The sequence below is a fragment of the uncultured Gemella sp. genome (assembly GCF_963529685.1).
In the GTDB taxonomy this organism is placed as follows: domain Bacteria; phylum Bacillota; class Bacilli; order Staphylococcales; family Gemellaceae; genus Gemella.
In genome coordinates this window covers 1-57,671 of the sequence record NZ_CAUSAI010000004.1, presented here as the reverse complement: position 1 = coordinate 57,671, position 57,671 = coordinate 1, and the positions used below count along the sequence as shown (strand labels likewise).

Annotated in this window: 61 protein-coding genes, 1 riboswitch and 1 other annotated feature (1 of these 63 running past the window's edge); of the genes, 24 read left to right on the top strand and 37 right to left on the bottom strand. The window is 30.4% G+C overall.

The genetic code is table 11. The features are described from left to right. Together RWS90_RS01515 and metA are read left to right on the top strand one after the other, a co-directional pair. Positions 1–334 carry the 3' portion of a histidine phosphatase family protein gene (locus tag RWS90_RS01515; RefSeq protein ID WP_314548182.1) on the top strand. 230 nt of this gene lie to the left of the window's left edge, so the window shows 334 of its 564 coding nt (coding positions 231–564); its start codon lies off the left edge, out of view; its stop codon occupies positions 332–334. 166 nt (positions 335–500) lie between these two features. Continuing rightward, positions 501–729: a binding site (T-box leader), on the top strand. Positions 730–794: 65 nt separating this feature from the next. Then, entirely contained in the window at positions 795–1,712 is a 918-nt protein-coding gene (gene metA / locus RWS90_RS01510; protein ID WP_314548181.1) for a homoserine O-succinyltransferase, read from the top strand. Positions 1,713–1,786: 74 nt separating this feature from the next. On the opposite strand, the gene RWS90_RS01505 is transcribed toward metA, so the two are convergent. The 5 genes from RWS90_RS01505 to efeO are packed head-to-tail and all read right to left on the bottom strand — an operon-like array spanning position 1,787 to position 6,497. Next, on the bottom strand, positions 1,787–1,981 hold the full coding sequence (locus RWS90_RS01505; RefSeq protein ID WP_314548180.1) for a twin-arginine translocase TatA/TatE family subunit: 195 nt from the start codon (positions 1,979–1,981) through the stop codon (positions 1,787–1,789). Continuing rightward, positions 1,981–2,694: a twin-arginine translocase subunit TatC gene (tatC, locus tag RWS90_RS01500; RefSeq protein ID WP_314548197.1), complete on the bottom strand. Its 714-nt coding sequence runs from the start codon at positions 2,692–2,694 to the stop codon at positions 1,981–1,983. Before tatC ends, RWS90_RS01505 begins: the two co-directional genes overlap by 1 nt. A 12-nt stretch (positions 2,695–2,706) precedes the next feature. Further along, positions 2,707–4,404 carry an FTR1 family protein gene (locus tag RWS90_RS01495; RefSeq protein ID WP_314548179.1) on the bottom strand — a complete coding sequence of 566 codons (1,698 nt, stop codon included), beginning with the start codon at positions 4,402–4,404 and terminating at the stop codon, positions 2,707–2,709. Continuing rightward, positions 4,382–5,617 (bottom strand): iron uptake transporter deferrochelatase/peroxidase subunit, encoded by a 1,236-nt coding sequence (gene efeB, locus RWS90_RS01490; RefSeq protein ID WP_314548178.1) that lies wholly within the window; start codon positions 5,615–5,617, stop codon positions 4,382–4,384. Before efeB ends, RWS90_RS01495 begins: the two co-directional genes overlap by 23 nt. Position 5,618: 1 nt before the next feature. Further along, positions 5,619–6,497, bottom strand: coding sequence for an iron uptake system protein EfeO (efeO, locus tag RWS90_RS01485; RefSeq protein ID WP_314548176.1), 879 nt, complete (start codon positions 6,495–6,497; stop codon positions 5,619–5,621). A gap of 394 nt (positions 6,498–6,891) precedes the next feature. Here efeO and RWS90_RS01480 point away from each other — a divergent pair, with 394 nt between their 5' ends. Then, positions 6,892–7,593: a nicotinamide mononucleotide transporter family protein gene (locus RWS90_RS01480; RefSeq protein WP_314548173.1), complete on the top strand. Its 702-nt coding sequence runs from the start codon at positions 6,892–6,894 to the stop codon at positions 7,591–7,593. A 214-nt stretch (positions 7,594–7,807) separates the two neighbouring features. Beyond that, positions 7,808–8,743 carry a hypothetical protein gene (locus RWS90_RS01475; RefSeq protein ID WP_314548172.1) on the top strand — a complete coding sequence of 312 codons (936 nt, stop codon included), beginning with the start codon at positions 7,808–7,810 and terminating at the stop codon, positions 8,741–8,743. A gap of 64 nt (positions 8,744–8,807) precedes the next feature. Here the strand turns inward: RWS90_RS01475 and RWS90_RS01470 are convergent, their stop codons facing one another. After that, on the bottom strand, positions 8,808–9,542 hold the full coding sequence (locus RWS90_RS01470) for an HAD-IB family hydrolase (RefSeq protein WP_314548170.1): 735 nt from the start codon (positions 9,540–9,542) through the stop codon (positions 8,808–8,810). A 221-nt stretch (positions 9,543–9,763) separates the two neighbouring features. Further along, a complete protein-coding gene (locus RWS90_RS01465) occupies positions 9,764–11,455 on the bottom strand; it encodes a M3 family oligoendopeptidase (protein ID WP_314548169.1) in 1,692 nt (563 codons plus the stop codon). 253 nt (positions 11,456–11,708) lie between these two features. Between RWS90_RS01465 and def the strand changes: the two genes are divergently transcribed. After that, complete coding sequence (def, locus tag RWS90_RS01460; RefSeq protein ID WP_314548168.1) at positions 11,709–12,263, top strand: peptide deformylase; 555 nt, start codon at positions 11,709–11,711, stop codon at positions 12,261–12,263. 91 nt (positions 12,264–12,354) lie between these two features. On the opposite strand, the gene prfB is transcribed toward def, so the two are convergent. Continuing rightward, a complete protein-coding gene (gene prfB / locus RWS90_RS01455) occupies positions 12,355–13,473 on the bottom strand; it encodes a peptide chain release factor 2 (RefSeq protein WP_314548167.1) in 1,119 nt (372 codons plus the stop codon). Between the two features lie 266 nt (positions 13,474–13,739). Here prfB and hrcA point away from each other — a divergent pair, with 266 nt between their 5' ends. The 7 genes from hrcA to RWS90_RS01420 all read left to right on the top strand — a co-directional run bounded on the left by hrcA (position 13,740) and on the right by RWS90_RS01420 (position 20,308). Continuing rightward, positions 13,740–14,753, top strand: a complete 1,014-nt coding sequence (gene hrcA, locus RWS90_RS01450) for a heat-inducible transcriptional repressor HrcA (RefSeq protein WP_314548166.1) — start codon at positions 13,740–13,742, stop codon at positions 14,751–14,753. Between the two features lie 13 nt (positions 14,754–14,766). Further along, complete coding sequence (gene grpE / locus RWS90_RS01445) at positions 14,767–15,336, top strand: nucleotide exchange factor GrpE (protein WP_314548165.1); 570 nt, start codon at positions 14,767–14,769, stop codon at positions 15,334–15,336. A gap of 331 nt (positions 15,337–15,667) precedes the next feature. Beyond that, a complete protein-coding gene (gene dnaK, locus RWS90_RS01440) occupies positions 15,668–17,491 on the top strand; it encodes a molecular chaperone DnaK (RefSeq protein ID WP_314548164.1) in 1,824 nt (607 codons plus the stop codon). Positions 17,492–17,563: 72 nt separating this feature from the next. Continuing rightward, positions 17,564–18,715, top strand: a complete 1,152-nt coding sequence (gene dnaJ, locus RWS90_RS01435; RefSeq protein ID WP_314548163.1) for a molecular chaperone DnaJ — start codon at positions 17,564–17,566, stop codon at positions 18,713–18,715. 204 nt (positions 18,716–18,919) lie between these two features. Next, complete coding sequence (locus RWS90_RS01430) at positions 18,920–19,504, top strand: helix-turn-helix domain containing protein (protein WP_314548162.1); 585 nt, start codon at positions 18,920–18,922, stop codon at positions 19,502–19,504. After that, positions 19,435–20,049, top strand: a complete 615-nt coding sequence (locus RWS90_RS01425; RefSeq protein ID WP_314548161.1) for an IS3 family transposase — start codon at positions 19,435–19,437, stop codon at positions 20,047–20,049. The genes RWS90_RS01430 and RWS90_RS01425 overlap by 70 nt, the downstream gene beginning before the upstream one ends. Continuing rightward, a complete protein-coding gene (locus tag RWS90_RS01420; protein ID WP_314548196.1) occupies positions 20,030–20,308 on the top strand; it encodes an IS3 family transposase in 279 nt (92 codons plus the stop codon). The genes RWS90_RS01425 and RWS90_RS01420 overlap by 20 nt, the downstream gene beginning before the upstream one ends. Positions 20,309–20,449: 141 nt before the next feature. Here RWS90_RS01420 and RWS90_RS01415 read toward each other — a convergent pair whose 3' ends face one another. The 11 genes from RWS90_RS01415 to lepB all read right to left on the bottom strand — a co-directional run bounded on the left by RWS90_RS01415 (position 20,450) and on the right by lepB (position 28,251). Then, on the bottom strand, positions 20,450–21,637 hold the full coding sequence (locus RWS90_RS01415) for an MFS transporter (RefSeq protein ID WP_314548159.1): 1,188 nt from the start codon (positions 21,635–21,637) through the stop codon (positions 20,450–20,452). Continuing rightward, a complete protein-coding gene (locus RWS90_RS01410; protein WP_314548158.1) occupies positions 21,630–21,896 on the bottom strand; it encodes a DUF2087 domain-containing protein in 267 nt (88 codons plus the stop codon). Before RWS90_RS01410 ends, RWS90_RS01415 begins: the two co-directional genes overlap by 8 nt. A gap of 136 nt (positions 21,897–22,032) precedes the next feature. Beyond that, positions 22,033–22,401: a single-stranded DNA-binding protein gene (locus RWS90_RS01405; RefSeq protein ID WP_314086316.1), complete on the bottom strand. Its 369-nt coding sequence runs from the start codon at positions 22,399–22,401 to the stop codon at positions 22,033–22,035. A gap of 64 nt (positions 22,402–22,465) precedes the next feature. Continuing rightward, positions 22,466–22,750, bottom strand: coding sequence for a cupin domain-containing protein (locus RWS90_RS01400; RefSeq protein WP_314548157.1), 285 nt, complete (start codon positions 22,748–22,750; stop codon positions 22,466–22,468). A 66-nt stretch (positions 22,751–22,816) separates the two neighbouring features. Continuing rightward, on the bottom strand, positions 22,817–23,572 hold the full coding sequence (locus RWS90_RS01395) for a class I SAM-dependent methyltransferase (protein ID WP_314548156.1): 756 nt from the start codon (positions 23,570–23,572) through the stop codon (positions 22,817–22,819). 114 nt (positions 23,573–23,686) lie between these two features. Continuing rightward, entirely contained in the window at positions 23,687–24,331 is a 645-nt protein-coding gene (locus RWS90_RS01390) for an NAD(P)H-binding protein (RefSeq protein ID WP_314548155.1), read from the bottom strand. A 12-nt stretch (positions 24,332–24,343) separates the two neighbouring features. After that, positions 24,344–24,703: a DUF1304 domain-containing protein gene (locus RWS90_RS01385; protein WP_314548154.1), complete on the bottom strand. Its 360-nt coding sequence runs from the start codon at positions 24,701–24,703 to the stop codon at positions 24,344–24,346. Between the two features lie 14 nt (positions 24,704–24,717). Continuing rightward, positions 24,718–25,131, bottom strand: coding sequence for a MarR family winged helix-turn-helix transcriptional regulator (locus RWS90_RS01380; RefSeq protein WP_314548153.1), 414 nt, complete (start codon positions 25,129–25,131; stop codon positions 24,718–24,720). A 125-nt stretch (positions 25,132–25,256) separates the two neighbouring features. Continuing rightward, positions 25,257–25,910 (bottom strand): DNA alkylation repair protein, encoded by a 654-nt coding sequence (locus RWS90_RS01375; RefSeq protein ID WP_314548152.1) that lies wholly within the window; start codon positions 25,908–25,910, stop codon positions 25,257–25,259. A 24-nt stretch (positions 25,911–25,934) separates the two neighbouring features. Next, the gene (locus RWS90_RS01370) at positions 25,935–27,536 is read right to left on the bottom strand and encodes a CTP synthase (RefSeq protein WP_314548151.1); all 1,602 of its coding nucleotides are present in this window, start codon (positions 27,534–27,536) and stop codon (positions 25,935–25,937) included. A 163-nt stretch (positions 27,537–27,699) separates the two neighbouring features. After that, positions 27,700–28,251 (bottom strand): signal peptidase I, encoded by a 552-nt coding sequence (gene lepB / locus RWS90_RS01365; RefSeq protein ID WP_314548150.1) that lies wholly within the window; start codon positions 28,249–28,251, stop codon positions 27,700–27,702. Between the two features lie 210 nt (positions 28,252–28,461). Beyond that, positions 28,462–28,566, top strand: a riboswitch (TPP riboswitch). A 38-nt stretch (positions 28,567–28,604) separates the two neighbouring features. Between lepB and RWS90_RS01360 the strand changes: the two genes are divergently transcribed. Genes RWS90_RS01360 through RWS90_RS01345 form a run of 4 tightly spaced genes read left to right on the top strand, consistent with a single transcriptional unit; the run spans position 28,605 to position 31,341 of the window. Beyond that, on the top strand, positions 28,605–28,886 hold the full coding sequence (locus RWS90_RS01360) for a thiamine-binding protein (protein WP_314084712.1): 282 nt from the start codon (positions 28,605–28,607) through the stop codon (positions 28,884–28,886). Beyond that, on the top strand, positions 28,861–29,646 hold the full coding sequence (locus tag RWS90_RS01355; protein ID WP_314548148.1) for an ABC transporter permease: 786 nt from the start codon (positions 28,861–28,863) through the stop codon (positions 29,644–29,646). Before RWS90_RS01360 ends, RWS90_RS01355 begins: the two co-directional genes overlap by 26 nt. Next, positions 29,627–30,622 (top strand): ABC transporter substrate-binding protein, encoded by a 996-nt coding sequence (locus RWS90_RS01350; protein ID WP_314084718.1) that lies wholly within the window; start codon positions 29,627–29,629, stop codon positions 30,620–30,622. Before RWS90_RS01355 ends, RWS90_RS01350 begins: the two co-directional genes overlap by 20 nt. Beyond that, positions 30,622–31,341 (top strand): ABC transporter ATP-binding protein, encoded by a 720-nt coding sequence (locus RWS90_RS01345; protein ID WP_314548147.1) that lies wholly within the window; start codon positions 30,622–30,624, stop codon positions 31,339–31,341. Before RWS90_RS01350 ends, RWS90_RS01345 begins: the two co-directional genes overlap by 1 nt. 46 nt (positions 31,342–31,387) lie before the next feature. Here RWS90_RS01345 and RWS90_RS01340 read toward each other — a convergent pair whose 3' ends face one another. Both RWS90_RS01340 and RWS90_RS01335 read right to left on the bottom strand, forming a co-directional pair. Next, positions 31,388–32,608 (bottom strand): chloride channel protein, encoded by a 1,221-nt coding sequence (locus tag RWS90_RS01340; RefSeq protein ID WP_314548194.1) that lies wholly within the window; start codon positions 32,606–32,608, stop codon positions 31,388–31,390. Between the two features lie 39 nt (positions 32,609–32,647). Next, positions 32,648–33,556, bottom strand: coding sequence for a YitT family protein (locus tag RWS90_RS01335; protein ID WP_314548146.1), 909 nt, complete (start codon positions 33,554–33,556; stop codon positions 32,648–32,650). Between the two features lie 292 nt (positions 33,557–33,848). Between RWS90_RS01335 and pssA the strand changes: the two genes are divergently transcribed. Further along, positions 33,849–34,367: a CDP-diacylglycerol--serine O-phosphatidyltransferase gene (gene pssA / locus RWS90_RS01330; protein WP_314548145.1), complete on the top strand. Its 519-nt coding sequence runs from the start codon at positions 33,849–33,851 to the stop codon at positions 34,365–34,367. A gap of 114 nt (positions 34,368–34,481) precedes the next feature. Here pssA and RWS90_RS01325 read toward each other — a convergent pair whose 3' ends face one another. Beyond that, entirely contained in the window at positions 34,482–35,243 is a 762-nt protein-coding gene (locus RWS90_RS01325; protein WP_314548144.1) for an alpha/beta hydrolase, read from the bottom strand. A gap of 133 nt (positions 35,244–35,376) precedes the next feature. Here RWS90_RS01325 and RWS90_RS01320 point away from each other — a divergent pair, with 133 nt between their 5' ends. Continuing rightward, positions 35,377–36,627, top strand: coding sequence for a peptidoglycan bridge formation glycyltransferase FemA/FemB family protein (locus tag RWS90_RS01320; protein WP_314548143.1), 1,251 nt, complete (start codon positions 35,377–35,379; stop codon positions 36,625–36,627). 43 nt (positions 36,628–36,670) lie between these two features. Here RWS90_RS01320 and clpP read toward each other — a convergent pair whose 3' ends face one another. Then, positions 36,671–37,318 (bottom strand): ATP-dependent Clp endopeptidase proteolytic subunit ClpP, encoded by a 648-nt coding sequence (clpP, locus tag RWS90_RS01315; protein ID WP_314548142.1) that lies wholly within the window; start codon positions 37,316–37,318, stop codon positions 36,671–36,673. Positions 37,319–37,482: 164 nt separating this feature from the next. Beyond that, positions 37,483–38,361: a YitT family protein gene (locus tag RWS90_RS01310; RefSeq protein WP_314548141.1), complete on the bottom strand. Its 879-nt coding sequence runs from the start codon at positions 38,359–38,361 to the stop codon at positions 37,483–37,485. A gap of 245 nt (positions 38,362–38,606) precedes the next feature. On the opposite strand from RWS90_RS01310, the gene cysS reads away from it, so the two are divergent. Genes cysS through RWS90_RS01285 form a run of 5 tightly spaced genes read left to right on the top strand, consistent with a single transcriptional unit; the run spans position 38,607 to position 42,198 of the window. Beyond that, positions 38,607–40,004 (top strand): cysteine--tRNA ligase, encoded by a 1,398-nt coding sequence (gene cysS / locus RWS90_RS01305; protein ID WP_314548140.1) that lies wholly within the window; start codon positions 38,607–38,609, stop codon positions 40,002–40,004. After that, positions 39,989–40,420 carry a ribonuclease III domain-containing protein gene (locus tag RWS90_RS01300; RefSeq protein ID WP_314548139.1) on the top strand — a complete coding sequence of 144 codons (432 nt, stop codon included), beginning with the start codon at positions 39,989–39,991 and terminating at the stop codon, positions 40,418–40,420. Before cysS ends, RWS90_RS01300 begins: the two co-directional genes overlap by 16 nt. Beyond that, complete coding sequence (gene rlmB / locus RWS90_RS01295) at positions 40,404–41,219, top strand: 23S rRNA (guanosine(2251)-2'-O)-methyltransferase RlmB (protein WP_314397263.1); 816 nt, start codon at positions 40,404–40,406, stop codon at positions 41,217–41,219. The genes RWS90_RS01300 and rlmB overlap by 17 nt, the downstream gene beginning before the upstream one ends. Further along, the gene (locus RWS90_RS01290) at positions 41,212–41,652 is read left to right on the top strand and encodes a GNAT family N-acetyltransferase (protein ID WP_314548138.1); all 441 of its coding nucleotides are present in this window, start codon (positions 41,212–41,214) and stop codon (positions 41,650–41,652) included. Before rlmB ends, RWS90_RS01290 begins: the two co-directional genes overlap by 8 nt. 21 nt (positions 41,653–41,673) lie before the next feature. Then, positions 41,674–42,198 (top strand): NYN domain-containing protein, encoded by a 525-nt coding sequence (locus RWS90_RS01285; protein ID WP_314548137.1) that lies wholly within the window; start codon positions 41,674–41,676, stop codon positions 42,196–42,198. Positions 42,199–42,264: 66 nt separating this feature from the next. On the opposite strand, the gene RWS90_RS01280 is transcribed toward RWS90_RS01285, so the two are convergent. Both RWS90_RS01280 and gorA read right to left on the bottom strand, forming a co-directional pair. Beyond that, positions 42,265–42,999 carry a hypothetical protein gene (locus RWS90_RS01280; RefSeq protein ID WP_314548136.1) on the bottom strand — a complete coding sequence of 245 codons (735 nt, stop codon included), beginning with the start codon at positions 42,997–42,999 and terminating at the stop codon, positions 42,265–42,267. A 102-nt stretch (positions 43,000–43,101) separates the two neighbouring features. Then, positions 43,102–44,454, bottom strand: a complete 1,353-nt coding sequence (gene gorA, locus RWS90_RS01275; protein ID WP_314548135.1) for a glutathione-disulfide reductase — start codon at positions 44,452–44,454, stop codon at positions 43,102–43,104. Positions 44,455–44,701: 247 nt separating this feature from the next. Between gorA and RWS90_RS01270 the strand changes: the two genes are divergently transcribed. Further along, the gene (locus RWS90_RS01270; RefSeq protein ID WP_314548134.1) at positions 44,702–45,028 is read left to right on the top strand and encodes a thioredoxin family protein; all 327 of its coding nucleotides are present in this window, start codon (positions 44,702–44,704) and stop codon (positions 45,026–45,028) included. 189 nt (positions 45,029–45,217) lie between these two features. Here the strand turns inward: RWS90_RS01270 and RWS90_RS01265 are convergent, their stop codons facing one another. The 11 genes from RWS90_RS01265 to RWS90_RS01215 form a co-directional block, all read right to left on the bottom strand. Further along, on the bottom strand, positions 45,218–47,386 hold the full coding sequence (locus RWS90_RS01265) for a hypothetical protein (RefSeq protein WP_314548133.1): 2,169 nt from the start codon (positions 47,384–47,386) through the stop codon (positions 45,218–45,220). A 253-nt stretch (positions 47,387–47,639) separates the two neighbouring features. Then, positions 47,640–47,936, bottom strand: a complete 297-nt coding sequence (locus RWS90_RS01260; RefSeq protein ID WP_314548132.1) for a DNA topoisomerase IV — start codon at positions 47,934–47,936, stop codon at positions 47,640–47,642. Between the two features lie 73 nt (positions 47,937–48,009). Next, positions 48,010–49,272, bottom strand: coding sequence for a competence/damage-inducible protein A (locus RWS90_RS01255; RefSeq protein ID WP_314548131.1), 1,263 nt, complete (start codon positions 49,270–49,272; stop codon positions 48,010–48,012). A gap of 171 nt (positions 49,273–49,443) precedes the next feature. Beyond that, positions 49,444–50,820, bottom strand: coding sequence for a polysaccharide deacetylase family protein (locus RWS90_RS01250; protein WP_314548130.1), 1,377 nt, complete (start codon positions 50,818–50,820; stop codon positions 49,444–49,446). Between the two features lie 335 nt (positions 50,821–51,155). Then, positions 51,156–52,616: a DEAD/DEAH box helicase gene (locus RWS90_RS01245; protein ID WP_314548129.1), complete on the bottom strand. Its 1,461-nt coding sequence runs from the start codon at positions 52,614–52,616 to the stop codon at positions 51,156–51,158. Positions 52,617–52,794: 178 nt separating this feature from the next. Next, positions 52,795–53,733: a serine hydrolase gene (locus RWS90_RS01240; RefSeq protein WP_314548128.1), complete on the bottom strand. Its 939-nt coding sequence runs from the start codon at positions 53,731–53,733 to the stop codon at positions 52,795–52,797. 154 nt (positions 53,734–53,887) lie between these two features. After that, entirely contained in the window at positions 53,888–54,643 is a 756-nt protein-coding gene (locus RWS90_RS01235; RefSeq protein WP_314548127.1) for a GNAT family N-acetyltransferase, read from the bottom strand. A 48-nt stretch (positions 54,644–54,691) separates the two neighbouring features. Next, entirely contained in the window at positions 54,692–55,858 is a 1,167-nt protein-coding gene (locus tag RWS90_RS01230; RefSeq protein WP_314548125.1) for a slei family protein, read from the bottom strand. Continuing rightward, on the bottom strand, positions 55,859–56,806 hold the full coding sequence (locus RWS90_RS01225; RefSeq protein WP_314548123.1) for a polyprenyl synthetase family protein: 948 nt from the start codon (positions 56,804–56,806) through the stop codon (positions 55,859–55,861). 17 nt (positions 56,807–56,823) lie between these two features. Continuing rightward, positions 56,824–57,210 carry a hypothetical protein gene (locus RWS90_RS01220; protein WP_314548122.1) on the bottom strand — a complete coding sequence of 129 codons (387 nt, stop codon included), beginning with the start codon at positions 57,208–57,210 and terminating at the stop codon, positions 56,824–56,826. A gap of 223 nt (positions 57,211–57,433) precedes the next feature. Next, positions 57,434–57,671, bottom strand: a 238-nt coding sequence (locus RWS90_RS01215; protein WP_314548120.1) for a hypothetical protein, incomplete at its 5' end; no start/stop codon positions are given.

Genomic DNA, 57,671 nt, shown 5'->3' with positions numbered 1-57,671 from the left:
ATCTATAATAAAAGATAAGAGGCTTATAGAAAAATCATATGGTGGATATGAAGGTGTTTCTTTTGCAGAGTATGGCGCTGGTCTTAAAGCTGGAGAAACGAGAGGAATGGAATTAGATTCTGATGCTGCTGATAGAGTAGAAGAATTCTTTAAGGAAAAACATGAAGAGCATCCAGATAAGACAATGTTGGCAGTTTGCCATGGTGGCTTAATTCGCTCATTCTTAACTGAAAAAGGTATCAAAGAAGTGTTGCGTGGTGTCATAGTGAATACTTCTGTTAGCGTTCTTAACTATGATGGAGAGAAGTTTGAACTCATAGAGTTTAATAAATAATCATAGAGGTATATTTTTTAAAGATAAGTATTTAAAGTAATCTCTAAGTTTTTCTATATGATGGAGTTTACTTTTAGTAATAAAATAGTTTTTTTAATTGAGAATTTTAAGTTAGTTTCTATTGACAAACAGTGTTAAATTCTTTATACTATTAAGTAAATTAATATGTAAAACATTGAAGAGATAAGTAGGTTAAATTTGATTCATAGCAGAGAGCTTTCGGTTGGTGTAAGAGAGCAAGAGGAGATATAACTGAAAATGGTCTCGGAGTAATAATTATCTAATAGGTAATTACGAAGGTGCACGATATAGCACAACGGTATGAACACGTACCGAGAAAGGTGAATATTTATATTCATAAATATGGGTGGTAACACGATAGACTCGTCCCTATTACATTAATTTGTAATAGTGGCGAGTTTTTTTATTTAACATAAATAGTAGTTGAGGAGAAAAAATAATGCCAATATGTATACAGAACGAATTGCCGGTAAAAAATAAATTATTAGAGGAGGGAGTAGTTGTAATAGAAGAGAATAGGGCGAAAAATCAAGACATTAGGCCTTTAAGGATATTAATTTTAAATTTAATGCCGAAGAAAGAAGAAACTGAACGTCAATTACTAAGACTTCTAGGGAATTCTCCCCTTCAAATAACAGTGGAGTTCTTACATATGACAAGTCATATTGCAAAAAATACAGCACAATCTTACTTAGAGAAATTCTATAAAACATTTGATGAAGTGAAAAATAAGTATTATGACGGTCTTATTATTACAGGTGCACCGATAGAACATCTAGAATTTGAAGATGTTAATTATTGGGGAGAGTTGAATGATATTTTTGAATGGAGTAAAACGCACGTATTTTCAACATTAAACATTTGTTGGGCTGCACAGGCTAGTTTATATTATCACTATGGAGTGAAAAAAGAACAAGTTAGTGATAAAGTATTTGGGGTTTTTGAACATGATGTTCTTATCGAAAATCATACTTTAACGCGAGGATTTACAGACACTTTCTTGGCTCCTCATTCTAGGCATACAAGAATAGAGGAGGAGAAACTTCCTACTATTGCTGAGTTAGATATTCTTGCTAAGTCAGAAGATGTTGGAACTCTTCTTGTAGCGACTAAAGATTTAAGAAAGATTTTTATAACAGGGCACATCGAATATGATGCAGATACTCTTCATAATGAGTATGTTCGTGATAAAAATAGTAATTTACCGATAGATATTCCTGTAAACTATTACCCGGGAAATGATGATGAAAAAGTACCTAAAAATAGATGGAGAGGAGTAGCTTATTTATTCTATCACAACTGGTTAAACCAGGTATACCAATTAACTCCATATGATTTAACAGAGTTAGGAAAATAGGATAAAAGAAATAGGGAGTGACTCAAAAATCGTGATTTCGAAGAAACAAGATTTTGTCGAGTCAACCCCTATTTTTAATTGTCTTTTTTTTCGTCTTGTTTTGTAGAGTTTTCTTCTTCAGTCAATCCTGAAATTGATTTTTTAAATGATGTGAACATTTTTCCGATTGATTCTCCAAGTTCAGGTAGACGTTTAGGACCGAAGATAATTAGAGCAGCTATAATAAGAACTATAACTCCAGGAGCCCCGATATCACGTAAAAATCCCATTATTTTTCACCTCTTTTGTTGTAAATATACTTACTAATAATAATGCTAATTTCATAAATTAAAATTAATGGTATAGACATGACGATATCACTAATAAAATCAGCAGGCGTAATGACTACTGCTATTACTATTAATATAAAATATGCGTATCTTCTATTTTTAATTAAGAATCTCGGCGTTAGGATACCTAGTGATGTTAAAAAAGCTACAATAACAGGAAATTCAAAAAGTATTGCTATCGGTATTGTTGTATTAATAACAAATGATAGATAGTTTTGAGCTGTTAATTGAGTGTTGAATAAATCATCTCCAATAGAAAGTAGCACGTTTAAAATAGCAGGGGTCACTATAAAGAACCCGAAAGCTAATCCTGTTGAAAAGCAAATGAATACCGCTGGTATATAAGCAAGTAACGCACGAGCTTCTTTTTCTTCTAAAGCAGGCTTAATGAATGCCCAGATTTGATAACAAATAAATGGTATCGAAAAAGTGAAGGCGCAAATACCTGCGAGTGTTAGATATATCCATAGTATATCATTAGGTCCAAGAACAATCAATTTATTATTAAAATTACTCGTTAAAAATTTATAAATATCTGCAGACCATAATAAACTTACTATGAAAGAGATGATAAAAAACATAAGGCTTAGTATCAATCTCTTTCTAAGTTCGGTTAGATGATCCACGGTAGAAATTTTATCTCCATATTTCATCATAAATTTTTCCTATTTATCTTTAGATTTTTCATAGAATATGCTAATAGCAACAATAACTATATATACAAGTTGTGCTGTAACTACTTCAATGCTAGGATAGATTCCTAGAGTTTCAATAGTAGGTAGATAATCTATAATATGATTTGATAGAATGTTAGTAATTTGTAAGGCGTGCATACTTACACCTAGCATTTTGAATCCTAGAATATATATTAGCCAAGATAATACTAGGAATACCTTACTGATAGGAAGTTTCCCTGAGGCTTTAACCATTATTAAACCGATAATAATCAATGCGACAACAGCAAGAGCTATTCCGATTAGGAGATTTGTTGCTGAAATTAATGGCATGATTCCAGCATAGAATAAAATAGTTTCAGCGCCTTCACGGAATACTGCCAAGAAGCTAAGTGTAAACATAGAAATAAAGCTTCCAGTTGAAAGTACTAGATTTAGTTTAGTATCCATATATTTTTTCCATGCTTTAACAGAACTTTTGCTGTGTAGCCATATTCCAATACCTATCATCATTACTACTGCGAAGATACCAACTACACCTTCGATGATCTCTCGGTTAGTACCTGATGCTAGAGTGGGAAATGAGTACTTTAAGATTACGGCTGCTAGTATACTAGAAAGAATACCGACTAAGGCACCTGCATAAATCCATACTAGGCCTTTTCTTTGTTTTGCAGCTTTTAAAGCACTTGCTAAAGATAGTACAATGATTAGTGCTTCTACACCTTCGCGAAGTAAAATTAGCATAGAATCTAATGCAGTATAGTTAGACTTCGTATCGATTTTAGAAAGTTCTGAAATCAAGTTTTTAAGTTGATCTTGGTATTTTTGTTCGCTACCTTTAACCATAATAATAGGAGTTTCACTCTCTACCTTAGTATATAATGAAGCGTTACGTGTACGAACTTCACCTTCGATTATAGGCCAAACTTCAATGAATTTCTTCATTTTTTGAGAGCCTTGAGCTGTGTTTCCATCTTTAAAGGCTGAAAGACTATCTTCAAGAATCTTTATTCCTTGTTCAAGTGTTTTAACATCTGTATTCTGTTCTAGTTTTTTACCTGCTAGAAAATCGTCTAGGTAATTTTTTAAATCTATTAGATATAATTTTATACTTTGATAGTCATATGGTTCTACCTCCATAGAACTTCGTAGAAATGACATAGTTGTTTCTATTTTTCCATAGTAAGCAGGTTCTAGTGTTCTTACGATACCTTCATTTCTAACCCAAGCAGCATTATATTTAACGTATTCTGCTTTCATTGTTTCTATATTTTTAGTATTAATAGCTTTTTCTAATTTATCGAAAGCAGGATAAAGTCTTGTTTTAAAAGCTTTTTTCTCAGCTTCAACATCTAGAGGATTTTGTTCATTTTCAAAAGCAAGTAGAGCAGTTGACAATTCTCTTAGGTTCTCTTCATTAATATCATTTGATTTTAATGTTTGTTTAACTTTTTTTCCAGCTTCAGAATCTGAATTTTTTGTAGACTCAAATTCTGTTTTAAATTCTTCTATTAGTTTTTTAGCTTTATCCTGCTCATTATTTTTTAATGCAGTATTAGCATCGGTAATTTTTATAAAAAGATTACTATATGATTCTTTAGCTACTATAGTTTTTAAATATGTTGAACTAAAGCTAAATAGTACGATGAAAGCTAAAATAATTTTAGTCAAAAAGTTTTTGCCCAATATATTCTCCCTCCTTAATTCCTCCAAAACATGCGAATAAACCACTACCTATATGAGTTATGTATTCGTTCATTTTATCTTCATTTCCAAGACTATTTTGGATTGTAATAAATTGTTTTGGATCTTTTTGGAATGAAATAAATAGTAATCCAGAATCGAACTGTCCAGTAGTTTCATTTATTCCATCTGAGTAAGAGTAAGAACGTCTCAGAAGTTCTACACCTGGTTTATGTGCTAAATGAACATGAGAAGTAACGGGGATTAGTGGTTTTCCATCTGGCCCTTTTTTATTAAGGTCAATTGGTGCAAATTCATCAGTTTCTCCGAAAGGAGCACCACTATCTTTATATCTTCCAAATGTATTTTCTTGTTCATTTAAACTTGTTCTATCCCATGTTTCAAGGTGCATTTGAATACGCCTAACAGCCATGTAACTTCCATCTTTCATCCAGTTATTATTATCACACCAAACGATTTTATTAAACTGATCTTCTTTAGTTGCATTAGCAGTACCATCTTTAAATCCAAAAAGATTACGTGGTGTTTCAATACGGTTTCCAATTGCAGCAAATCCTGATTGACTCCATTTCATAGTGACTGTAGAACGGGCTTTTCTAACTAAGTTACGAACAGCGTGAAATGCTACTTGCTCATCGTCTGCACACGCTTGAATGCAAATATCTCCACCTGTGTATTTATCTTTTAGTTGTTCTCTAGCGAAAGGTGGTAAGTCTTTAAATTCTTCAAGATTTTTATTATCTAATTTCATTTTTTTTAGGAAACTTGTACTAACTCCAAATGTTAGAGTTAAACGATAGGGATTTAATCCTACCGTTTCTCCAGTATCTTTTGGTGGTAAATAATGGTTTTTAAGAGCAGGTTCAACAAGTTCACCATTCATTAATTTTTCACTATATTTAGTCCATTCCTTAAACATGTTGATTACATCATCACGCTTAGTAGAGTGTAAATCTAGCACGACAAAATAAACGCATTTTTGCATTAGTGTAGTAATACCAGCTTGGTGTTTACCGTAGAAACTGATTTTCTCTTCACCATCAGCAATGACTCTATTGTTTTCAGCTTTATTTGCGAAAAAACCACCAAGAGCCGAGGCTCCAACAACCGCACCAGCTCCAGTCATTCCTGCTTTCTTTAGGAAATCACGTCTTGTTATTTTTTTGTCAATCCATTTTTTACCAGATTCTTCCATATTACTTAGCCTCTTCGTCTAAAATTACACCCATTTGTGAAAGTGGTTCACCTAATTTTGTTACTGCTTCAGAAAGTTCTTTTGTATTTTCTTTTGTTAAGTCAGTATATAGTTTATAGTGTTTGTCATCAGTTTTATATTTATCTAATAGTTTATTGATTGTAGCAAATTTTTCAACTAAATCACTAGCTAATTTACTATCTTTTTTCTCGATTAATGGTTTAAAGATTTTGAAGATTTCTTCAGCACCTTCGATATTAGCTTTAAAGTCGTAAAGGTCAGTGTGAGAGTATATTTCTTCTTCACCTGTGATTTTTTGTGTTGCAACTTCGTTAAGTAGGTCAACAGCTCCAGTTACCATTAAGTCAGGTGTAACTTCAACAGTAGCAACTTTAGCTTTTAATTCTTTAATATCTTTTACTAGTTGGTCTGCATATTCTTCAGTACCTTTTGTAGTATTTTTTTCCCACATAGTTTTTTCAATTCTGTGGAATCCGCGCCATCCTTCTTCTGTTTTATTTTCTTCTAAGTAATCAGCAAGACGGAAGTCGATGTTTACGTCTAATTCTCCAAAACTTTCAGCAATTGGCTCTGAGCGCTCATAAGCCATACGAATAACTGGGTATTGTTTCTTAGCTTCTTCAAGATTCCCTGCTTTAATAGTCTCAGCAAACTTTTCAGTGTCTTTAAGTAGTGTGTCTACTTGCTTTTCAACAAATTTTTTGTACAGTTCAGTTGCCTGTTTAAGCTGTTCTTTTGTTCCTTTAGAAGTATCTACTTGAGAAGATTTAGTTTCTTCTTTCTTATCAGTTTTAGCAGAACATCCGCTAATTACGATAGTTCCAGCCATTAGTGCTAAAAATAATTTATTTTTTTTCATGTATCTTGTACTCACTTTCTATTTTATCTAATATAAATTATAATCATTATCAGTTGTAAAGTAAAGTGAAAAGAAACATTTTTTTAAAAAAATAAAAGTTTTACAAGGTGAATAAAATAGTTATAAGGAAACTAAATAATAGAATTTCTTTTTTTTATGCATCAGATAAAAGTTTAAGATAAAGGCTAATGTTGTATTAAATTTTTAAAAATATATTTATGTTATATAATAGTTAAGTGAAAATGCGAAAATTTATTGATTGAAAGTGAAAAATGTTTGATGTATAATGAAAGTAGATTTTTAGTAAGTGATATAAAAAGGCTACTAAGAACCTAAAAAATTAAGATTGCATTAATATAATGCGATACTTTTAAAAAAAGGAATAAAAGGCTTTATGAAACAAAAATTAAAAATATTCGCAACATCAAAATGGTTTGATTTACTAGGGGTTGTTTTAGTAATTGGTATTGCTATTGCATCAGGTTACTTAGCAACAAGATTAGATAAATTCGTTGATTGGGGTCCATGGACTGCACTTGTACCATTCGGACTTATTTCTGTAATTAACGTTGGTATCTCAATGCTATCTACAAGATTTACAGGGAAATTAAGTAAACTTGGTAACTACTTAGGTATCATCAATGCTGTATTATCAGGAGTTATTGATTATATCTTGGGTAACAAAGCTGCGATTATCACATACCCTGTAACATTTTTAATCTATTTAGGTGCAATCTATGTATGGAATAAATCTACCGATAAACCAAATACTATGTCAAAAGCAAAATTATATACAGTATTAACAGCAATTGCAATACTTTCATTTGTGTTCTCATATGCAACTAACTACATCGGATATCATGGTAAGATGAGTACTCTTGCATACATCACTACAATTGCATTTGCATTCTCATTAATGGGTAATGGATTAAATACATTTAAGCTAACGACACAATGGCCATTCTGGTTACTGTATAATATTGTTCAACTTACAAAAGCAGTAGTTCAAGGAAACTTCGCTAACGTTGGTAAATATATTTTCTATATCATTAATAGTGTTGGTGCACTATTTGTTTGGAAAGATTCTGAAGAATAAATTAAACTACAATTATAAATTTAAAGCTGTTGATAACTGTGTAAAGATGCAGGAGTCAACAGCTTTTTTATAAGTAGATAATTGACGTGCTCAGTACGTAAACTAGGAAGAATTTATAATATTAATTTATTCCTAGTAAAATATGATTTTCTATGAGATAATAATTTTATAGTCCACTAAGAGTGGAAAGATTTTAGATAACAGGAGAATATATATGAAAAAAAGTATTGCTATATTTTCGAGTATTATTGTTGCTATACTAATTTGTGCTACAGCTTATTATTTTATGTTTGGTGGTGGAAAGGATAACAAAGTAAAAGAGGAATATCAAAAATACGTTGATATGATTAATATTAAACATGATTTTGAAGGTGGCTCTAAAGGTTTAGATACATTAACAACAGATGTTGCCCAAAAAGTTATACCAACTATTAAAACAGATATAAAAGTTGCAAAAGAAATCAGAAATACCGCCATTAGTCTTGAGGATAAAAAAATTGACGATGCTAAGGATAGTTTGGATAGAGCTAAAGAGCTTGATACTAATTCTAATTTTTCACCAGCAATTAATTGGCTAAGTTCGGATATTGATAATTATAAAAGAGCAGAAGATGAAATAAAAAATCTTAAAACTGATTCTAATTTCAATAAAAATCTTTCTCAAGTTTTAGAAAAATATAAATTTAATAATAATAGTTTGAAACAGGTATTAAGTGATGCTGGGAATAAAATTTTAGAGAAGGCTGAAGAGACAGCGAAAAAAGAAAAAGAACTTGCTGAAAAAAGAGAACAAGAACGTAAAAAGAAAAGATCAGATGTTGATTTAGGTGGACCTAATCCTGCTTTATTAAATGATAGTAATTCGCTGCCAGCAGATGCAAACGGTATAGGTGGTGCAATGGATGAAGAAGGAGCAAGAAAAATGAGTTCTGATCTTGTTAATAGATATAAAGGCTATCTTCTTAAAAAGTATGATGGAGAATCAATAGAGTGGTCTATAAATGGTAAGAGCTTTAAAATTATTAAAGAAGATGGAAGCAAACTTACTTTCACTACTCAAGCACAGCTTTACAAAAAAGTTGGAAATAGATTGGTTTCTGGAGTGAATCTTAATAGCGAAGAAGGTTCTGAATTCTTATATAGAACTTAATAATTAAATATTAGATAAGAAAACTCAAGGTAGGACATATTTGTCTATTACCTTGAGTTTTGTTTTATATTTCTATGACGTCGATATTTGCTCGTGTTTTATAAATAACATCTTTACGTTCAATAAGAATAGTAGCTTTTTCTGATAGTTCTTTGTTTTCTTTAATTTTACTTAGTAATTCGCGACTTGGATTCATGGCAACTGGATTACCAACACGTCTTAACATATTATAATCCCCATTGGTGTCGCCATAGGCGAAAGACTTGTCAAGATCAATATTATATTCTTCGACTAACTTATCAATCATATTATTTTTACTGTTGGCATCCCACATAGGAATTACTTCACCTGTGAATTTTTCATCTTTCATAATGTATTTACTACCGATTGCTAGAAATGCATGATGTTTTTTCCCCATTGCTTCAACTAAATAATCAGGACTTCCTGATATAAAAATAATTAAGTGATCATTTTTTTTATGTTGTTCTATGATATTTCTAGTGAATTTGTATACACGATCTGCTTTTAGTTTCATTACTTGTTCAGTTGCGAAATCAATATATTTTTTATGTAGTCCTGTTATTGCATTAACATAGGCTTCAGAAACGCCAAATAGGTAGTTATCGTAGTCTTCAAATCTCTTATCCCAGTTGACATAACTATCTTTTACACCGTTTAACCAATATTTTTCATCTACAACTTCGTATTTTATTAATTTTTTAAAATGCTCAGTCATTAAAGAATCTCTATAAAGAGTTCCATCAATGTCAAAAAATGCAGCTATTTTTTTATCTTTCATATTTTATCCTCCTTAAAAATTCTACTTTAGAGTTAAAGAGACTGCCCCAAAAGTCCTAAAATTTAACAAAATTCATATAAGAACTTATAGACGTAGTGGTTTATTGGTATCTAAATTCGTTTTATGAAAGCCTTTTAGATATCTAATAAACTGTGCGGGGATGACTCGATAAAATCTTGTTTCTTAAGAAATCACGATTTTTGAGTCACTTCCTTAAATTTCTAGAATTCAGTTGTATCAACAGAATTGATATATTTTTTAAGTTCTGGTACGATGTTAGAAATAGTACCGTCTTTGAATGGATTTTCTAAGTTTGCTTCTTTTACTAATTCTAAGAATGGTTTAGTTCCTCCAAGTCTGCATAAATGTAGGTATTCTTTCCATGCTTTTTCTCTATTTTCATTAGCTTTTTTCCAGAATTGGAATGCACAAACTTGAGCTAGAGTGTAGTCGATGTAGTAGAATGGGACGCTAAATAAATGTCCTTGTCGATAGAAAAATAATCCTTCGTCAAGTTCAGGGATATCTTCGTAGTAGCGAGATGGTAAGTATTTTCTTTCGATTTCTAACCATTTCATACGACGTTCTTTTGGAGTTAGCTCTGGATTTTCATATACTTCGTGTTGGAATTCATCAACAGTAACACCGTATGGTAAGAATTTGATTGATGTTGCCATGTGATAGTATTTGAATTTTTCTGTATCTTCTTTAAAGAATAAGTTCATCCAAGGCCAAGTTAAAAATTCCATACTCATTGAGTGAATTTCGCAAGCTTCGTATGTTGGCCAAACATAATCTGGCATATGATGTCTACTTTCAAAAACTTGGAATGCATGTCCAGCTTCATGAGTTAGCACTGTAACATCGTGCGGAGTTTGATTGAAGTTAGCGAAAATAAACGGTGCTTTGTAGTTTGGAATAAATGTACAGTAACCTCCACCAGCTTTCCCTGGTTTTGTATCTAAGTCTAGTAAATTATTTTCAGTCATGAATGTAAAGAACTTATCAGTCTCTGGTGATAATTCTTTATACATTGTTTTAGCATAGTCAACAAGTGTTGGACGATCTCCTTTAGGAGTAGGGTTACCTGATTTAAATGTTACACCTTCATCGTGGAATGAAAGTTTTTCAAGCCCTAGACGATTAGCTTGTGCTTTTTTAAGTTCTTCAACTACAGGTACGATTTCTTCAAAAATTTGTTTTCTGTAGTTTGCTACGTCTTTTGCATTGTAATCAGTTCTACGTAAACGTAGGTAAGCAACTTCTACGAAGTTTTTAAAGCCAAGTTTTTTCGCAATACGTGTACGTACCTTAATCATACGATCATAGATACTATCGTATTGTTCTAAGTTTTCTTTGAAGAATTTAGCTACGGCTTTACTTGCTAATAAACGAGTTTCACGATTAGCATCTTGTGTATATTTAGCCATACCACTTAAGTTGTGTTCTCCTCCATCGAATGGTATTTTAGCACTTGAAGTTAATTTAGTGTATTCTGAAGAAAGCTTGTTTTCTTCTTTTAGGTCCTCGATGATTTCATCGCTGAATACTTTTAGAGAAGTTTCTATTAGATTAAAGTAATGTTCTCCAATTTCTTTTTTTAGTTCTTCTTTGAATTTTGAATTGAACATTGCTTTATCGAATTTACTATAAAGGGAATCTAATTCAGGACCGAACTCATCCCAAAATTCTTGTTCAGCTTCATAAAATTGATCTCTAGTATCAATAGTTACACGGATTTCTGCTAATTGTGACATTGTACTTACATCATCGCGAAGTTTGTTGTATTCATTGAAAATTTCTACAACCTCCTCAGCGCTATTTGATGTATTTAATTTTTCTCTTAATGTTTCTAATTGTTCTTTTAATTGTTCTGTATTTGGTCTAGTATATTGGTAATTTTCAAAAGTCATATTAACCTCCTAAAAATTTTTATTCTAAATTATCAATAATACTATGATAACATGAAACAAATAAAAATACAAAAATAAATTTCAGAAAACTTTAAAGTAAAAATAGACAATTGAAGTAATATTTTATGTAAAATAGAAAAACGAAAAAAATGTCGTATAGGAAACTTTGCCCTTTGACATTCTGCTGTATTTATGAAATAATTAAGTATGTACTTAGATACCGAAAATTTATTAGAAATAAAGGAGAAAAATTTTGATTACAACTAAAGATATAATTATAGATCCACATGCGACACTTAGAGCGCGTGCTGAAGAAGTAAAAAGTCCAATCTCAGAAGAAGACAAAGAAATTTTACGTGGATTATTAGAGTATGTTATTGCTTCACAAGATGATGAAAAGGCGGAAAAATTAGGATTAAAACCTGGAATAGGGTTAGCTGCACCACAAATCAACGTTTCAAAAAGAATGATTGCTGTGCACATTCCGGATGAAGAGTTTCCAGAAGACACAGTTTCTTATGCACTATATAATCCAAAAATCATCTCAAACTCAGCTGCAAAATGTTATTTAGCTGGTGGAGAGGGATGTTTATCTGTAAATAAAGAAATTAAAGGGTATGTTCCACGTTATTCAAAAATTAAAGTAGTTGGTTATAACGAAAATGATGAAAAAGTTACTTTAACTTTAACTGATTTACCAGCTATTTGTTTCCAACATGAGATTGATCACTTGAATGGAGTTATGTTCTACGATCATATTAATAAAGAAAATCCATTTGATGTTCCGGCGGAATACGAAAAACTATAATCTAATTTATAGAAGAAAATACACGGGAGTGGCTCAAAAATCGTGATTTCTTAAGAAACAAGATTTTGTCGAGTCATCCCCGTGTATTTGATTATAATATTTCTTTTTCTTTCATATTAAAGTGAAGATAAGCGTCGATAAAGTCGATTATTTCACCATCCATTACTTTATCTACAGTAGAGACTTCATAGTTTGTTCTATGGTCTTTGACCATTGTATATGGAGTAAATACATATGAACGAATTTGTGAACCCCAACCAATATCTTTTTGTTCACCTCGAATAGCGGCTAGTTCTTTTTCTTTTTCTTCTATTTCTAGTTGATGCAATTTGGATTTTAAGTTTTTCATTGCATAATCTCTATTTTGTATTTGACTACGTTCAGATTGTGATTGCACAACAATTCCTGTTGGTAGGTGAGTAATACGAACTGCAGAGTCAGTAGTGTTAATATGCTGTCCACCTGCTCCTTGAGCACGATAAGTGTCAATTTTCAAATCTTCATTATTTATTTCTATATTAATTTCATCTTCATTGAATTCTGGTATAACATCAATTGAAGCAAAGGATGTATGTCTTTTTCCAGAGGGATCAAAAGGTGAGATACGAACAACACGGTGTACTCCTTTTTCTCCTTTTAATAAACCATAAGCAAAGTCACCTTCGATTTTTATGGTCGCAGATTTGACACCTGTAATATCGCCAGACTGGTAATTTAAGTAGCTGTATTTTAATCCTTGTTTTGTGAAGAATCTTTCGTACATACGAAGCATTAGCTCTGACCAGTCTGTAGCATCAGTACCACCAGCCCCTGCATGTATTTCTAAAATAGCATTATTATTATCATATTCTTCAGAGAATAACAATCTAAAACTAAAATCTTCAACACTTGACTTAAGATTCACTACTGTTTCTAACAAATCTTGATAAATTTCATCATCTTCTTCATCTTTTAAAAATTCAACCATTTCTTCAGAGTGTTCAAGATAATCTATCATTTCGCTAAATTCATCAAGTTCTTTTTTTATACTTTTAGATTCGGTAACGAGTAGACTAGCAGCCTCATTATCATTCCAAAAATCAGCATCGAGCATCATATTTTCTATTTCAGCAACACGTTCAGTTTTATCTTCTATCTTTAATGAAGTTTTAAATTCAGTTATTCTTTTGTTAATTTCTTCGAGTTCTTTTCTAAGTTCAATAAGTTCCAAAATTTTTACCTCTATTAACTTCTTTCGCTTATTTATTATACAAGAAATTCGCTCAAGATACAAGGTTAGAATAGAGTAGGCAATAAATTAAACTAATAAAATAGAGTAGAAATAACATGAAAAATTAATATAAGGAATAAAGGTCAAAAAAAGTCAAAAAAATTTTAAAAAAAGTATTGACTTATTTTGACCTTAATGATATTATTATATATGTAATTAGCAGTCGAACTCTTAGAGTGCTAAATTATAAAATTGGAGAATAGGTGATGACGATGTTAATAGATAGACAAGTACTCATTCTTCAATCTATAGTCGAAAATTTTATTACGACTAATCAACCTGTCGGTTCTAAACAAATTGCTCAAAATATAGATTTCAGTTCGGCAACGATAAGGAATGACATGAGTAAATTAGAAAAAGAAGGTTTGATTAAAAAGACGCATATTTCATCAGGACGAGTACCTTCAGAAAAAGGTTATCGCTATTATGTAGATTATATAAAAAAAGATTATGAACTATCGAATAGTGAGAATGAAAAACTTAAACAGCTCGTTAATGGTGATATAGTTTCGGAAAATAACTTCTTAGAAAAAAATGCTATAGTACTGTCGGACTTAACTGATTGTACAGCGGTAATACTAGCTCCGACAAAAACGGATAGGCGCATTAATAAGATAGAGGTTATTCTTCTAAGTAGTCGTAGTATTCTTGTTATATTAGTAACAAATATAGGAGAAGTGTTCCAACAAAACTATAAACTTGATGCGGATTTTACTGCAGCGGATATAGTTGAGGTTAATAAGCTTCTTCAAAGTTATTTCTATGATGTAGATATGGCAACAGCTCACGTAATGATTCATGGTGAGTTAGAAAAATATCTTAAAAATAAAGTTAATAACTACGATATGATAGTAGTTGCTTTAAATAGATTGTTGCAAAATAAAATTAAGAAGACTGTAGCATTAGGGGGTAAGTACAATTTACTTAAACAACCCGATATAGATAATGTAGAAAAATTAAAAGAAGTAGTATCGCTCTTAGAAGATGATAAGATAGTCGAACTTCTAGATAATAATGAAGCAACAGACCAACCGTCTATTAAAATAGGAACAGAGCTTAATCTTGGGAATATAGATGATCTTTCATTAGTGTCTAGTAGTTATAATACATCTAATGGTCAAGGTGTAATCGCCGTTTTTGGACCAAAGAGAATGGACTATTCAAAAATCATGACACTTATAGCTTGTGTACGTGATAATTTAAATAATAATTTAAAATAATTAGGAGGTAGAGATGGCTACTGAAGAACAAAAAGAAACTCTACAAGAAGAAGTAACAGCAGAAGAAACTGTTGAAACTAAGGAAACGACAGATTCAGAGGAAGTAGTAGAGAAAACTGCAGAAGAGTTATTACAAGAACAAATTGAAAAACTGCAAGAAGAAGTAAAAGCATCAGAAGATAAATACTTACGACTTTATGCAGAGTTTGAAAACTTTAAACGACGTAAAAATCAAGAAATTGACACTATAAATACTTATAAGAGTCAAAAAGTCATAACAGAAATCTTACCAAGTTTAGATAATCTTGAACGTGCTTTACAAGTTGAATCAACTAATGAAGAAGTACAAACAATTCTAAAAGGTGTACAAATGGTATACGAAGGATTGCAAGCAGCGCTTAAATCAGAAGGTGTAGAATTAGTAGAAACTGAAAATGCTCAGTTCGATCCAAATTTCCACCACGCAGTAATGCAAGGTGAAGAAAGCGACAAAGAAAGTGGAGTGATCTTAGATACATTCCAAAAAGGTTACAAACTAAAAGATAGAGTAATCAGACCAGCAATGGTAAAAGTAAATTCTTAAAGGCTACATCGTTAACATTTCTAGTATTGAAAATACGAAGAAATGGTTACGAGGAAGCTTCTCAAAGATACTCAAAGAATAAGGAACGAAGTGACGAAATGATTTGAAAGTATCGACTGAGCCTTAGTTTTTTCGAACCTAGAAGGTGAAGAAAAAAGTTAGGAGTAAGAATCGCACAGCTACACCAAGAATGAGGAACAAAGTGACGAAATGATTGGTATGTAGCCACTGCGTAGAAGAAATAAGTAATATAAGACTTTGTTAGAGTGAAAAATCATTTTAACAAATAAATTTGAAATATAGTTATTATAAATTTTAGGAGGACGAAAAAATGTCAAAAATTATAGGTATAGACTTAGGAACAACAAACTCATGTGTATCAGTATTAGAAGGTGGAGAAGCTAAAGTAATCCCTAACCCAGAAGGTAACAGAACTACTCCTTCTGTAGTAGCGTTCAAAGGTGAAGAGATTCAAGTAGGGGAAGTAGCAAAACGTCAAGCAATTACTAACCCTAACACAGTAATTTCTATCAAACGTCACATGGGTACAGATTACAAAGAAGAAGTAAATGGTAAAAAATACTCACCACAAGAAATTTCAGCAATGATTTTACAAAACTTAAAAGCAACTGCTGAAGCTTACCTTGGTGAAAAAGTAACTAAAGCAGTTATTACAGTACCAGCATACTTCAATGATGCTCAACGTCAAGCAACAAAAGACGCAGGTAAAATCGCAGGATTAGAAGTAGAACGTATTATTAACGAACCTACAGCAGCAGCATTAGCATATGGATTAGAAAAAACAGATGTAGATCAAAAAGTATTAGTATTTGACCTTGGTGGTGGTACATTCGACGTATCTATCTTAGAACTAGGAGATGGAGTATTCGAAGTATTAGCTACATCTGGAGATAACTTACTTGGTGGAGATGACTTTGACCAAGCTATTATTGACTACCTTGTAGATGAATTCAAAAAAGAACAAGCTATCGATTTATCACAAGATAAAATGGCAATGCAACGTCTAAAAGATGCAGCAGAAAAAGCTAAAAAAGATTTATCTGGTGTAACTTCAACTCAAATTTCATTACCATTCATCTCAGCTGGAGCTAATGGACCAGTTCACTTAGAAAACACATTAACTCGTGCTAAATTTGATGAGCTTACTCACAACTTAGTTGAAAGAACATTAGTACCAACTCGCCAAGCTCTTAAAGATGCAGGGTTAACACCAAGTGAAATCGATCAAGTAATCCTAGTTGGTGGATCAACTCGTATTCCAGCAGTTCAAGAAGCTGTTAAAAAAGAAATGGGTAAAGAGCCTCATAAAGGAGTAAACCCTGATGAAGTAGTAGCTATGGGTGCTGCTATTCAAGGTGGAGTAATCACAGGAGATGTTAAAGACATCGTGTTACTAGATGTAACTCCATTATCGCTAGGTATTGAAACAATGGGATCAGTTATGACTGTATTAATCCCAAGAAATACTACAATTCCAACATCTAAATCACAAGTGTTCTCTACAGCTGCAGATAACCAACCAGCAGTAGATATTCACGTATTACAAGGTGAACGTCCAATGGCATCTGACAACAAAACTCTTGGAAGATTCCAACTTTCAGATATACCACCAGCACCACGTGGAGTACCTCAAATTGAAGTTACATTCGATATTGATAAAAACGGTATTGTAAATGTTACTGCTAAAGATCTTGGAACTCAAAAACAACAAAAAATTACTATTGAATCAAGTAGCTCATTAACTGATGCTGATATCGATAGAATGGTTAAAGAAGCAGAAGCTAATGCAGATGCAGACGCTAAACGTAAAGAAGAAGCAGATGTACGTAACGAAGCTGACCAACTTTCATTCCAAGCTGATAAAGCATTAGAAGAAGCTAAAGATAAAGTTGATCAAAGCTTATTAGATAACATTAAAGCTAAAAATGATACATTAAAAGAAGCTATTAAAAATAATAACTTAGAAGAAATTAAAGCAGCTAAAGACGAATTGAACAAAGCTGTTCAAGAAATGACTATGAAACTTTATGAACAAGCTAATGCAGCGGCTGGAGCTCAAGGTGCAGATGCAGGAGCAACTTCATCAAAACAAGATGATGATACAATTGATGCAGACTTCACTGAAAAAAAATAATTAAATAAAAAGTTGAAGGGCTGGTAGCGTTAAGCGCTAGCCCTTCGTTAAATAATTATAGGAGAGATTAAGATGGCTAAAAGAGATTATTATGAGGTACTTGGCGTTAGTAAAAGTGCCAGTGCAGCTGAAATAAAAAAAGCATATCGTAAATTATCAAAACAATATCACCCAGATATCAACAAAGAGCCAGGAGCTGAAGATAAATTTAAAGAAATTACAGAAGCTTACGAAGTTCTAAGTGACGATACTAAAAAAGCTCAATATGATCAATTTGGTCATGCTGCGTTTGAAGGTGGAGCAGGTCAAGGTGGATTTGGTGGCTTCGGTGGAGGATTCTCTGGATTCTCAGGTGGTTTTGATGACCTTGGAGATATTTTTTCAAGTTTCTTCGGAGGTGGTGGATCACGTCGTAATCCAAATGCACCACGTCAAGGAGAAGACTTATTACACCGCATACGTATAAGTTTTGAAGATGCCGTATTCGGTACGAAAAAAACTATTAAAATCCGAAAAGATGTAGAATGTGATCACTGTCATGGAAGTGGAGCGAAAGATTCTTCATCTGTGAATACTTGTCATAGATGTAATGGTAGTGGACAAGAAGCGGTAATTCAAGATACTCCATTCGGACGTATGCAAAGTCAGCGTACATGTTCAGAATGTCAAGGACGCGGAAAAATTATTAAAGATAAATGTGCTCACTGTTTCGGTAAAGGATATAATAACCGTGAAGTAGAATATGAAGTAGAGATTCCAGAAGGAATTAGTTCAGGTCAACGTGTTCGCCTTCGTGGTAAAGGTGGAGCAGGTGAAAATGGAGGTCCAGCAGGTGACTTATTCATAGAAGTAATCGTTGCTGAAGATTCATACTTCCACAGAGAAGATGATGATATTTATACTGAATTAAAACTTTCTCCAGCCCAGGCAACACTAGGTACAAAACTTGATGTGCGTACATTGACAGGAGAGATTGAATTAAATGTTCCTGCAGGAACACAACATGGACGTAAATTCCGCCTTGCAGGTAAAGGTGTTAAGAGTGTAATGGGATATGGTCAAGGAGATCACTATATCGTGGTATCTATAGAAATTCCTAAAAACTTATCAACTAAAGAACGTGAATTATATCTTGAACTTGCTAAATTAAATAATGAAAAAATTGAGGAAGATGAGAGTTTTTTAGATAAAGTAAGTAGAAAAGCAAAAGATCTATTTGATTAATAATGAGAAAAGGGGACTGACATAAAAGTTCTAAATTTTTTAAAAAATCCATATAAAAACTCATAAATGCAGAGGTGTATTAATATCTAAAGAACTTTATAAAAGTTTTTTAGATATCTAATAAACTTTGTGGGGGTGACTTGACAAAATCGGTTTTGATATGTACCCCTTTTACTGGACAAACCAGTGAAAGGGGTATTTTTTATGCGTTATAGTTATGAATTTAAAGTAAAATGTGTTGAGATGTATGAAAGAGGAGAATATCCAGATACACCTAATGGAATAACCACTAGAAAATTTAGAGATACTATTAGGAAATGGAAAAGAATGGTTGATTCATTAGGCGTAGGCGTCTTACAACATAAAACGAAAAATAAGAAGTGGAATCCAGAAGAAAAACTAGTATTAGTTTCCAAAATTTTAGCTGGTTATTCATATAATTCCGTTGCACTAGAGAATGGAATTAATTATAGGATATTATATAATTGGGTTCAAAAATATAAGGAAAAAGGTTATAATGGACTTGTAGATGAGAAGAAAGGCAGACCAAGAAAGGTACCTATCATGAAAGAAAACAGTAGTCCTAAACCATTAAAAGAGTCAGAAAGAGAAGAATTAATTAGATTACGTGCAGAAAATAAATTTATAAAAACAGAAATCGAAAATATTAAGGCAGAAAAAGAAATAATAAAAAAATTAATAGCCTTGAGGCGAGAAAAATGGGCTGCGCAACTCAAGGCGAAAAAGCAGCAATCATCAAAGAACTTAGAGAAAAAGGATATCAATTAAAATGTCTTTTACAAGAAATAGGAATGGCAAAATCAACATATTATTATTTGATAGATAAGGGAGAAGTAGATGTTGTGGCTATTCGTAATGAACCAGTGTTAAAAGAAATTAAAATTATTTTTAACGAAAACAAAGGTCTATATGGTGTCCGTAGAGTTCACAACGAACTAATTAATAGAGGTTTTAAAGTAAATCATAAACGTGTACAAAGTCTTATGCATAAAGAAGGATTGAAAGGGAAAAGTCCTAAAGAAAGATACCATTCATATAAAGGGACAATAGGGAAAGTCGCTGATAATATAATAAATCGAGATTTTAGTACAACTGCTCCTTTACAGAAATGGACTACAGATGTATCACAATTTAATTTTTCATGGGGAAAGTGCTATTTTTCAGCGATTCTAGATATGCATACAAATGAAATAATATCATATGATTTATCGTTACATCCAAATTTAAATCAGATAAAAAGGATGTTAGAAAAAGCATTTAATAAATTTCCAAAAACAGAAGGATTAATTATGCATTCGGAATTCACACTATAGAAGTGAGTTAAAAAAACATGGAATCATTCAATCGATGTCTAGAAAGGGAAATTGTTATGATAATAGTATCATGGAATCATTTTTTGGAAGAATGAAGACGGAGATATTTTATGGTTATGAAAAGAATTATATGTCATTTGAAGAGTTTAGTAAAGCTGTAGCTGAATATATAGATTATTACAACAACAAGAGAATTCAATCAAAAACAAAATGGATGTCACCTGTACAATACAGGATAACATCCACATGTCTAAACTAAATATATGTGTCCAGAATTTTGGGTACACATCAAAATCACGATTTTTGAGTCACTCCCTTATTCTCAAGCTGCTTTTTTATACATTAATAAAAATTAATAATTATTTTCCTCTTGAAGCACCAGTGAAAAGTATGTTTAAACTTATTTATAGGTTAATTTTCTTTTCAATTTAACCATAATAAATGATATAACTATAATACCAACTATTACTGTAAAGATTATCCATGTATTTTCTATTCCTACTTTATCAGTTAATACTCCATTCACTGACAATAGTAAAGCTACTACTACAGATTCAAATGTATAAAATATAGAAACTGTAGTCGTTCTATTCTCGTCACTTTTCACTAAATATTTATGCATAAAAATATTAACTTGGATACTCATTATCGTAAAGAATATAATATATAGCATAAATAATACAAATTTGATATAAACATTTTGGATAAAAATAAATACTAATAACATACTAATATTTATAACTACTAAAAAATAAAGTATGTGTAACTTCGATAATTTACTTGATAATCTTTCATAAATAACACTTCCTAACATCCCACTAACAGATATCCCAACCCAAATATAACCGATAATATCAGCATCTAATTTTTCAAATACAGCTTGCCATTGGTTTGATGGTCCAAGGTCCAAAATAGAAGGAATAACAAACAGTATCATAAGAAATACACTACTTTTTACATAAAGTGTTTCTTTTAACGAATTTTTCACCGTAACTATTGAACCTTTTAACTTCTCAATAGATATTTTTTGTGTCTCTTCTAATTTTTGCATAAATAAATATGTAAATAAAAACGAAATAATAAAAACTAGCATACTTAATATTATCGACAAACTTTTGTAATAAATATAGACATATTTGGCACTTATAAACCCTATTACAGCTGAGAAAAATAGTGAATATAGTGAACCTCTAGAAAAAACTTTATCTATATCTATTTCTTCATTGTTTTTATTGTTTACATTGACCAACCAACTTGTTAAAGTTCCAGATTGAAATGATTCTGCAATGGCAGATAATATTGCAGATATGTATAACAATATTAAACTATTGCTAAGCAACAATATTAATCCAACAACCCTAAAAATCATACTCAGTAAAATACTATTTTTCGCTCCAATATTATCAGTAATAGCTCCACAAGGTAGTTCTGTCATAAAAGATGCCAACCAAAAAATAGATAAATATATACCTACCTCAGAAAATGAAAAATCCTTTGACAACAGAAATATATACAAAATCGGATTAAAGAATGATAGTGCTATTGTAAATAATATATTGTATAAATAATAAAATTTTGTATTATTCATCTTTTTCCTCTACGATCTTATATATTTTTCCATAATTATCTCTTTCTAAGAACTTATAATCAACAAGATATCTTCTAATAAGTGAATAATCTGGATAAATCTCCTTAATTGCTTCATTTAACTCTTTCTCGGTAAACTCGAATGATCTTTCCTTTAACATTTCTAAAACTATTTGAAGTACAGGTATCTTATTTTTTTCCTTTTTCGGAATAGTCATCAACTTATTATTTTTAAAATATTTAATTTTTACTTCTTCCATAGACTACTAACCTCTGTATTCATAATTTTGTTTATTTTAAATATTATAAAAAAAAAATACAAATATTTAAAATAGAATCTCTAACTTAGTTTAACCTATGTTAGAGATTCTTGCAATCTAAATTATTATTAATTTTCTATTGTCCTAAGACAAATACATCCTCTGCTTCTTTTTCTTCTTTTTTCGTTCCTTTACTTAAAAATGAAACTTTATTCGCGATAATAGCCATTTGATAATGTGTTACCCCATTTTTATCTGTGTAGACATTATTATTCAAACTTCCAACTATATTTAGTAAGCTTCCTTTATCACAGTATTTTACAGTATTTTCTGCAGTTTTCCCAAAAGTTGTAAATTCAAAAAATTCTGTATCATAATTACCGTCTTTATTTTTAAAATCAGACTGCACCGCTAATGTTGCTTTAATATAATTTACTTTCTTATCACTTTCTTTTAATTCTGGTTTTTTTACTAGTCTTCCTATTAATATTACTTGATTCAGCATTATATATCCTCCCTTAAAATAATAATTTAGATTGCTATAAAAACACTTGGAAGACTTTTTTTTATTATTTATGAATTAAAGTTACAAATACTTCTCCATCTTGTAAAAATTCAGCATTAATGTAATTGTCCCCATCAAAATGAAGCACCTTACCTGGCTCTACAATATGGACTTCTTCATCATTTAAGTACACCTTAACTTCTCCTTTAACGCAAGTAAATATTACTAAGGCTTCTGGATGGTTATGTTTTGGAATTGTATCACCTTTTTTTCCAATTTTTTTAACTAATTTAAATCTGTCGTGTTTCTTTAACAATCCCGCTTCTTCAAAAATTACTCCTACACTCATACTAATTCTCCTTATTATAATTTTATCTTTATAAATATTTCCTATATAAACGTTTTCTTACTCTTATTATAAAACTTTTTTATTAACAAAACAAATAAAATTCATATCTTTTTCTAATTTTTTAAAAGTTCTTCCCATTTTAATAAATTGCTTTCTATTATCTTTTTTAAAACCATTTTTAATTATTCTTAGTGAGTTTATTACCCCTTCATCTGCCAATAGTCCCGATACTGTAAGTAGTGTCAGTTTATCATGCATATAATTAACCGTCTTAAATTCTGCTTCTTCAAATAGTGATAACCAGTCCTCTTTAGATAATGGTGATACATTTACATTAATCGCATCAGATAATTGATTTGTAGTTTCCTCATAATTATTCAACAATAAGATATCATGAGTCAATAGTAATCCACCTGGTTTCAATACCCTATAATACTCACTTAATGCTTTTGCCTTACTCTTATTACTAAACATAGTTAACATTGCTTCATTAATAATATAATCAAAACTATTATCCGAAAATTCTAAATGAAAGGCATCGGCTCTAATAAATTCAATATTTCTAAGATTATTTTTCGCCGCCTCAAGTTGTGCTTCTAATATTGCTACTTTATCCACATCTATTCCTATAAAAGTAGTTTTTGGATATTTTTTAGCTAAAGAAATCAGATTCACTCCCTTATTACAAGCAACCTCTAATATTCTCTCACCTTTCTTAAACTCTATATGGGCAAATAAAAAATTGGTACCTTTAATTCCTCCGGGTCTTAGTCTTGTTTTACCCAAATTTTTTAAAAATTTGTGCCCCATTTCCTTCTTCATAATATCACTCCTTAATATATGTTATATTTATATTGTACAATAAATTAAAAATAAAATCTAGAAATAATTGATAATAACTATCGATTATTTTTAGATTTTTTAATTTAATCCATTTTAAAAATCATTATATGTATATGTTCCTTCACCTTTATTTTCAGTTGCAAAGCGAACTATTACTTTTCCTAATAAACTAGCCTCTATTGGACTATATTTTTTAGTCTTCCCTTTTAATACAAATTGAAAAATCGGCGCTACCTTCATAAATATTTCTTCTAAAAACCTATTATCATCGCGCCTGCTTATAAGGAGTGAAGGTTGAAAAATTCTTAAAACACCAAGATTCAGTTCTTTTAATTTATCTTCTAACTCACCCTTTAATGAATTATAAAAATTTTTTGAGTTACTATTAGCACCAATAGCAGAAACTACATTAAAACTTCTTACTTTTCCTTCACAAAGTTTAGCGAAGTTTACAGTATAATCAACATCAATCTTTCTTTGATTTTCCTTTGAACCTGCAATTTTTATCGTCGTCCCTAGACTTGAAAAAACATCCGCATCTTCTAAAATTCTTGTATCAAAATTCAAATTTTCAAAATCAACTACTATTTTAGTTAGTATTTCTCCTTCAGGTAATTTTCTTATTGATTCCCTGCCTAGAATATAGATTTTATTATAAAAATCATTTTCTAAAATTTCTTTTAATATCTCTTTCCCTACTGCTCCAGTAGCACCTATTATTATTGCTGTATTTCCCATTTCATTACACCTCTAGAAAAATAATGAAATTAAAGCTAGCATTGGTAACCCACCTTGCTTTAATACTATTTTTTTACCACTAGTTAATCCACCGTATATTGCAACAAGAATAATGTAAACCAATAACAGTCCTACAATCTCTTTAGAATTTTTCGATAAAAATATTCCATAAAGAAGTCCAACTCCTATTAACCCATTATATACACCCTGATTTTTAAATAATGTATTCAAACTAGGTCTTTGTAATTCTTCCTTTGCAATATTAAATACTCTACTTGTACTATCTGAATCTGTAGCAAATGTCTCTAAATACATGATATAGAAAAACAATATTGCTACTAACGTTGTTAAAATTATTGTAATTATGCTCATCCTAATACCTCTTTTTAAATTAAATTATTGTTAAACTTATTAAGTAGTACTATCAACTGCTTAAGATCTTCATCAGTAAATTCCTTCCCGATTATCTGACTAATATCAGTTTCTTCAGTACATTGGTCTATTTTATTTTTTGATGTTTCTGTAATTCTTACACATACTTCTCTATTATTTGCTTCATTGCGACTTTTTTCCACATATCCCTCTTTTTCTAATTTATTTATATGCCTTGTTATTGCCGCTGCATCTATCTCTAAAATCTTAGATAGCTGTTTTGGTGTAGCTACATCGACTTCATATAAGTATTTAATAATTTGAAATCTTGTTAGGCTTATTCCTAATCTTTCCTCAAAAATGTAAGCTATCTTTCTCTCTAATACTTTCAAATCATGTAGTAAATTCACATATTCTTTTACATCCATATAAATCTCCTTTTTTATAATTGACAAATCAATTATTTATAACCTATATTAACACATCATTGTTGACTAGTCAATAATGATGTGTTAATAGTATAGAAGAGTGATTAAAAACCACTCTTCTATGCTTATTTATTCAAATATTTACTAGCCTCTCTTAAGCTAAGATTAGCCATATTCTCTCTATTCTTTTCTATAAATTTCGTTACCCACTCTGGATTAAATTTTGAATAATCTCGAAGTGCCCAACCTACTGCTTTATTGATAAAAAACTCATTACCACCGAGATTTGCTAAAAGAATTTTTTCTAATAATCCTTCATCTACTTTTTCTTTAAATGAAAGTTGGTGTAACATAGCAACTCTTCTTAGCCAAATATTACTATCCTTACTCCACTCTAGCATTATTTGATCATAACCTTCGATACGAATAACCAAACTACCTACAACCTTAGCAAGTAAATCAACAGTATCCCACCATGACTTTGTCACTATTAGATATTTTAATCTTGAAATATCTTCTCTTTTTAAGAATTTCTGCATTGTTTTTAAATAATAAACAACTGCGTATTGAAATTCTCTTTCCTCTTTATTCCAACAAGTTTCAATAAATTCCCAGTCTATTACTTTAGATTTTCTAGCCTCTGGAAAATGTTTTTTATAGATTTCTGTTCTAGTTGCACCGCGTACACCTAAAAAGCTAAACTTATCTTGCATATATCTCTCCATTGATACTGCTAAAAGTTCATTACGATTTTTTTCAAGGTCTAGAATTAAACACATTAGATTCATATTGTTTTTTAGTTTCTATCTCTTATTTTCTAAACTTGCTTTAATGAATCCTGCGAATAATGGATGTGCTTTTTCTGGACGAGATTTAAATTCTGGGTGGAATTGACCAGCAACAAACCATGGGTGTTCAGGTATTTCCACGATTTCAACTAACTTACCATCTGGACTAACACCTGATAATACCATTCCTTTGTTAGTTATACGATCACGATAGAAGTTATTAAATTCATATCTGTGACGGTGACGTTCTGTAATATTTAGTTCACCATATTCTTTATGAGCAACTGATCCTTCAGTTAGTGTACATGGGTAGCTTCCTAGACGTAGCGTTCCTCCCATTTCTACTACATTTTCTTGGTCAGGTAGTAAGTTAATAATTGGGTATGGCGTATTTGGATCTAATTCTGATGAATGTGCTCCAGTTAAACCACAAACATTACGTGCAAACTCAACAGCAGCAAGTTGCATACCTAAACAAATACCGAAGAACGGAACTTTGTTTTCACGTGCATATTTAATAGTAGTAATTTTACCTTCAACTCCACGATCACCAAATCCACCTGGTACAAGGATTCCATCCGCTTCTTTAAGATACTCATGAACATTTTCTTCTGTAATATCTTCAGATTGAATCCAATCAATTTTCACTTTAGCGTTATGTTTATACCCTGCATGTTTTAGAGATTCTACTACTGAAATGTAAGCATCGTGAAGCTCTACATATTTACCTACTAATGCGATTCTTACATCTTCTTTTAAATTATCTACTCTATCAACTAAAGCTAACCATTCAGTCATATCCGCTTCTGGTGCTGTTAAACCAAAGTGTTTTAATACGATATCGTCAATTTTTTGAGCTTTAAGATTTACTGGTAATTGGTATAAATTACTTACATCACGGCTTTCAATAACATTTTGTTTCGGAATATCACAGAATAATGAAATTTTAGCTCGTAATTCATCATTTAGAGCAAGCTCGTTTCTAACAACGATAATATCTGGTTGAATACCTAAACCACGTAATTCTTTAACAGATTGTTGTGTAGGTTTAGTTTTCATTTCCCCAGCAGCTTTAATATATGGTAATAACGTACAGTGAATAAAGCAAACATTTTCACGACCTAAATCACTACGAATTTGACGAATTGCTTCTAAAAATGGTAATGATTCGATATCTCCTGTTGTTCCACCTATTTCTGTAATAACTACATCAGCATCACTAGATTCACCTGCTAATAATACACGCGATTTAATTTCATTTGTTACGTGAGGAATTACTTGAACTGTTCCCCCTAAATAATCTCCACGACGTTCTTTTTCAATAATCGAAGAATAAACACGTCCTGCTGTTACGTTAGAATATTGTCCTAAATTAACATCGATAAATCTTTCATAGTGTCCTAAGTCTAAGTCTGTTTCCGCACCATCTTCTGTAACGAAAACTTCCCCGTGTTGATACGGACTCATTGTTCCTGGGTCAACGTTTAAATACGGATCAAATTTTTGCAATGTTACTTTTAATCCTCTATTTTTTAGTACACGACCTACTGATGCCGCTACAATCCCTTTTCCTAATGATGATACTACTCCACCTGTTACAAAAATATACTTTGTCATTGTGTTCTCCTTCTATTAAAAATAATAAACCCCCTACGAAAATATCGCAGGGGGTGGTTTCTTAAATCACTCTTTTAAGAGTGCCCGTATATTATTCTAGCATAACGCTAAATTTTTAGCAACTAAAATAATTCAAGATAGTAAATTTTATTTAATTTAAAATTTAGAACATCTTAATAGATGTGAACGGATAATATCTCAAGCTTACTTTTCCAATCATAGCTTCTTTTTTAACAAATCCAAACACACGACTATCTGTACTGTGTTGTCTGTTATCTCCTAGTACAAAATACGTACCTTCTGGCACAGTTTTAGATTTTGTACTACTTAAAAATTCAATATTAAAATCTGGTGTAAATGGTGCAGTTCCAGATGCTTTAGCTTCTTTTATTTTTTGAGCTAAATAAGGTTCTTCTACTTTTTCACCGTTAACATATAATACATCATTTCTGTACTCTATTGTATCTCCTGGAATTCCGATTATACGCTTAATATAATCATCAGTCTCATTTGCATGGAAAACTACCTCGTCTCCACGTTCATAGTTTTTGCTGAATTTGTTGACGAAAACTTTATCGTTATCAGCAAATGTATAATCCATTGAATGACCTTTTACTGTGAAAGGTGCAATAACATATGTGCTTATAAGAAGATAGATAGCTATAGATACAACAACAACTACTACCCACTCCATTATTTCTCTAAAAATTTTCACTGGTATATCCCTCTTTTATTTTATTTATGATTAATAATTCTATCATATATTAATAGAAAAATCAAAAATATTTCTTTTTCCATAAAAGTATTAACAATATTAACTCAAATTATATTCATTTAACTCTGAATATTAATCAAAATAATACAATCAATTTTCTTTTTCTAGTTCTGTAAGCACTTTTATTGTTTTTTTTAATCGATATGCTATAATTATTTATACGGGAGTCTGTGAACAGTCTGAGAGGAAATATTAATATTTCGACCGAACCTGATCTGGGTAATGCCAGCGTAGGTACACTTAACTTAAAGACCAAACCTAGACCCCTTAAAGTTGTAAGGAGGTTTTTTATTTTGATAAATTGCAGTATTGCATTACAAATTCTTCCACTTGATAATCATGATGGAAGATTAGAAATTATAGATAAAGTTATCTATTTTCTGCAAAGTAAACATTCTAATGTAAAGGTTACTCCATTTGAAACAGTCATTGAAGGTGAATTTAACGACTTAATGGATAGTCTAAAAGAATGTTTTGTCCTAGCGGGTGAGGACAGTAATAATATATTTGCTAATGTGAAAATTAACTACGGAGATATTTTAACAACAGATGAGAAGATTAAAAAATTTAATTAATAAATATGCTGCTCTTATTTCTATGTTGTGCTTAATTATTATTTGGCAAGGAGCTGGATTTTTAGCTTTATTACCTAAATACATTATTCCTACACCTATTGAAATAATAAGAGCATTTATAAAAAACTACGATCTATTAATTTTTCACAGCAAAATCACCCTACTTGAAGCTATTATCGGTCTATTTTTGGGAATTGTAATAGCTTGGCTTCTTGCTTTAATTATGGATAGCATACCGATATTTAATAAATCTATCTATCCACTTCTTGTCCTAACTCAAACTATTCCAACAATTGCAATAGCCCCTATACTTGTACTATGGTTGGGATATGGACTTACTCCAAAGATTGTACTAATCGTCTTAACGACAACTTTCCCAATAGTAGTAAGCATACTCGATGGATTTAGAAACTGCGATAAAGACATGATTACATTATTGCAGCTAATGAATGCCAGTAAATTACAAATACTTTGGCATGTTAAAATTCCTACGAGTTTAAGCTATTTCTACGCTGGGCTTAGAGTTAGTGTTTCTTATGCCTTTATTGCCGCTGTCGTAGCTGAATGGCTTGGAGGTTTTGAAGGATTAGGAGTTTATATGATTAAAGCGAAAAAATTATTTGAATATGATACTATGTTCGCAATTATAATACTAGTATCAGTTATTAGTTTACTAAGTATAGAACTTGTTAAACTAAGTGAGAAAAAATTTATTAAATGGAAATATATAGGAGAAAATCATGAAAAAAATATTAACTAGCATATTCGCATTTATTTTAGCTATTTCACTAACTGCATGTGGAACTGTAAATAAAAATGCAGAGAAAAAAGAACTTAAAAAAGTAGATTTCGTTCTTGACTGGGCGATCAATACAAACCACACTGGTCTATATGTAGCAAAAGAAAAAGGTTACTTCGCTGAAGAAGGTATTGACCTTGATATTAAACCAGCACCTGAAGATAGTACTTCTGACTTAATTATTAATAATAAAGCACCTTTTGGTATCTACTATCAAGATACTATGGCTAACAAACTTTCAAAAGGAGCAGGAATCACTGCTGTTGCGGCGATTATTGAACACAACACATCTGGTATCATCTCACTTAAGAAAAACAACATTAAAGAACCTAAAGATTTAGAAGGTAAAAAATACGGAACTTGGAATGATCCAGTAGAATTAGCAATGGTTAAATCACTAATTCAAAAACAAGGTGGAGATGCTAATAAATTAAACTTAGCTCCAAACACAGATACTAACTCTGTAACACCATTAGAAAACGGACTTTTTGATGCAGCTTGGATTTACTATGCATGGGATGGTAAATTAGCTGAACACATGAAATTAGATATTAACTACTTCTACTTAAAAGACTTCAATAAAGACTTAGACTACTACTCTCCAGTAATTATCGCTAACAATGATTACTTAAAACAAAATAAAGAAGAAGCTAAAAAAGTTCTTAAAGCTATTAAGAAAGGATATGTCTATGCTATGGAACATCCTGAAGAAGCTGCAGAGATTTTAATTAAAAATGCTCCAGAATTAAAAGATAAAAAAGATTTCATCGTTGAATCTCAAAAATATCTATCTAAACAATACGCAACAAACAAAGATCACTGGGGTGAATTTGACGCTAACAGATGGAACGCATTCTACCGTTGGGTTAACGAAAACAAAATCACTGAAAAACCTCTTGCAGAAAACACAGGATTCAGCAATGACTTTATAAAATAATGAACATATTATCAATAAAAAACTTATCTTTCAATTATCCAAACAATAAAATACTACATGATATAAATATTCATGTCGACAAAGGTGAAGTAGTTTCTATTCTTGGTGGAAGTGGTGTTGGTAAAACTACACTTTTCAACATTATTGCAGGTATAAATCCTCTTCAAACTGGAGAAATCTCTATAAAAGGTAACACAGACTATAAAGGTCGTGTAAGTTACATGCTTCAAAAAGATTTATTATTAGAACATAAGACTATTATTCAAAACATTATACTTCCACTTTTAATAAGAAAAATCAATAAAAAAGAAGCTGAAGAAGAAGCGATAAAGAATCTTAAATTATTTAACCTTTACGAATATAAAGATAAATATCCTAGTGAATTAAGTGGAGGAATGCGTCAAAGGGTTGCACTTTTACGTACCTATATGTTCAAAGAAGAACTATTTTTACTAGACGAACCATTCAGTGCACTTGATGCAATTACTAAAATATCACTTCACTCTTGGTACCTTGAAATCAAGAATAAACTTGATATAACTACTCTACTAATCACCCACGATATAGACGAGGCCATTGACCTAAGCGATAGAATTTATATCATTAAAAATAAACCTGGTGAAATTGTGTCTGAAATAAAAATAAATCTTGATGAACAAAATCAAGATGAACAAAAATTAAAATATAAAAAAGAGATACTAAATATGCTTGGATTATAGTAATACACCCTAGCGTGAAAACTCACACTAGGGTGTATTCTCTTAATTATTTATAAATACTATATCTTTTATTAATCAAATAGATTAATATTGCAGGGATAACTGCAAAAAACATCAACTTATAACCAAATACTTCTAAAGCTAAAAATATCGGTGCAATATACGTCTTAGTTGCTGCAGAGAATACTAAACAATATCCTAGAGCTGCGGTTACTAATATAGGAAGTCCTAGCCAAGTACCTAATATTACTCCACAAGTCGCTCCAATGGCAAACAACGGAGTAACCTCTCCTCCACTAAAACCAATTCCTGTACAAAGTGCTGTTAAGATTATTTTCAATATAAAATCATAAATTTTAATCTGTTCAACATTCATAAAAGAAAGACCAATTAAATTCGTTCCTAATGAAGCATATCTATACTCGAAAATAATGCTAACAATAATAAAAATACCTAAAAGAAACCAACTAATTTTACTATTAAAACCAACTAGTTCTTTAATTTTCCTTTGAAGCACCACGAATAAAATCCCTACAAATACAAAAATAACGCCTATTAAAATCAGCTTTAATATGAATACTATATCTATATTCACTTTGCTTATATCTACATCAACAAAAAACTTCTCCAATCCCAATTTATGAGAAACAAATGTACTGATGTAAGCTCCAACTACATATGTTACATATTCAGAGAATTTTCTAAGAGAAAATTTAAATTTTTCGCTAACTACTTCTAAAATAAATACTACTGCTGCCAAAGGTGTTTGAAATAAACCAGCAAAGCCACAGATCATTCCTAATTTAACAAAAAACTGTTTCTTTTCTTTGCTAAAATCATCTGCTGCCAGGTTCCCACCAATAGCTCCACCTAATTGAACAGCAACACCTTCGCGACCGACACTTACTCCAGATCCATGTGCCAATAAAGTATTCAACGTTAATATGAATGGAAAAGTCCATGTTACTTTTTCTTTCTTAGTAGTTGCCGCTTCTATAAAATATTTCATTCCAATATTATTTGTTTTCAAATAGTTGTTACTATATCTTGTAAAAACTAATATTAGCGGTGTTAATATTATCAAGAATTTATAATAATCACTAGTTAACTCTATAAGTTTTAATAACACTTGTCCAAATACTGAACAGCAAGTTGCTATTAATAAAATTAAACTTATTAGCCTTATGTAATAATTTTTCAACATATTATTTTTGATTTTTTCTCCTTGTATTAAATAATAACGGAGCGACTTAGTTTTATGATTCACAAAAATCAATTTTATAAAATCGCTCCCATACAAACTTATTTATAATTTATTTTTAAACGATAATCTCGTTTTCTTTGGCTGGTCAAAACTAAATCCTTCACCAATAATATCATGAACTTCGGTAATTGTCACAAAAGCACGTGGGTCAATTTTATAGACTATTGATTTCACTTTACCAATCTCATTTCTTGATACAACACAATACCCTATATTTAAGTCTTTTTTTGAATAACTACCCTGTCCCTTAATATAAGTAAGACCACGATTCATATCTTCTTGGATTCTCTTAGTAATAGTCTCAATTTCTGATGAAACGATCATTACTCCTTTACCTGGTACTCCACCTTCAACAACATAATCTATCATTTTTGTACAGATAAATATATAAATTAAAGTATATAATATCGCAGGATAACTTTTTACTACTACAAATGTTAAGGCAATAATTACCCCATCTAGAATTTGTATAATTCTACCAATAGAACTTCCAGTATATAATTGTACAATTTTAGCAACGATATCTACACCACCCGTAGTACCACCAGCAAGAAATACTATCCCTAGACCTATTCCAGCTATTATCCCCCCAAAAACTGAAGCTAAGAGTCTGTCTCCACCTATATCTATAGCTATATGATATTTCTCAAATATACCAATCCAAAATGTTAACATGAAAATACCATATACTGTATACATCATAGTTTTCTTATCCAACATTTTATATCCAATTATTAAAAGAGGAATATTAACTAATATTGTCCCGATAGAAACCGGTAATCCTACCGCATATAAAAGTAACAGTGCAATACCAGTTCCTCCACCTTCTGCAAGTTTATTAGGTACGTTAAAATGCATGATAGAAAAAGAATAAATAGCACACCCTAAAGATATAATAAGCAACTCTTTTAAAATTTTTTTGAAATTTAAATTTTTAAAATTTTTTTCCATGATACACCTCCCGAATATTAACTATACCTTAATTATAACAGTTTATAACTTTATAAACAACACCATTAATTCATAAATTTCATCTCCAAGTTAAATCCTTATCTTAAGCTAGTTAAAACTTATATTCATATTAGAAAGTTAGTTTTAAGTTAAATTCCGCTTTTTCTTTAAAGTGAAATCCTCTTTAAAAAATAATATTTTTATCATCATTTTTTAAAAATTTTATATTTTCTTAGACTTTATTCGAAATTTGTACTATAATTATAATATCACTATTGGAGGTTAATTTAAAATGAATAAAAACTTCATACCAAATTATCTTACCCTTTGTAATATTTTTTGTGGGTTTATGTCGATTCTAACTACAGCTCACGGATATTTCGTTTGGGGTACTGTCTTTATTATATTAGCTATGCTTGCAGACAGATACGATGGTATCGTAGCAAGAAAACTTGGTGTAGTTTCTGAAATTGGTCATGATTTAGACTCATTATGTGACGTAGTTAGTTTCGGAGTTGCACCAGCGGCACTTATTTTTGAAATATTTATTACTAATGATAAACCTTCTACTTTCTTAATGATAGTAGTAGCCATACTTTGCGGAGTCTATGTATGTTGTGGAGCTTATCGTTTAGCAAGATTTAACGTTACAAAAATGAAAAATGGATACTATCAAGGTGTTCCAATAACTACTTGTGGAACAGTTCTTGCTTTTTTATCTCTATTTAAACTACCAAGTATCGCAATGCTAATTTTATTAGTACTGAGTTCTTATTTAATGGTAAGCAACTTAAAAATCAAAAAAATATAAAAAAAGGTTGTATATTGTAATATATATCAGAAATCCGATATATATTTACTAATATACAGCCTTTTTATCTTATTTATACTACTCTTACTTCAAATCCACTACTAGCTAAAACTATTATAAACAACTACTAATTACCTCTACTAGTTCCTCTGGATTCTCCCAAGCCATCGAGTGTCCAGCATTTTTTACTACTTTTACAGTTATGTTATGTTTTGGTAATTCTTCAAAATCCATGCTAGGTAGTGTCTTTTCTCCGAAAATAAAGTATCTAGGTACATTATAACTATACAATAAACTACGCCAAGAATTTTCTCTTACTACTACCGCATCGCGAGAAATCTGATAAGCTGCCTCTGGTAACCAATTTTTCAATGTTGCTGCCCACATAGTATTTTTCCCACTTTCACAGTATTGTATTAATCTTATTATACTTTTTTTATAGTTTTCTTCAGTGTATTGAGCTACAGCCCAGCTAGTACGCCCTTTTGTCGCAGGATCAAGGTTAGGTTCAGTTAATATCAATCTTTCAATTTTTTCCTCACATAACGAACACAATTCTATAGCTATCGCACCTCCTAAACTATGTCCGAAAACTATAACTTGTTCAAGCCCTAAATCTTCTAAAAATTCCGATAAATATTTAGCGTGATTTTTCACTTCATAAATAAAATCAAGTGGTTTATCACTATATCCTGCACCTAGTAAATCCACTAAAATTCTTCTATGTCCTAAAAATTCTTTCTTACTAGCTATTTCTACATAATCAAATGAACTAGCGCACCCCAAGCCATGAATAAATATTATTGGTAATCCTTCACCACAGAAATCATTATACCTTATTTTATAGTTAGTATTTCTTATTGTATATTCTTGCACAATTATTCCCCCTAAAAATAGTTTCTTTACTTAATTATATCATTAACTCCTAGTATATTACTTTTTTTTTTCTAAAATTTGTTATATAATTTATAAGTGATTTTGAAAATAAATAAAAAAAGGAGATTTCGAAATGATATTTACTGAAATTAGTAGTGAGGAGCTACTAAAGTTTCAAAAAGAAAATAATCATCGTTATTACTTTTCTCAAACTGCTGAATATAATGTCATGGCACATAATAATAACTTGAAAACTAAAATTTTAGCTGTTAAAGAAAATAATGAGATCTTAGCTTACGGAATATTTATATATTTTCAGTATAAAAAATACTTTTACAAAGTAACCGCCCAACATGGACCAATAATGGACTATTCTAATACTGAATTAGTTTCGTTCTACTTTGAACAATTAAAAAACTACTATTCAAAAAATCTTAAAGTTCTTTGTGTAAGAGTAAATCCATTTATAAATGAGAAATACTTCAATGATATTGAATATATAACTGAAAATAAAGAGGCTATCAAAGTTAATAGAATTTTAAACGATTTAAATTATTGTGCTATGAATGAGGATTTATTCACAAACCCTACTCTTTCTTCACGTTGCATTTTTTCTAAAACATTAGATGAAAATATCACAGAAACAAACTTATTAAAAAACGTTTCTCAAATAGCTCGCTATACTATTAATCGAACTATTAAAGAAGGTGTTCAAGTTCGAGAGATAGATATCTTTAATGAAGAAGATGCTAAGATCTTTGATGAAATAAACCGTGATACAGAAAATAGAATAAACTTTGAAATTCGTGACAATACTTATTTCAAAACATTAAAAAATAGTATAAAGGAAAAGGTACACTATCTAATTTCCTATATTGACTGTGATCAATTTATTGAAACTACAACTAACACAATCGCAAGTCTTGAAAAAGAACGCGATGACTTAAAAGAAAAATTAGAACAAGGAAAAGTCAATGCTAAAAAAGCGACAAATCGTCTTAAAGAATTCGATGAAAATATTGCTATTTGGTATAAAAAAATCGATAAGATAAGAGAATTAAAATCTGAAAATGGTAATATTATCAATTTATCTTGTGCAAGTTTTATCGAATCAGGTCAAGATTTAATTTACTTTACTAGTGGAGCGATGAGAAAATTCCATCGTTATGAGGGACCATATGCAATCTTATTCCATATGATAAAATACGCTATAAATAATAACTTTAAATATTTCAATTTCTTCGGTACTTCTAAAGATTTTGAGTCTGAAGAGGCTACTGACTACGGAGTTCTTCAGTTTAAACGTAATTTCAACGGAAATATAGAGTATTTTATGGATAACTATGAAATCAGAAATGCTATCGGAAAAATTTGGAAAATATAATAAAAAGGAGTTGAGTTTTTAACTCAATTCCTTTTTTTCTCATTTAATCTTCTTTTTTAGCAACTTTTTTCGTAGCTTTTTTTGGTTTTTCTTTTTTTTGAGGTTTATTATTCTCTGGATACATAACTTTATCTACTAATCCATATTCACAAGCCTCTTCTGCTGTTAGATAGTTATCACGCTCTGTATCACGCTCAATAGCTTTAATAGTTTGTCCAGTTCTATCAGCTAAAATTCTGTTTAGTTTTTCACGTGTTCTTAGTATATGTTTTGCAGCAATTTCAATTTCTGTTGCTTGACCTTGCGCTCCACCTAGTGGTTGGTGAATCATTACTTCAGCATTTGGAAGTGCATAACGTTTACCAATAGTCCCAGCCGCAAGTAAAAATGCCCCCATACTAGCTGCCATACCCATACAAATAGTTACAACATCACATTTAATGTGTTGCATAGTATCATAAATAGCAAATCCAGCAGTCACACTACCACCTGGTGAGTTAATATAGAAATAGATATCTTTTTCACTATCTTGTGCTTCTAAAAATAAAAGCTGACTTGTTATAGAATTTGCTACTTGATCGTTTACATCTGAACCTAAAATAATGATTCTATCTTTTAATAGTCTTGAATAAATATCGTAAGCTCTTTCTCCTTGAGAAGTTTGCTCAATTACTGTAGGAATTAAATTCATTTTCTTGCCTCCTAATTTTCTTTTCACTAGATATTATATATCAAAAATGGTCAATTAGCAACTTTTTTCCCTTTCTAACTCTTCTGCATTTTCAATTGTTATATATTCTAATTAAACAAAAAGATTCAACTTAAAATTATTTCTAAGCTAAATCTTTTAAAATTCTATAATCTATATGAATGTTCTTTAAAGTTACCTACTATTGTATTTACTGCACTTACTGTTATAAATGCATCAGGGCAATTTTTAGCTACTAATTTACGAAGTTGATGCATCTCGTTTTGTTGAATTACTACTATAATCATACGTTTTTTTTCATGAGAGTATCCACCCTCTACATCCATTATAGTTGATCCTCTATGTAATGTATTATTTATAATTTCTACCATAACTTCTGGATTTCTACAAATAATTGTACATTGAATATAAGCAGAAAAGAATTTTTGAACACCCTTCATCGTCTGATTACGTACAAAACTCATAACCAGCGCATACATTACATATTTTATATCAAAAAATATCCATACTATTATATAAATTGTAATATCTTGTATAAGAAATACCGTAGGTAAATTAAAATCCATTTTTTTTGAGATGAATTTACCTGTAATATCTGTTCCTCCAGTTGAAGCTCCTGCAACTAATAAACAGCACATCGCAAGTCCTGATATAATTCCACAAAAAATTGCTGCAACAAGTGAATCACCTAAATTTACTGGAGTAATAATTCTTGGTAAATTGTTAATCAAAAAAGATGAGACGCTTATTACAACTCCTGTAAGTATTACAAACTTTCTACCAATATATCTATAACCTATATAAAACAGTGGAACGTTTAATAAGAATTGTACTGTTCCTATTTTTATTCCTGTTAATTTATTTGCAACTAAACTTAACCCTAATGCTCCTCCTGCACCAATATTATTTACAGGGATCAATAAACCAGCATAAATAGAGAATAATATCGTTCCAATTATAATAAGAACAACATCTTTTGCTTGTTTATGTTTTTCAGTAGCATAAATTGTATCTGATAATTTCATGGTATCTTTATCCTTTATTTATTCTCACTATATATTTTAATACAAATATAAATTTAAAACAATTGAAAATAAACTATCTTTAATAAAACATTAATAAATAATTCATTTTATTAACGTTTTGTGTTAAAATTTAAGTAATAGACTTTTTTAGTTATTATGATATTGAACAATTTTGGGAGCTATTAACCTAAGAAATAAAGCACTTTAGTTTCTTAATTTATTCTCCCGTATAAAAGGAGCTATTTATGATTAAACTCTATAATACTTTAACAAAACAAAAAGAAATACTGAAAACAATTGAAGAAAATAAAGTAAGAATGTATGTTTGTGGACCTACTGTGTACAATTATATCCATATTGGAAATGCTCGTCCTATTATTGTCTTTGACGTAGTACGCAAATATTTAGAACACAGTGGTTACGAAGTAGATTTCATTTCTAACTTTACCGATGTAGATGATAAGATTATTAAAGCCAGTAATGAAGAAGGTATTTCAACAAATGAACTTACTGACAAGTACATTTCTACCTTCTTTAAAGATTATGATGCCCTAGGATGTAAAAGAGCAACAAAAAACCCTCGAGTTACTGAATATATGCAAGAAATAATCAACTTCATCGCTAAACTTGTTGAAGAAGGATACGCATACGAAGCTGATGGTGATGTCTACTTTAGAACACGTAAAAAAGAAGACTACGGAAAATTAAGTAAGCAATCTATCGACGATTTAATTAGTGGTGCTCGTATTGAAGTCGGTGAACACAAAAAAGATCCTCTAGATTTCGCATTATGGAAAAAAGCTAAACCCGGTGAAGTTAAATGGGATAGTCCATTTGGAGAAGGTCGTCCTGGTTGGCATATTGAATGTTCTGTAATGGCAAAAGAAACTCTAGGTGATACAATCGACATCCACGCTGGTGGACAAGACTTAACATTCCCTCACCATGAAAATGAGATTGCACAATCTGAGTGTCATAACCATGCACCATTTAGTAATTATTGGATGCATAACGCCTTTATTAATATTGATAATGTTAAAATGAGTAAAAGTTTAGGTAACTTCCGCCTTGTAAAAGATATTATCGCCGAAATAGACCCTATGGTACTTCGTTTATTCATGTTAACAGTTCACTACAGAACTCCAATTAACTATACATTAGAAAATATTGAACTTGCAAAAACAAACTTTGAAAAAATTAAAACTTCTTATCAAAACTTACAATTCAGATTAAATAATGATATGACTGATGAAAAACTAGATACAGATGTTGTAGTATTAGTTACAGAAGAGTTAAACAAATTTGAAGAATATATGCAAGATGATTTCAATACAGCAAATGCACTTTCTTCTTGGTATGAAATCGTAAGAATATCTAATTCATACACAGCAAAAGAAGCTGTCAACAAAGAAACTCTAGAGCTAATCAACGCTGCATTTGAAACTTATAGTTCTATTCTTGGAATAAACGTAAAAGAAGATAATACACTTGATAGTGAGCACATCGAAAGTTTAATAGCTGAACGTGAAGAAGCTCGTAAAAATCGTGATTTCGCCTTAGCTGATAAAATTAGAGATGACTTAAAAGAACAAGGAATTATCCTAGAGGATACTAAACAAGGTGTACGATGGAAAAAAATGTAACTTTTAAATTTACTGAAAAAAACTTCGCAAACCCTAATCAAATGCAGGCACTTACCCTTGCTTACATTGGTGACAGCATCTATGATATTATGAGTAGAGAATACGTTATGAAAAATCACTTAGGAAAAATAAATGATCTTCATAAGACAGTTTCTACAATCGTATCAGCAAGAGCACAAGCAAGTTTTATGGAAAATATGCTAAGTAATAGTATACTAACAGAACATGAAGAAAAGATTTATAACCGTGCAAAAAATCAAAAAAACAACTCTAAAGCAAAAAACGCAAGTATTATGGAGTATAAACTTGCTACAGGTCTAGAGGCTGTATTCGGCTATTTATATTTAGAAAAAAACTTTGAAAGATTGGAGGAAATGTTTAACTACATAATAAAATTATATGAAGAAAAACAATAAGCATTATAAAGAATTAAGACTAAAAAACAAAGAACAAAAACCTCAAGTTGAAACTTCTGAGATTGATTTAGATAAAGAAGTTATTGCTGGACGTAACGCTATTCTTGAAGCTATAAAATCAGGACGAGAAATTAATAAGATTTTATTCCAAGAAGGCATTGAAAAAGGAAGATTAAAATCTATTTTCGCTATTGCGAATGAGAAAAAAATCATTTGCCAAGAAGTTCCAAAGCGTAAATTAGATAATTCAACCACTGAACGTCATCAAGGAGTAATCGCATATGTTGCACCTTACTCATACTTTGAACTTGATGAGGTAGTAAATAACCTAGAAATTAATAAGGATACTACTCTACTAATTTTAGATCACATTGAAGATCCACATAATCTTGGAGCAATAATTAGAACTGCTGAGGCTAGTGGTGTTAAAGCAATAATTATCCCTAAACGTCGTGCCGCTGTAGTTAGCCAAACTGCAGTTAAAGCATCTGCAGGAGCAATTGAACATATGCCTGTTATTCGTGTATCAAACCTAACTGATGCTATTAAAAAGCTAAAAGAAAAAGGATTCTGGATTGCGGGAACTACACTAGCAGAACGTTCTGAAGATTATACAAAAATAGCAAAAGATGTACCACTAGCTATAGTAATCGGTAATGAAGGTGAAGGAATGAGTAAAGTTGTTACTAATGAATGTGACTTCTTATATCACCTACCTATGTTAGGTAAAATTCAAAGCTTAAATGCTTCTGTAGCTGCTGGTATAATAATGTACGAAAGAATTAAATCTAATGATTAAAATATTAGAAACTAAAGAAGAGCTTAACCTTGGTTTTGCTCTTCGTATTGAAGTATTCGTTAAAGAACAAAATGTTCCTATTGAACTAGAATTAGATGACAAAGACAACAGTGTAGATACAATTCATATAGGATATTTCCTCGGCAATATTTTAGTAGGAGTCGCTCGTCTTATCGATATAGATAAAGACGTTATTCACATTGGACGCGTTGTTATTGATAAAGAATACCGCGGTCAAGGTATCGGTCGTAAGCTTATCATTGGTTGCGAAAACATAGCCAAACAAATTCTAAAAAAAGAAGTAATTATTGAACTTAGTGCTCAAATTCGAGCTGAAAAATTCTACGAATCATTAGGTTATAACCGAGTTAATGATATGATATATTTAGATGCTGGTATGGAACATGTAGATATGAGGAAAGTAATTAATTAAATTATTAAAGGAGGACTTTTTATGAAAAAACAATATTTATTTATTGATGGTTATAATTTACTTTTTCGTATGAAAGAATATGACTTAATAAAAAGCTCTACCTTCCCTACCGAACGTGATATTTTAATCGATATATTACGTGAATATGCAGGTGGAAACAATTATATTGTCTACTGCGTATTCGATGCCTATTTAACTCGTTCAAAAGAATATATTAAAGAAGAACCACCTGTCAGCATTGTTTATACAAAAACTGGAGAACGTGCAGATCAGTGGATAGAAAGAAAAACTCGTGAACTAAGAATTGATCACTTTATTGATATCATTGTAGTTAGTGATGATCATGACGAACGTGATACTACACTAGGATATGGAGCTATCTTGCGTGACTGCCATATGTTTATAAAAGAGTTAAAGGATAGAAAACAAAATGTTTCTAAAATAACAAAAAAACATAATTCTAGGGAATTAAAAAATAGGCACATTCGAATGAGCGATAAAGATAGAAGAAAACTAGAAAATTTCATAAAAAATGGGAAATTTTAAAACTAAAGAGATGGACTTATAAAATTCATCTCTTTTTTTAATATTTCGAAAAATTCAGACTCTAATTTAAATAAAGCTAATTTCAATTTTTCCTTTGTTTGAGATTGCTGTTATTTGTTTTTCCTTAGAGATTGTTGTACTTTTACTGTAATTCACCTGATAATCTTCCTTACTACCTAATATCTTAGCAAATATATCACCGGCATCTGTTACCAAATCCATAGAATTCACCTTAATTTGATCTACTATTATTTTCGCATTATTTTTTGTTTCAATTACTCCATTTTTTATAGTATCCTTAGTAATTTGTACCTTTTTATTATCAGTAGATAATTTAAGATTTTCTACTTCAGCACCATCAACAACTATCTCATCATTACTATTAACAACTAAATTCCTAACATTCACATCAAATATTTTTGAAGTCGCATCTCTATTTTCTACACTAATACTTTTATACACTTTTTTAGGAAGATATATTGTTAGACTATTGTCACCTGATTGCTCTGCAGTAGAATTAATATTAAGTGAATTATTCTCTATAGAATATTTATAATTCCCCTTAAAATTTCCTTTTATTAAAATTGTTTCATTATCGTGATAATAAATTTTAACATTATTTTTTTCTATGTTAATTTTAATACTATCTATCCTTTTTTCTCCAATCCATTCTTTAAAAACCTTATTAGAAGAATCCTTTGCAACGTTAGTTTCTGTATCTTCTTTACTGAACCTTACACATCCTGTCGCTATTGATATAATAAATATTCCAACAACTAATATTCTTAAAAATTTTTCCATAGTAATCCCCTCCCAAGTTCAGAATACTCCTATTTAATATTAATGTCAAATAAAATAAGCAGGACATCCCTAAAAGATTTTCCTGCTTTTATCTTTATAAAATTATCTCATTGTAACGAATTCTTCTGAACCAGTTGGGTGAATCGCTACTGTGTTATCGAAATCACGTTTTGTTGCTCCCATTTTAATCGCAACAGCAAAACCTTGAATCATTTCATCAACACCATATCCAATTCCGTGTAATCCAATAACTTTCTCGTCTTCACCAACAGTTACTAGTTTCATAAAACATGGTTGTCTGTGGCTAGTTATTGCAGAATACATAGGTGTAAATGATGATTTATAAACTTTAATATTTTCTTCACCAAACTCTTTTACAGCTTGTTCTTCTGTGTATCCAATAGAACCAATCGCTGGGTGTGAGAATACTACAGTGGCTACATTAGTATAGTCTAAATGTTCTTCTGGTTTATTATTAAATAATCTTTCTGATAGTCTACGTCCCGCAGCAACAGCAACCGGAGTTAAAGCTAAACGTCCTGTTACATCACCTACTGCATAGATACCTTCTACATTAGTATTTTGATATTTATCTGTTGGAATAAATCCACGTTCATCTACTCCCACACCTGCTGCTTCTAAGTTAAGATTTTCAGATAATGGTTTTCTGCCGATTGCCCAGATTAATAAGTCAACTGTAGTTTCACGTCCATCTTCAAGCACTAAAGTAACACTATCATCATCATTTTTCACAACTTTTTTAGGAATAGCATTAGTGTGAAGAGTCGGTCCTTCTTCGTTTATTACTTTTACTAAAGTATCTACTATATCTTTATCAAAAGTTCTTAATGGACGATCGCGACGTACAAACAGATGAGTATCAACGCCTAATCCGTTGAATACTCCTGCAAGTTCAACTGCGATATATCCCGCTCCCACTACCGCAATACGTTTTGGCAATTGTTTTAATGCGAATACTTCATTAGAAGTAACGCCAAACTCAGCCCCTTCAACATTAGGGATAGTTGGTTGTCCACCAGTCGCTATTAGTATGTGATCAGCTGTATATTGTTCACCATTAACTTCAACCGTATTTTTATTTACAAATTTAGCATATCCTCTCACTAAATCTACTTTATTATTGTTTAATCCACGTTCATATGATCCATGAATTCTATCAATATATGCAGAACGATTGCCTACTAATTTTGAAAAGTCAAATTCCACATCTCCAAAATTAAATCCATAATCATTAGCATATAATTTTAAACTTTCAGATATTTGTGACGCATGCCACATAACTTTTTTAGGAACACATCCAACATTTACACATGTTCCTCCTAATTCATTACCTTCAATTAACAATCCTTTTACACCATACATTGCAGCTCGGTTAATTGAAGCTATTCCTCCGCTTCCTCCACCGATTGCAATATAATCATAATGTTTTGCCATGTTTTCACCTCTATAATTGTAGTATAGCTTTTCTATCAAAGATTAGCACTTAATATTAATGATTTTTAATAAATTAATCTAATCTCTATATTTCATATTATGCTACATTTAATAATTAAATTCAATAGATATGCTTACATTTGTAATCAAAAATTAAAAATAATTATGAATAAGTTTTCACTCAAGCATTGTTAATGCCAAGAATTTTTATTTATGATATAATTTTAACCATAAATGAGGTGATAATATGTTTAACTATATAGAAAAATTAGACTCTATAGAACAATTTAAAATATTAAAAGAAGAAAATGAAAAAATTGTTTTTGTATTTTCTGCAAGTTGGTGTCCTGATTGCATCATGCTTGATCGCTATTTAGAAGAAACGATGAACAAGTTTCCAGAAATAAAATTTATCTACGTTAATCGTGATGACTATCCAGAAATAGCACAAGCTCTTGATATTTTTGGTATTCCTTCTTTTGTAGGTTACAAAAATAATGTCGAAGTTAGTCGTTTTGTTTCAAGACTTGCTAAAACACAAAAAGAAGTAGAACAATTTTTAGAAAAAATTTAGTGAAAAAAGGGAGTGACTCAAAAATCGTGATTTCTTAAGAAATAAGATTTTATTGAATCACTCCCGTTAAGTTTATGAGATATCTAAAAAGTTTTTATAAAGCGAATTTAAATATCAATAAATCACTACGTTTATGAATTTTTATATAAACTTTGTTAAGATTTAAGGCTTTTGGGGTAGTCCTTATTTTTACCTTAAATAATACAATGGACCTAAAATTTTTCTAATATTTTCTGTCGATTCAAACTCCAAATTCAGAACATCGTCTACGGTTTTTATCTTATTATTCTCTATCATCTCTTTTAATGATGATGGAACAACACTCAATTTAAACACTGGTGTAATCTTCAAATCAGAAGTTGGAACAATATTATACAAATCATTCTCCTCAATTTTTTGACCAAGAAATATTTCTTTAGTTCCTTTATCCAAATTAACTTTCACATTCTTATTAGCTATAAAATAAGATATTTTATACCCTGCTCTCGGTTCAACAATTATCTTATTATTTTTAGTAGCATCCCCAATACTATTAAATTCATCAACTTTTAAAATATTCGATGAATTTTTCGATAGATTAATATTTCCTGCAAAAGTATATTCAAATTCTACATTAAATAACTTTCTATAAACTGCATTAAATTCAATATTCTTCCCTTTTTCAGTTACAACAGCACCTATCTCATTCGTTTGTAATAGCCTATTCTTAGATACTCTTGTATTTTCTGAGTTCTCACCTGCGATTAAATAATCACCATTAGCTTGCCAACCTAAAAATTCTTGTTCAGTAACTCCCGTAGCAGTTGGTAAATTAATCATACTATCTATCCTTGAACCAACTAATACGTCTTGACCATCAGATAAGAATTTATCTATTCCTCTTCCTACAAATTTAACATTGACCCATTCACTTTCTACTTTTTTAAAGTAAATTTCTAGTACAGTTTCAGTTGTAATATACTCATCATCGTTTACTACCTTTTTATTAGATCTGAACAGTACTTCATATCCCGAACTAGGCTTAATCTTTTTACGTAACTCAGCTAGTAGTTCCCCTATTTTCTTCGTTTCAGGCCATTCTAAGTCCTTATCCTTAATACTATCATCTACTTTACCAAAACGTTTATTATAGTCATCTTGACGAATCTTTATAGTATTTACATTTTCTTTATAATTAGCCTTAACTATAATGCTATCATCCACTTTAAATTCTGATAAATCTTTAATATCTTTAATTTTTGAATTATCACTTGCATTTAATATAGTATATGAATCTACATGATATTTTTCTTTATCAAAAAATTTAGTATCTGTCTCACTTAATTTTTGATCTGTTAGTAAAGTTACCTCTTTCTTAGCCTTACCATTATCCAATACCACTTTTGTATTATATTTAGCTTTTATTTTTATATTATTTCCTAAAACTTGTGAATTCGTCACTTCTTTCTCATCAAGATAATAACCAGAAAATTCATAATCAGAGTTTTTAGAAACTACTTCTTTTATTTCATTATCTCTTATAAAGTTTGTGAACGTTACACCTTTTTTTATTAAATACTCCTTTGTATTTTCCTTAAACTTCGATGGATACTCTAAAGTTACTTTATTCCAGTAATCTTTATCTTGTGACAGTTTTACCTCAATCTTTTTAGCTAAATATGGAAGCTCAATGTTTTCAGAATTAATTTCTTTACCATCTATTAGAATAGTCGCTTTATTGTAACTATAATATTTATCTGGACGATAATACTGTTCAATTTCATAAGGAAGAATCGGTACACTTTCGTCCTGCGGAGCATTTCTTAACTCAATAGTTCGATTTACTACTTCTTTTTTCCCTTCTGTTACAACTAGATTGATAGTTTTTTTAGTAAAATATACTTTACTTGATTTTGAATATTCAAGATTCTCTATATTCCCCTTATCATCAATATCATAACTCATAACATTCATGATTATTCTACTATTTGGAACAAGTAATTTAAGCAAAGTTTTATCAACTATCTTACCTGTTCCACTTTTTTTTAATTGTATTCTAAACAGTTCACTCGGAATATTATTATTATCTAGTGAATAAAAAATTAAATAATTATAAGAGTTCTTTTTATAACTTAGTAATTCAGCACTATACTCTAGTTCTTCCATATTACTTTGAATTACACTATTCTTTATAACAGGAGGAGAATAACTTCTAGTATTAGAAAATAAATCAAAATTAAAAATATTATTCCTTAGTACTGTATCCATTACAGTTGTATTATAATCAGTAAAATAGTCTGCTTTGGCCTCTGAATTTATAGCCATAAGAAAGCTACTGCACAACAATCCAGACACGACAAACTTACAATATTTCAACATTTCTCCTCCTCTCTAATTACCTTCTTTTTTATATTATACCATAATCCTTAACAACAATTATATAAAACATTATTAAAATAAACTTAAATAAAACAATTATTGCTAAAAAACTATTTTATATTTACATAATTCAACAAATTACATCAAATACACTAATGTTTACTAATAACTATATCCATTATATCCATCACAAAATTGACCTATAAGTGTGGTACTTCACTTATAGGTCAATCATTCTTTACAAAATGTTAAATTAAGCCTCGCTTATATTTTCTAACATTATCTGATCATTAGATATACTAACTTCATCATATTCGTAATCGTCTGCAAAATCGTACGAATACTCCTTATATAGGAACATCTCATTAGAGTAGTCTAAAAACTCCTCTTCCGGAGTTAAAAACTCTATTTCGTTATAACTTTCATCAGCATAATCTGATAAAATTTCATCTTCATAGTCTATTTCAGTATTGAAGTCCTGGGAATATTCATCATCTTGCCCGTACCTGGGATCCGGTGACTCCAAACTAGATAAATTCATCGTATACATAAAAATCTCCTTAAATATCTTTTTTTTATTAATACATATTATACAAAATAGTTTTAAAATTTACAAGTAAAAACTATAAGTTTTTTAAAATAATTTTCCTTACTTCATCAAGTGCTTCAATGCTTGTTCTATAGCGGATTAACTCCCTATCTCCAGTAAAAATACATTTTTTTACACTCACTTCACCAAAAGCATAAATTCCTATATACACTAGTCCAACAGGTTTACCACTCTCATCACTATTAGGTCCTGCTATTCCTGTTGTTGCAATAGCAAAGTCACTTCCTAACCTATTAGCAACACCTAGTACCATCTCTTTTGCCACTTTTTCACTAACAGCACCATATTTTTCTAAAGATTCTTCTTTAACTCCTAATGTTCTCACTTTAGATTCATTTGAATAACATACTATTCCCTCAAGCAATGAATTTGAAATCCCACTTTTCTCTACTAGCATAGAAGTTATTTTACCACCAGTTAATGATTCAGCTGTAGAAATAGTAAAGTTATTCTCAACTAATAAGTTTGCTACTACACTATTCATTTCAGTTTGAGAGCTAGAGATATTCTCATCACCTACTAGGTAAATATATTCACCAACTCTACTTTCTATCACATCTAGTTGTCCTAATATTAATTTTTCACATTCACTCTCTTCATCCGAGCTTGCAGTTATACGTAATAATACCTCTCCTGTTTTTGCATATAGTGCCAAGGTTGGATTAGTTTGGTTATCCATTATGTCTTTTATTTTCGTTTCTAGTAATGATTCGCCAATTCCGTAAAATCTTATATATTTAGAAATAAATTTCTTGTTACTAAATTTTTCTAAATACGGTTTTACACTTTTCTCAAACATATCTCTCATTTCACGTGGAGGTCCCGGTAATAGTATGATACGTTTGTTATTCTCCTCGATAATTATTCCTGGAGCAGTTCCACAGAAATTCTCTAATACTATTGCACCATCAGGAATTAAAGCCTGTTTTTTATTATTTTCTGTAATAACAGTTCTTCCTGCTCTTGTCAATCTCTCTAGTATTTTCACCCAAGAATATTCATGGAAATAAAAATCTCTACCAAAAAACTCCGCAGCACATTCCTTAGTTATATCATCATCAGTTGGCCCTAATCCTCCTGTAATAATAACAGTATCATTTTCTAAAAATGCAGTTTCTAATGTTTTAAGTAATCTTTCCCTATTATCTCCTACTGTTGTCTGCCTATATACACCTATCCCTAATGCAGCTAGTTCTTTCGATAAATAGGCAGTATTCGTATTTACTATATCTCCTAATAATAACTCTGTTCCCACAGAAACTAATTCAACTTTCATAATAATCACCTCACAAAAATTAATTCTTTATATCCTTTAACTATATTCTACATCAAATTTACTAAAAAATAAATAAAGTATACTTGAAATAATACTAATCTTATACTCTAATAAAAAAAAGTAAAATTCTCAAGATTTATAATTCTCGTAGAATTTTACTCTATTAAAACATTATTCTCTATTCGTGTAAGATTGATGTAGTTCTAATTGATCTCCCATAAGCTCTTCAATAGTAACCATCTCAAAACCTTGTTCAGTTAAATACTGTAAAATTAATGGTAGTGCATCAATAGTTGTCTGATGAACATCGTGCATAAGGATAATTGAACCGGGTTGCGCCTTTTTGACTTCTTTCATTATAGAAGCAGTATTACGATTTTTCCAATCTAGTGTATCTACATCCCAAAGAATAAATGACTGATCGACCGCAGCTTGAATAGTCTCATTTATTGCTCCGTATGGTGGTCGCATAATATGAACATCTAATCCACTCGCTTTTTTCAACGCTGCTGTTGTATCATTAATCTGACTTTTAGCTTTTTCTAAACTTATTTTTGTTAGTACCGGATGATCCCAAGAGTGATTCCCTATTTGATGCCCTTCTGCTACAACCTGTTTAACTATCTCCTCGTTACCTTCGACAGCATGTCCAACCATAAAGAATGTACCTTTTGCATTATACTTTTTAAGAAGTTCTAATGCGATAGGCGTTGTTTTTGGACTAGGTCCATCATCAAATGTTAAAGCCACAGCTTTTCTATTTTTCTTTTTAATGTAAGTCTGATATTTTTCTAGATCTTCACCTTTCAAATAACTCTCATTTATATATTTGTACAAATCATTAATAGAAATTTCTACTGAATTAACATCTCCAACTTTTGGTTCTATATTTATATTAAACTTAGAATCATTAAATGCAAATTTCCAAGTTGCCATATCTTGATCTCTCAATTTATTTATTATCGTTTTAATGTCATTTTCAGATATTCCCTTCAGCGCTAACTGTTGCTTAATCTTAAATAAGAATTTATTTTTAGCATCATCAGGAGATTTGAAAAGACTTGATAAAGTGAAGGTTTTACCATCTTTTTCTGTATACGAACTTAATAAAATTTTAGTTGAAATGGGTCCTACTTCATAATCATTAATTTTATGTGAAACTTTTTCCAATGATAATTCCGTCACATTAGCAAATTTTCCCTCTTCTTCTTTGCTACCATAGAATATTATTTCCTTAATATTTTTACTGAAATTCAATTCTCCTTCTACTAAGTCTTTAGTTTCGTCATCTAAACGAGATTTCACTTCGTTTGCCTCCGGTGTATTCGAATTTGGATAATAAACTTTAACATATTTATCTCCAATCCAGCCACTTTTAGCCTTACTATCTTTCGCTAAATCTGACTTATCAGCGGCTTCAACAGTTTTTTTCACTTGTGATTGAAAATTATATTCCTGCCATTTCTGATAAGCAGTATCTCTATAAACAAATAACATCGAACATATTGCTATAACTAAAATCCCTAAGAAAACACCTAATTTCTTCATTATTTCCATTCCCTTCTTGTAATCTCTTTTATTACAATTTAAAAATATAAATTAATAAAACGTTTCACCAATTATTATACATCAAACTTAACAATTAAACTAGAAGGAATTTAGTAAATACTGTATATTTTTTAATTTTCTAAATAAAAAAAGAGTAACTCTAAGATCTTTTTTCGAAAAATAAGATTTTTGAGTCACCCCTGCACAGTTTATTGGATATTTAAAAAGCTTTTATAAAGCGAATTTAGATATCAATAAACCACTGCGTCTATTAGTTCTTATATGAACTTTGTTGAATTTCAGAACTTTTGAGCCCCATATCAACATCTCTTTTATTATTTATTTTGCATTCTGCGCCCTTTTTTATCGAAGAATTTTTTATCTGTACCATGGCGTTCATTGCGCCCCTTTTTATCACGACCTTCCGAACGACGACGTCGATCATTCCCTCTATTAGAACGTTTACCTCGTTCTTGTTTACGAGGCAGAGGTTTTTCAAATGATAATTCTACATCTACTTCTTTTTTATCATTGATTAATTTACTTAGTAAAATTGTAATTACTTTTTCCGCATTTGTTTCAGCCAATAGCTTATTAGCTAAACTATTGAACTCAACATGATTATTATCTACTTCAGAAATAACTTCTTCAAACAATCTATTGTGACGAGATTTTTTCACTTCATCTTGTGAATACGGACGTAACATCTTCATTCTCTCACCACGAGAATTTTCAATATCTTTTAAGTACGGCATTTCTACAGGATTTAAAAATGTTATCGCAACCCCAGATTTCCCTGCACGCCCTGTTCTTCCTATTCTATGTGTGTAGCTTTCTACATCTTGAGGAATATCAAAATTATACACGTGTGTAACATCGCTAATATCAATTCCACGAGCAGCAACATCAGTTGCTACAAGAATTTGTAGTGAGTTATTTTTAAACTTACGTAAAATTTCTAAGCGTTTTGACTGAGTAATATCTCCATGAAGACCTTCTGCTAAATAACCTTTCGCTATTAATGCACTTGATAGCTCATCAACTCGGCGTTTAGTTCTTCCAAATACAATTGCTAAGTTTGGATTTTGTACATCTAAAAATCCGATTAATGTTTCTAATTTTTCATTTTCTCTAGCAATAGTTGCGAATTCTGTAATATCCGGCTTAAGATCTTCGTCACTCATTGTCTTTATAAGTTTATAATCTCCCATGAAATCTTTAGATAATTCCATAATTGTTTTTGGCATTGTAGCTGAGAATAACAATGTCTGATGTTTTGAAGTTATTTTTGATAAAATAAACCTAACATCTTCTATGAATCCCATATTTAGCATTTCATCCGCTTCGTCTAATACTAAATGTGTTAATGCTTCTAGTTTTATTGTTCTTCTATTGATATGATCGATTACACGACCTGGTGTACCCACTATTATTTGTGGACGTTTTTTCAAGTCCTGAATTTGTCTTTCTATACTCGTCCCACCAAATACAATACTAACCTTTAATCCTTTTGCTCTTGACATTAGGCGAAGTTGTTCACCTACTTGTTGAGCTAACTCTCTTGTTGGAGCAAGGATTAATGATTGTAATTGGTCATTTCGCCTTACTGTATCTACTAACGGTATTCCAAAAGCACCTGTTTTTCCTGATCCTGTTTGTGCTTGAGCCAAGACATCAATTCCAGATAATACATACGGAATCGTCTCTACTTGAATACCAGTTGGAGATATGAAATTCATATTGGTTAGTGACTGAACCGTCTCTTGACTAACCCCTAATTCTTCAAATGTTGTCATTTATTTCTCCTTAATTTCAATTTTATATACTGTCTTATTTATACAACCTGTTAATTATAGCATGAAAATTGAAAATAATAAAGAAATAAGCGTACATAATTTATAGTTATAGGAGTGACTCAACAAAATCTATTTTCAAAATTATGATTTTTGAGTCACTCCCACCTATCTTCTTTTATTACATATTTTTATTAGTAATCTCATCGATTTTCTTAGCAATATTCTTTATACTTTGTCCCGAATTACTTAGATTATTCGTATAAATTAATAACATATAATCTTCATCACCAAATACTATTGCAGTATCGTGATAATTAGCATCAAGAGCACCGTATTTACTCGCGATTTTTTTATTTGAAATACCTTCTTTAATCCATTCTCCCTCATCAGAATCTTCAAGATACTTAATTAATTCAGGATACTTATCACGTTCTTTATACAATTTCGTCCAAACTACTTCCATCATTGCTGGTGTAATTCTATTATTTTGTGCTTCTTCTTGTGGTAATGTCACTCCAAGTTCAGATAAATATTTAACTACAAATACAGATGCTGTCGCACTATTCCCCATCAACATATTAGTCGCAGTATTATCCGAATATTGAATCATATTTTGAATAACATACTCCAGCTTGTAACTATCTTTCTTCTTATTATTAGTTATCTGTCCATTACCATCTTCTAAAAATTTCTCGTTATAATATATATCGGCATTTTTAGATAATTCCCCTTTTCTTATACGATCATAAATTTTCATAGCATAAACTACTTTAATCGTACTTGCCGCTGTAAAGTAGTGATTGTCCTCTTGCGAATATCTATAACCTGTAGAAAAGTTTTTATAAACAATACCAATTTCATTATTACCTTTATATTGTTCGATAACTCTGTCTAAAGTTTCATTTAATTCTGTATCACTAAGTTTCTTGTTCTCCACTACCGGCTCTTCTTTTTTATTTTCCTCGTTTTGTGCCTCTTGCTTCGCCATTTCTTGCTGCTTAATAGCATCTTTTCTAGCCTTTATATGACCACCAGCAGAAAAAACTCCATAAATAACTAAAATCACCGCTGTTGATTCAATTATAAACTTTAAAATTCTCTTCCCAGTCTTTTTCACTACTCTACTCACATCCTCTTTCCATATTCTATTACTAGTTTACTACACATTAACTTTTTTCTCAATACCTACCAAAAATATCAGATAAAATAATAAATACACGCTATCTAGAAAAGAGTAACCCAAAATTAGTATTTTGAATTACTCTTGAAAATTATATATCTGTCTTTAGATAAAAATCTTGTTCTGATATTTTCTCAAATCCCATGTTTTCGTACATGTATTTAGGCGTATCATTCGCATCAACAACTAAAAGAACATTCTCCTTACGCTCATTATCAATAGCATAACTAATAATATGCCTAGCTATTCCAAGATTCCTATATTCAGGTGTTATATAAAGATTATCAATTTCGAAGAAATTATTCTTAACTATAATATTAGCAGAACCAACTATTTTCTCCCCGTCTTTAGCAACGAGCTGTTTAATATTCTCTGATCTAATATCTTCATATAGTAAAGTCTGATTATGTTCAGCCCATTCTTCATTACTAGCCTCAATATCTATTTTATATTGAAAATCTAAATATCTGTTTAAATCAACTTTTTGAAGATATCCCACAGAAAAATCACTTAACTCTTGCTCTATAAAATCTTTAATATTTAAATAATACAAGTTTAAATTTATCTCGTTAAAACTTTCCTTTTTTAGATATTTTTTCAATTTTCTGGACAATTTCACATTCTCTAAAGCTGCTAAGTGAATAAAATTAACACCTTTATCCTTAAAGAAATTTCTACAAGATGAAATATAATATTCTACTTCATCAATAGTAGTCGGCTCTTTTTTCATCAATAAATAATTCCCACTAAAATACAGTTTCGATTTAATTGTTTGATATATTACATAACTATCAGTTTCAACAACCGACTTTGCCCTAGAATAAATATCTTTAAAACTATAATCCATACTTAACACCTCCTATTCTTAACGTATTTCGATTACATATCAATGTTATTAATGATGTCCATGTGGTCCGTGATGACGTTCAAAATGATTAATAATATCAAGAACTCGTTCACTTCCTGTTAAGTCATACACATTTCTTAATGTTTCTAAATACGTTGGATCATCATGTAATACTTGGAAATAAGTAACTACTTCTTCTTCAACAAAATCAATATAGTCTTCTTCCTCAGATAATGCATTTAATGCCGCACCTAAAAGGATAGGATCTTCTTTAATCTCAGCATTATCATTATATAGACCATAAATTTTATCATATTCAAATAATGACTTAAGCGCATGTATTGTAATAAATAAAGTTTCTTCTGAAATACCTTGAGTCGTTAACACCTCTTGCATAAGAGTACGAATATTATCATATTGTTGATCTTCTTTATATAACGTAATTAAATGAAGATATCCACTAATTGACATTCCTTGTAACTCAACATACTTCTCTAAATACCCCTTAGCTTCATCTCCTTTAGACATATGCCCTAAATGTAAATATGCCTCTGTAAAATCTGGATCTAAAGCAATAGTTTTTAGTAAATTCATCTTAGAATTTTCTAAGTTTTGAATTTGATTATACGCAAATGCTAAAGAGAATAGAATACTTGCATCCTCATATCCACGTCCATGCTCATTATAGAAGTTAATTGCCTCTTCAAATAATCCCAAAGCAAATAAATTATCAAATGCAGTTTGGAAATTTTCTAAAGTAGGTTCTTCATGGAAGATTCGTTCGCTTAAACTTTTAGCCTTATCTTCTCTTCCAGTCGCTAAATAAATACCTACTAATTCTTTGTCAATAGCACGAATTGCCTCATTAAAATCTGTTCCCGCTCTAGCAGTTAAAAACTTATCTTCAGCAATCTCATACAACTCATCTTCTAAATAAATCAATCCCTCTTGATATAAAATCGCTGGAGTTTTTGGAGAATTATATAATACTACTAATGCATCATCTTTTCTATCCAAATAAAGCAGATTATGTACATACCCCTCAATTGCAGTATCTTCTTCTCTATTTTGCTCATAAATAACTCTAGATAATTCTAAACACTCTTCAAATAATCCATTATCTAAAAGTACTGTACGAAACTCCTCTTGTTGCTCTCTATCTAATTCATAAAGATCAATATTTTTTAATTCCTCTAAAAATTTTTGTAAATCCATCTAATTATCTCTCCTTGCTAATTTATTCATTATAAAAGTTAATTCACTTTTCACATTAGGATTTAAATTCTCTATACTAATCTGAGCTTTTCCTAAATATCTTCTACTCACATCCAAAGTGTTCATCAAAATCTCTTCATCATTTTTAATAAAATTAATTATTTCTTCCTTATCTTCATCGGTAGTATCTCTAGTAAAGTCACTAAATAACTCAGAATTTTTCTCTTTTGCAAGTAGGGCTGGTAAGGTAATATTCCCATTCATTAAATCCTGTCCAACCTCTTTACCTAGATACTCAATTCCTCCAGCAAAGTCTAAATAATCATCTACTATTTGATAACTCATTCCTAAATAATAACCATAAGAAAAAGCACTACTTATGTTTTCATCAGAAGCTTTAGCTACAATACTTCCAGCCACACAAGCAAAAGCTATTAATATCGCTGTTTTCCTCTTAATTTTCTTTAAATAATCTAATCTACGAGTATTAATATTATACAGACCATCTTCTTGGATTAGTTCTCCAATACAAAGCTCTTTAAGCGTATCTGCTAAATAATAATGAATTCTTTCATCATCAAATCTAGCAACCTCTCTTAAAACTACCGCAAAAAGATAATCCCCAACACGAAGGGCAAATTCATCTCCATACTGTTTGTTCATTGTAACACTTCCACGTCTTGTCTCAGCATTATCAATAATATCATCATGAATCAGACTCGCAGTATGAATAATTTCTACTATACTAGCCATTCGAATTATATCTTTTTTATTCAACTCAAAATTTCCCAATTTGGCGCACATAAGTAAAAGAAGGACTCTAACCCTCTTTCCTCCATTTAGAAAATACTTCTTGATAATTTCATTTAATCTATCATCTTCACTTCTAGTAATATCAAAAATATCTTCTAATACATCATGTACCAAAATTTCATACTGTTTTAACATCCTATTCTCCATTAATCTTATACAAAGACCACCGCTTTACTATCAAATTCTTGAAACTCGATATTATAAAAATTAAACCATGTCTTTATTATACTCAAATAAAACTCTTCCTCACTCATTCTCTTAGTAAGAATTTGAAAATACCCAACTCGCATAGTTTCAGTCAAAATACTTAACTTATCCAAATCGTCTTTTAGTAAACTATAATACTCAAAACTAAAATAATCTCCAAATAATATTGACTTTGATTCAATACGATTTGAGCAAGCACCATGGCTGTACAAAGAACTTAAAGCACAAAAAATAGCCGTATTATATCTCTCATTATTAAAACTATATTTCTCTATAAAAGGTATAATATTTAATTTTTCTATTAATCTTTCATTATAATTATATTTTTTCATAATAAATCCTTCATTATTTATCTGTATAAATTATACCACAATATTGCAATTTATTAAAATTTGATTATCTATTTTCTAGATAAAAATTTTTATACATTGAATATCCCTGATGATAATAAAAATTAAGAGCAACCTTAAAATCATGATTTAAAAAATCACTATCATAAAGTTACTCTATAAATTTATTCATTTTTGAAAATTAATATATTACTATTCAGTATATCTATATCTTTTCTACAACTAATTCTGTGTCTTTATTATTTAATATTTTTATTGTATTTAATTCGCTTATTAATATTAAAAACATTACTAATGTAAGAATTGCTTTAGTAGAGATATTATCCGTATTATTGCTAATCATACCTAGAAATATATAACAAATTATACTATTATGCCAATTAGATCTTTTCATATACTCCGAATTTTTAAAGTTTATATAAAGACTATATAAACTTATTAAT

Excerpts from the sequence above, each read along its gene's own strand:
- metA (WP_314548181.1), top strand. The coding sequence starts at position 795 with ATGCCAATATGTATACAGAACGAATTGCCGGTAAAAAATAAATTATTA.
- RWS90_RS01505 (WP_314548180.1), bottom strand. The coding sequence starts at position 1,981 with ATGGGATTTTTACGTGATATCGGGGCTCCTGGAGTTATAGTTCTTATT.
- tatC (WP_314548197.1), bottom strand. The coding sequence starts at position 2,694 with ATGAAATATGGAGATAAAATTTCTACCGTGGATCATCTAACCGAACTT.
- efeB (WP_314548178.1), bottom strand. The coding sequence starts at position 5,617 with ATGGAAGAATCTGGTAAAAAATGGATTGACAAAAAAATAACAAGACGT.
- efeO (WP_314548176.1), bottom strand. The coding sequence starts at position 6,497 with ATGAAAAAAAATAAATTATTTTTAGCACTAATGGCTGGAACTATCGTA.
- RWS90_RS01480 (WP_314548173.1), top strand. The coding sequence starts at position 6,892 with ATGAAACAAAAATTAAAAATATTCGCAACATCAAAATGGTTTGATTTA.
- RWS90_RS01475 (WP_314548172.1), top strand. The coding sequence starts at position 7,808 with ATGAAAAAAAGTATTGCTATATTTTCGAGTATTATTGTTGCTATACTA.
- RWS90_RS01470 (WP_314548170.1), bottom strand. The coding sequence starts at position 9,542 with ATGAAAGATAAAAAAATAGCTGCATTTTTTGACATTGATGGAACTCTT.
- RWS90_RS01465 (WP_314548169.1), bottom strand. The coding sequence starts at position 11,455 with ATGACTTTTGAAAATTACCAATATACTAGACCAAATACAGAACAATTA.
- hrcA (WP_314548166.1), top strand. The coding sequence starts at position 13,740 with ATGACGATGTTAATAGATAGACAAGTACTCATTCTTCAATCTATAGTC.
- grpE (WP_314548165.1), top strand. The coding sequence starts at position 14,767 with ATGGCTACTGAAGAACAAAAAGAAACTCTACAAGAAGAAGTAACAGCA.
- dnaK (WP_314548164.1), top strand. The coding sequence starts at position 15,668 with ATGTCAAAAATTATAGGTATAGACTTAGGAACAACAAACTCATGTGTA.
- dnaJ (WP_314548163.1), top strand. The coding sequence starts at position 17,564 with ATGGCTAAAAGAGATTATTATGAGGTACTTGGCGTTAGTAAAAGTGCC.
- RWS90_RS01430 (WP_314548162.1), top strand. The coding sequence starts at position 18,920 with ATGCGTTATAGTTATGAATTTAAAGTAAAATGTGTTGAGATGTATGAA.
- RWS90_RS01425 (WP_314548161.1), top strand. The coding sequence starts at position 19,435 with ATGGGCTGCGCAACTCAAGGCGAAAAAGCAGCAATCATCAAAGAACTT.
- RWS90_RS01415 (WP_314548159.1), bottom strand. The coding sequence starts at position 21,637 with ATGAATAATACAAAATTTTATTATTTATACAATATATTATTTACAATA.
- RWS90_RS01410 (WP_314548158.1), bottom strand. The coding sequence starts at position 21,896 with ATGGAAGAAGTAAAAATTAAATATTTTAAAAATAATAAGTTGATGACT.
- RWS90_RS01405 (WP_314086316.1), bottom strand. The coding sequence starts at position 22,401 with ATGCTGAATCAAGTAATATTAATAGGAAGACTAGTAAAAAAACCAGAA.
- RWS90_RS01400 (WP_314548157.1), bottom strand. The coding sequence starts at position 22,750 with ATGAGTGTAGGAGTAATTTTTGAAGAAGCGGGATTGTTAAAGAAACAC.
- RWS90_RS01395 (WP_314548156.1), bottom strand. The coding sequence starts at position 23,572 with ATGAAGAAGGAAATGGGGCACAAATTTTTAAAAAATTTGGGTAAAACA.
- RWS90_RS01390 (WP_314548155.1), bottom strand. The coding sequence starts at position 24,331 with ATGGGAAATACAGCAATAATAATAGGTGCTACTGGAGCAGTAGGGAAA.
- RWS90_RS01385 (WP_314548154.1), bottom strand. The coding sequence starts at position 24,703 with ATGAGCATAATTACAATAATTTTAACAACGTTAGTAGCAATATTGTTT.
- RWS90_RS01380 (WP_314548153.1), bottom strand. The coding sequence starts at position 25,131 with ATGGATGTAAAAGAATATGTGAATTTACTACATGATTTGAAAGTATTA.
- RWS90_RS01375 (WP_314548152.1), bottom strand. The coding sequence starts at position 25,910 with ATGTGTTTAATTCTAGACCTTGAAAAAAATCGTAATGAACTTTTAGCA.
- RWS90_RS01370 (WP_314548151.1), bottom strand. The coding sequence starts at position 27,536 with ATGACAAAGTATATTTTTGTAACAGGTGGAGTAGTATCATCATTAGGA.
- RWS90_RS01355 (WP_314548148.1), top strand. The coding sequence starts at position 28,861 with ATGAGAAGATTAAAAAATTTAATTAATAAATATGCTGCTCTTATTTCT.
- RWS90_RS01350 (WP_314084718.1), top strand. The coding sequence starts at position 29,627 with ATGAAAAAAATATTAACTAGCATATTCGCATTTATTTTAGCTATTTCA.
- RWS90_RS01345 (WP_314548147.1), top strand. The coding sequence starts at position 30,622 with ATGAACATATTATCAATAAAAAACTTATCTTTCAATTATCCAAACAAT.
- RWS90_RS01335 (WP_314548146.1), bottom strand. The coding sequence starts at position 33,556 with ATGGAAAAAAATTTTAAAAATTTAAATTTCAAAAAAATTTTAAAAGAG.
- pssA (WP_314548145.1), top strand. The coding sequence starts at position 33,849 with ATGAATAAAAACTTCATACCAAATTATCTTACCCTTTGTAATATTTTT.
- RWS90_RS01320 (WP_314548143.1), top strand. The coding sequence starts at position 35,377 with ATGATATTTACTGAAATTAGTAGTGAGGAGCTACTAAAGTTTCAAAAA.
- clpP (WP_314548142.1), bottom strand. The coding sequence starts at position 37,318 with ATGAATTTAATTCCTACAGTAATTGAGCAAACTTCTCAAGGAGAAAGA.
- RWS90_RS01310 (WP_314548141.1), bottom strand. The coding sequence starts at position 38,361 with ATGAAATTATCAGATACAATTTATGCTACTGAAAAACATAAACAAGCA.
- cysS (WP_314548140.1), top strand. The coding sequence starts at position 38,607 with ATGATTAAACTCTATAATACTTTAACAAAACAAAAAGAAATACTGAAA.
- RWS90_RS01300 (WP_314548139.1), top strand. The coding sequence starts at position 39,989 with ATGGAAAAAAATGTAACTTTTAAATTTACTGAAAAAAACTTCGCAAAC.
- rlmB (WP_314397263.1), top strand. The coding sequence starts at position 40,404 with ATGAAGAAAAACAATAAGCATTATAAAGAATTAAGACTAAAAAACAAA.
- RWS90_RS01290 (WP_314548138.1), top strand. The coding sequence starts at position 41,212 with ATGATTAAAATATTAGAAACTAAAGAAGAGCTTAACCTTGGTTTTGCT.
- RWS90_RS01285 (WP_314548137.1), top strand. The coding sequence starts at position 41,674 with ATGAAAAAACAATATTTATTTATTGATGGTTATAATTTACTTTTTCGT.
- RWS90_RS01280 (WP_314548136.1), bottom strand. The coding sequence starts at position 42,999 with ATGGAAAAATTTTTAAGAATATTAGTTGTTGGAATATTTATTATATCA.
- gorA (WP_314548135.1), bottom strand. The coding sequence starts at position 44,454 with ATGGCAAAACATTATGATTATATTGCAATCGGTGGAGGAAGCGGAGGA.
- RWS90_RS01270 (WP_314548134.1), top strand. The coding sequence starts at position 44,702 with ATGTTTAACTATATAGAAAAATTAGACTCTATAGAACAATTTAAAATA.
- RWS90_RS01265 (WP_314548133.1), bottom strand. The coding sequence starts at position 47,386 with ATGTTGAAATATTGTAAGTTTGTCGTGTCTGGATTGTTGTGCAGTAGC.
- RWS90_RS01260 (WP_314548132.1), bottom strand. The coding sequence starts at position 47,936 with ATGTATACGATGAATTTATCTAGTTTGGAGTCACCGGATCCCAGGTAC.
- RWS90_RS01255 (WP_314548131.1), bottom strand. The coding sequence starts at position 49,272 with ATGAAAGTTGAATTAGTTTCTGTGGGAACAGAGTTATTATTAGGAGAT.
- RWS90_RS01250 (WP_314548130.1), bottom strand. The coding sequence starts at position 50,820 with ATGAAGAAATTAGGTGTTTTCTTAGGGATTTTAGTTATAGCAATATGT.
- RWS90_RS01245 (WP_314548129.1), bottom strand. The coding sequence starts at position 52,616 with ATGACAACATTTGAAGAATTAGGGGTTAGTCAAGAGACGGTTCAGTCA.
- RWS90_RS01235 (WP_314548127.1), bottom strand. The coding sequence starts at position 54,643 with ATGGATTATAGTTTTAAAGATATTTATTCTAGGGCAAAGTCGGTTGTT.
- RWS90_RS01230 (WP_314548125.1), bottom strand. The coding sequence starts at position 55,858 with ATGGATTTACAAAAATTTTTAGAGGAATTAAAAAATATTGATCTTTAT.
- RWS90_RS01225 (WP_314548123.1), bottom strand. The coding sequence starts at position 56,806 with ATGTTAAAACAGTATGAAATTTTGGTACATGATGTATTAGAAGATATT.
- RWS90_RS01220 (WP_314548122.1), bottom strand. The coding sequence starts at position 57,210 with ATGAAAAAATATAATTATAATGAAAGATTAATAGAAAAATTAAATATT.